The sequence below is a fragment of the Curtobacterium flaccumfaciens genome, from assembly GCF_004361695.1.
Classification (GTDB): Bacteria; Actinomycetota; Actinomycetes; order Actinomycetales; family Microbacteriaceae; genus Curtobacterium; species Curtobacterium flaccumfaciens_B.
Map to the genome: position 1 here is coordinate 1 of NZ_SNVW01000008.1, position 57,671 is coordinate 57,671.

General features: G+C 69.2%; 50 protein-coding genes (1 of these 50 running past the window's edge). 21 read left to right on the top strand and 29 right to left on the bottom strand.

Translation table 11 applies throughout. The annotated features are described in order from the left end of the window. Positions 1-189: 189 nt before the first annotated feature. The 3 genes from EDF64_RS11845 to EDF64_RS11855 all read left to right on the top strand — a co-directional run bounded on the left by EDF64_RS11845 (position 190) and on the right by EDF64_RS11855 (position 5,628). Complete coding sequence (locus EDF64_RS11845; RefSeq protein ID WP_166645708.1) at positions 190-1,320, top strand: ROK family transcriptional regulator; 1,131 nt, start codon at positions 190-192, stop codon at positions 1,318-1,320. Positions 1,321-1,450: 130 nt separating this feature from the next. Next, complete coding sequence (locus tag EDF64_RS11850; RefSeq protein ID WP_133520200.1) at positions 1,451-3,466, top strand: beta-galactosidase; 2,016 nt, start codon at positions 1,451-1,453, stop codon at positions 3,464-3,466. Next, complete coding sequence (locus EDF64_RS11855) at positions 3,463-5,628, top strand: alpha-galactosidase (protein ID WP_243736370.1); 2,166 nt, start codon at positions 3,463-3,465, stop codon at positions 5,626-5,628. Before EDF64_RS11850 ends, EDF64_RS11855 begins: the two co-directional genes overlap by 4 nt. A 206-nt stretch (positions 5,629-5,834) precedes the next feature. Here the strand turns inward: EDF64_RS11855 and EDF64_RS11860 are convergent, their stop codons facing one another. Then, the gene (locus EDF64_RS11860; protein ID WP_133520201.1) at positions 5,835-8,477 is read right to left on the bottom strand and encodes a glycoside hydrolase family 2 protein; all 2,643 of its coding nucleotides are present in this window, start codon (positions 8,475-8,477) and stop codon (positions 5,835-5,837) included. Between the two features lie 116 nt (positions 8,478-8,593). On the opposite strand from EDF64_RS11860, the gene EDF64_RS11865 reads away from it, so the two are divergent. From EDF64_RS11865 to EDF64_RS11900, 8 genes are all read left to right on the top strand, one after another. Beyond that, positions 8,594-10,279: an ABC transporter substrate-binding protein gene (locus EDF64_RS11865; RefSeq protein ID WP_133520202.1), complete on the top strand. Its 1,686-nt coding sequence runs from the start codon at positions 8,594-8,596 to the stop codon at positions 10,277-10,279. Between the two features lie 34 nt (positions 10,280-10,313). Continuing rightward, positions 10,314-11,303, top strand: a complete 990-nt coding sequence (locus EDF64_RS11870; RefSeq protein ID WP_133520203.1) for an ABC transporter permease — start codon at positions 10,314-10,316, stop codon at positions 11,301-11,303. 13 nt (positions 11,304-11,316) lie between these two features. Continuing rightward, positions 11,317-12,396, top strand: coding sequence for an ABC transporter permease (locus tag EDF64_RS11875; protein ID WP_133520204.1), 1,080 nt, complete (start codon positions 11,317-11,319; stop codon positions 12,394-12,396). Further along, positions 12,393-13,316 carry an ABC transporter ATP-binding protein gene (locus tag EDF64_RS11880; RefSeq protein WP_133520205.1) on the top strand — a complete coding sequence of 308 codons (924 nt, stop codon included), beginning with the start codon at positions 12,393-12,395 and terminating at the stop codon, positions 13,314-13,316. Before EDF64_RS11875 ends, EDF64_RS11880 begins: the two co-directional genes overlap by 4 nt. Next, a complete protein-coding gene (locus tag EDF64_RS11885; protein WP_133520206.1) occupies positions 13,313-14,206 on the top strand; it encodes an ABC transporter ATP-binding protein in 894 nt (297 codons plus the stop codon). Before EDF64_RS11880 ends, EDF64_RS11885 begins: the two co-directional genes overlap by 4 nt. Further along, the gene (locus tag EDF64_RS11890) at positions 14,203-16,317 is read left to right on the top strand and encodes a glycoside hydrolase family 36 protein (protein ID WP_133520207.1); all 2,115 of its coding nucleotides are present in this window, start codon (positions 14,203-14,205) and stop codon (positions 16,315-16,317) included. The genes EDF64_RS11885 and EDF64_RS11890 overlap by 4 nt, the downstream gene beginning before the upstream one ends. 516 nt (positions 16,318-16,833) lie before the next feature. Beyond that, positions 16,834-17,178: a hypothetical protein gene (locus EDF64_RS11895; RefSeq protein ID WP_166645709.1), complete on the top strand. Its 345-nt coding sequence runs from the start codon at positions 16,834-16,836 to the stop codon at positions 17,176-17,178. Then, positions 17,136-18,335, top strand: a complete 1,200-nt coding sequence (locus tag EDF64_RS11900; RefSeq protein ID WP_166645710.1) for a hypothetical protein — start codon at positions 17,136-17,138, stop codon at positions 18,333-18,335. Before EDF64_RS11895 ends, EDF64_RS11900 begins: the two co-directional genes overlap by 43 nt. On the opposite strand, the gene EDF64_RS11905 is transcribed toward EDF64_RS11900, so the two are convergent. Genes EDF64_RS11905 through EDF64_RS18635 form a run of 4 tightly spaced genes read right to left on the bottom strand, consistent with a single transcriptional unit; the run spans position 18,336 to position 22,574 of the window. Next, complete coding sequence (locus EDF64_RS11905) at positions 18,336-18,962, bottom strand: response regulator transcription factor (protein ID WP_133520210.1); 627 nt, start codon at positions 18,960-18,962, stop codon at positions 18,336-18,338. Further along, a complete protein-coding gene (locus EDF64_RS11910; protein WP_166645711.1) occupies positions 18,959-20,149 on the bottom strand; it encodes a sensor histidine kinase in 1,191 nt (396 codons plus the stop codon). The genes EDF64_RS11905 and EDF64_RS11910 overlap by 4 nt, the downstream gene beginning before the upstream one ends. Positions 20,150-20,202: 53 nt before the next feature. Beyond that, entirely contained in the window at positions 20,203-21,042 is an 840-nt protein-coding gene (locus tag EDF64_RS11915) for an ABC transporter permease (protein ID WP_133520212.1), read from the bottom strand. Further along, a complete protein-coding gene (locus EDF64_RS18635) occupies positions 21,039-22,574 on the bottom strand; it encodes an ABC transporter ATP-binding protein (RefSeq protein WP_347813188.1) in 1,536 nt (511 codons plus the stop codon). Before EDF64_RS18635 ends, EDF64_RS11915 begins: the two co-directional genes overlap by 4 nt. 232 nt (positions 22,575-22,806) lie before the next feature. Between EDF64_RS18635 and EDF64_RS11925 the strand changes: the two genes are divergently transcribed. After that, positions 22,807-23,739 (top strand): NADP-dependent oxidoreductase, encoded by a 933-nt coding sequence (locus EDF64_RS11925; protein WP_133520213.1) that lies wholly within the window; start codon positions 22,807-22,809, stop codon positions 23,737-23,739. Positions 23,740-24,278: 539 nt separating this feature from the next. After that, entirely contained in the window at positions 24,279-24,833 is a 555-nt protein-coding gene (locus tag EDF64_RS11930) for a hypothetical protein (RefSeq protein WP_133520214.1), read from the top strand. An 86-nt stretch (positions 24,834-24,919) separates the two neighbouring features. On the opposite strand, the gene EDF64_RS11935 is transcribed toward EDF64_RS11930, so the two are convergent. The 6 genes from EDF64_RS11935 to EDF64_RS11960 all read right to left on the bottom strand — a co-directional run bounded on the left by EDF64_RS11935 (position 24,920) and on the right by EDF64_RS11960 (position 33,472). Further along, positions 24,920-25,714 carry a hypothetical protein gene (locus tag EDF64_RS11935; RefSeq protein WP_133520215.1) on the bottom strand — a complete coding sequence of 265 codons (795 nt, stop codon included), beginning with the start codon at positions 25,712-25,714 and terminating at the stop codon, positions 24,920-24,922. A 776-nt stretch (positions 25,715-26,490) separates the two neighbouring features. Continuing rightward, positions 26,491-27,180 carry a DUF6339 family protein gene (locus EDF64_RS11940; protein WP_133520216.1) on the bottom strand — a complete coding sequence of 230 codons (690 nt, stop codon included), beginning with the start codon at positions 27,178-27,180 and terminating at the stop codon, positions 26,491-26,493. 29 nt (positions 27,181-27,209) lie between these two features. Next, a complete protein-coding gene (locus tag EDF64_RS11945) occupies positions 27,210-28,103 on the bottom strand; it encodes a hypothetical protein (protein ID WP_133520217.1) in 894 nt (297 codons plus the stop codon). Further along, complete coding sequence (locus EDF64_RS11950) at positions 28,093-29,808, bottom strand: hypothetical protein (RefSeq protein WP_133520218.1); 1,716 nt, start codon at positions 29,806-29,808, stop codon at positions 28,093-28,095. The genes EDF64_RS11945 and EDF64_RS11950 overlap by 11 nt, the downstream gene beginning before the upstream one ends. Positions 29,809-29,906: 98 nt before the next feature. Beyond that, positions 29,907-30,890, bottom strand: a complete 984-nt coding sequence (locus tag EDF64_RS11955) for a PD-(D/E)XK motif protein (RefSeq protein ID WP_133520219.1) — start codon at positions 30,888-30,890, stop codon at positions 29,907-29,909. Continuing rightward, a complete protein-coding gene (locus EDF64_RS11960) occupies positions 30,887-33,472 on the bottom strand; it encodes a Z1 domain-containing protein (RefSeq protein ID WP_166645712.1) in 2,586 nt (861 codons plus the stop codon). Before EDF64_RS11960 ends, EDF64_RS11955 begins: the two co-directional genes overlap by 4 nt. Positions 33,473-33,815: 343 nt before the next feature. On the opposite strand from EDF64_RS11960, the gene EDF64_RS11965 reads away from it, so the two are divergent. Both EDF64_RS11965 and EDF64_RS11970 read left to right on the top strand, forming a co-directional pair. After that, positions 33,816-34,016 (top strand): hypothetical protein, encoded by a 201-nt coding sequence (locus EDF64_RS11965; protein ID WP_133520221.1) that lies wholly within the window; start codon positions 33,816-33,818, stop codon positions 34,014-34,016. Between the two features lie 9 nt (positions 34,017-34,025). After that, positions 34,026-35,114 carry a DNA cytosine methyltransferase gene (locus EDF64_RS11970; protein WP_133520222.1) on the top strand — a complete coding sequence of 363 codons (1,089 nt, stop codon included), beginning with the start codon at positions 34,026-34,028 and terminating at the stop codon, positions 35,112-35,114. Between the two features lie 153 nt (positions 35,115-35,267). Here EDF64_RS11970 and EDF64_RS11975 read toward each other — a convergent pair whose 3' ends face one another. The 6 genes from EDF64_RS11975 to EDF64_RS12000 form a co-directional block, all read right to left on the bottom strand. Beyond that, the gene (locus tag EDF64_RS11975; RefSeq protein WP_133520223.1) at positions 35,268-35,777 is read right to left on the bottom strand and encodes a very short patch repair endonuclease; all 510 of its coding nucleotides are present in this window, start codon (positions 35,775-35,777) and stop codon (positions 35,268-35,270) included. A gap of 63 nt (positions 35,778-35,840) precedes the next feature. After that, positions 35,841-36,866 (bottom strand): MupG family TIM beta-alpha barrel fold protein, encoded by a 1,026-nt coding sequence (locus tag EDF64_RS11980; RefSeq protein WP_133520224.1) that lies wholly within the window; start codon positions 36,864-36,866, stop codon positions 35,841-35,843. Beyond that, positions 36,866-38,458: a PTS transporter subunit EIIC gene (locus EDF64_RS11985; protein ID WP_133520225.1), complete on the bottom strand. Its 1,593-nt coding sequence runs from the start codon at positions 38,456-38,458 to the stop codon at positions 36,866-36,868. The genes EDF64_RS11980 and EDF64_RS11985 overlap by 1 nt, the downstream gene beginning before the upstream one ends. A 43-nt stretch (positions 38,459-38,501) precedes the next feature. Then, positions 38,502-39,437, bottom strand: a complete 936-nt coding sequence (murQ, locus tag EDF64_RS11990) for an N-acetylmuramic acid 6-phosphate etherase (RefSeq protein ID WP_133520226.1) — start codon at positions 39,435-39,437, stop codon at positions 38,502-38,504. A 10-nt stretch (positions 39,438-39,447) separates the two neighbouring features. Next, entirely contained in the window at positions 39,448-40,335 is an 888-nt protein-coding gene (locus EDF64_RS11995; RefSeq protein WP_166645713.1) for a MurR/RpiR family transcriptional regulator, read from the bottom strand. Between the two features lie 151 nt (positions 40,336-40,486). Further along, positions 40,487-41,152 carry an NUDIX hydrolase gene (locus EDF64_RS12000; protein ID WP_133520228.1) on the bottom strand — a complete coding sequence of 222 codons (666 nt, stop codon included), beginning with the start codon at positions 41,150-41,152 and terminating at the stop codon, positions 40,487-40,489. A 91-nt stretch (positions 41,153-41,243) separates the two neighbouring features. Between EDF64_RS12000 and EDF64_RS12005 the strand changes: the two genes are divergently transcribed. Beyond that, positions 41,244-42,191 (top strand): ADP-ribosylglycohydrolase family protein, encoded by a 948-nt coding sequence (locus EDF64_RS12005; RefSeq protein WP_133520229.1) that lies wholly within the window; start codon positions 41,244-41,246, stop codon positions 42,189-42,191. Positions 42,192-42,280: 89 nt separating this feature from the next. Here EDF64_RS12005 and EDF64_RS18520 read toward each other — a convergent pair whose 3' ends face one another. From EDF64_RS18520 to EDF64_RS12025, 4 genes are all read right to left on the bottom strand, one after another. Beyond that, the gene (locus tag EDF64_RS18520; protein ID WP_243736371.1) at positions 42,281-42,925 is read right to left on the bottom strand and encodes an SHOCT domain-containing protein; all 645 of its coding nucleotides are present in this window, start codon (positions 42,923-42,925) and stop codon (positions 42,281-42,283) included. Between the two features lie 138 nt (positions 42,926-43,063). Next, complete coding sequence (locus tag EDF64_RS12015) at positions 43,064-43,540, bottom strand: DUF4395 domain-containing protein (protein WP_133520230.1); 477 nt, start codon at positions 43,538-43,540, stop codon at positions 43,064-43,066. After that, entirely contained in the window at positions 43,537-43,980 is a 444-nt protein-coding gene (locus EDF64_RS12020; RefSeq protein WP_133520231.1) for a thioredoxin family protein, read from the bottom strand. The genes EDF64_RS12015 and EDF64_RS12020 overlap by 4 nt, the downstream gene beginning before the upstream one ends. A 57-nt stretch (positions 43,981-44,037) precedes the next feature. Further along, on the bottom strand, positions 44,038-44,649 hold the full coding sequence (locus EDF64_RS12025) for a TMEM175 family protein (protein ID WP_133520232.1): 612 nt from the start codon (positions 44,647-44,649) through the stop codon (positions 44,038-44,040). A gap of 47 nt (positions 44,650-44,696) precedes the next feature. Between EDF64_RS12025 and EDF64_RS12030 the strand changes: the two genes are divergently transcribed. Next, positions 44,697-44,909 carry a DUF1653 domain-containing protein gene (locus EDF64_RS12030; protein WP_133520233.1) on the top strand — a complete coding sequence of 71 codons (213 nt, stop codon included), beginning with the start codon at positions 44,697-44,699 and terminating at the stop codon, positions 44,907-44,909. A 756-nt stretch (positions 44,910-45,665) separates the two neighbouring features. On the opposite strand, the gene EDF64_RS12035 is transcribed toward EDF64_RS12030, so the two are convergent. The 4 genes from EDF64_RS12035 to EDF64_RS12050 form a co-directional block, all read right to left on the bottom strand. Next, positions 45,666-47,042 carry a hypothetical protein gene (locus tag EDF64_RS12035; RefSeq protein ID WP_133520234.1) on the bottom strand — a complete coding sequence of 459 codons (1,377 nt, stop codon included), beginning with the start codon at positions 47,040-47,042 and terminating at the stop codon, positions 45,666-45,668. A gap of 83 nt (positions 47,043-47,125) precedes the next feature. Further along, on the bottom strand, positions 47,126-47,386 hold the full coding sequence (locus EDF64_RS12040) for a hypothetical protein (protein ID WP_133520235.1): 261 nt from the start codon (positions 47,384-47,386) through the stop codon (positions 47,126-47,128). A 13-nt stretch (positions 47,387-47,399) separates the two neighbouring features. Next, positions 47,400-48,179, bottom strand: coding sequence for an ABC transporter ATP-binding protein (locus tag EDF64_RS12045; protein ID WP_133520236.1), 780 nt, complete (start codon positions 48,177-48,179; stop codon positions 47,400-47,402). Beyond that, positions 48,176-48,430 carry a hypothetical protein gene (locus EDF64_RS12050; protein WP_133520237.1) on the bottom strand — a complete coding sequence of 85 codons (255 nt, stop codon included), beginning with the start codon at positions 48,428-48,430 and terminating at the stop codon, positions 48,176-48,178. Before EDF64_RS12050 ends, EDF64_RS12045 begins: the two co-directional genes overlap by 4 nt. Positions 48,431-48,530: 100 nt before the next feature. On the opposite strand from EDF64_RS12050, the gene EDF64_RS12055 reads away from it, so the two are divergent. Beyond that, entirely contained in the window at positions 48,531-51,995 is a 3,465-nt protein-coding gene (locus EDF64_RS12055; protein ID WP_133520238.1) for a TM0106 family RecB-like putative nuclease, read from the top strand. Between the two features lie 186 nt (positions 51,996-52,181). Beyond that, positions 52,182-53,009, top strand: a complete 828-nt coding sequence (locus EDF64_RS12060; protein WP_133520239.1) for a nuclease-related domain-containing protein — start codon at positions 52,182-52,184, stop codon at positions 53,007-53,009. A gap of 3 nt (positions 53,010-53,012) precedes the next feature. Here EDF64_RS12060 and EDF64_RS12065 read toward each other — a convergent pair whose 3' ends face one another. Further along, positions 53,013-53,681: a GOLPH3/VPS74 family protein gene (locus EDF64_RS12065; RefSeq protein WP_133520240.1), complete on the bottom strand. Its 669-nt coding sequence runs from the start codon at positions 53,679-53,681 to the stop codon at positions 53,013-53,015. Between the two features lie 92 nt (positions 53,682-53,773). Next, positions 53,774-54,577 carry an SDR family oxidoreductase gene (locus tag EDF64_RS12070; RefSeq protein WP_133520241.1) on the bottom strand — a complete coding sequence of 268 codons (804 nt, stop codon included), beginning with the start codon at positions 54,575-54,577 and terminating at the stop codon, positions 53,774-53,776. Between the two features lie 161 nt (positions 54,578-54,738). On the opposite strand from EDF64_RS12070, the gene EDF64_RS12075 reads away from it, so the two are divergent. Beyond that, complete coding sequence (locus EDF64_RS12075) at positions 54,739-55,578, top strand: hypothetical protein (RefSeq protein WP_133520242.1); 840 nt, start codon at positions 54,739-54,741, stop codon at positions 55,576-55,578. A 21-nt stretch (positions 55,579-55,599) separates the two neighbouring features. Here EDF64_RS12075 and EDF64_RS12080 read toward each other — a convergent pair whose 3' ends face one another. Then, entirely contained in the window at positions 55,600-56,430 is an 831-nt protein-coding gene (locus tag EDF64_RS12080; protein ID WP_133520243.1) for an HNH endonuclease family protein, read from the bottom strand. A gap of 138 nt (positions 56,431-56,568) precedes the next feature. Between EDF64_RS12080 and EDF64_RS12085 the strand changes: the two genes are divergently transcribed. Continuing rightward, complete coding sequence (locus EDF64_RS12085) at positions 56,569-57,348, top strand: aldo/keto reductase (protein WP_133520244.1); 780 nt, start codon at positions 56,569-56,571, stop codon at positions 57,346-57,348. A 163-nt stretch (positions 57,349-57,511) separates the two neighbouring features. Here the strand turns inward: EDF64_RS12085 and EDF64_RS12090 are convergent, their stop codons facing one another. Then, positions 57,512-57,671, bottom strand: the 3' portion of a protein-coding gene (locus EDF64_RS12090) for a DEAD/DEAH box helicase (RefSeq protein WP_166645714.1). Its footprint extends 3,263 nt past the window's final position; only the last 160 of its 3,423 coding nucleotides appear in the window; its start codon lies off the right edge, out of view; its stop codon occupies positions 57,512-57,514.

Here is a 57,671-nt window from a genome sequence, read left to right on the forward strand (position 1 = left end):
GCAAGGGGGACCTTGTGGGAGAGTAGGACGCCGCCGGACTCAACGTGCAACACCAGGGAACCCCTGACCATCCGTGGTCAGGGGTTTTCTGCGTTCCCGGGCCGTTGCAAAGCCGCGGCAGCGCCGAACGGGCGGCGGCAAAGCTGGGGGAGTGGCGACGAGGCCATAGGATCAGCCGACGGAGGAATGATGACCGAGGCCTGGCCGGCGATGCCCGAGGGCTCCCGATTGGCTTTGCGGGAGATCCTCATCCACGGCGTGCTCTCCCGCGCCGAGATCGCGCGGTCGCTCGGGTTGTCCCGTGCGAGCCTCACGCGGGCGATGCGCACCCTCGTGGCACACCGGATGGTGGTCGAGGTCGGCACCGATGTCCGTGGGGCCACCGGTCGCCCCTCGGAGCTACTACAGACGAGCACGGGCGAGTGGGAGTTCCTGGGCGTCAAGCTCACGAAGGACCGGCTCTACGCCGCGGTGACGGACCTCGGCGGACGCGTGCTCGCGCTGCACGAGGAGTCGATCGTGTCGCCGTCGCCCGAGGACCTCGCAGACCAGGTTGCGGCGGTGTCCGAGCGCCTCCGAGCGGTGCACCCGGCGATCTGCGCCATCGGGGTCTCGCTGCCGGGTGACGTCGTGCTCCGGGACGGTCAGTCCATCGTGGTGGCGTCGCAGTTCCTCGGCTGGCGGGACGTCCCGTTCGTCGCGATGCTCGAGGAGCGCTCGGGGCTGACGGCGTTCACCGCGAACGACGTCCACGCCCTGACCGCGAAGGAGCACTGGCTCGGCGCCGGCGCCGGCCGACGGTCGATGGTGCTCGTCACGGTCGGTGAGGGCATCGGGCTCGGACTGATCGCGAACGGGCAGGTGTCGACGGGTGAGCACGGGCGTCTGGGGCGGATCGGGCACCTCGCGGTCCTCGGCGGGGGTCCGGACTGCGGCCTCGGGCACCACGGCTGCACCTCGAGCTTCCTGCCGAGTCCCGTCATCGTGCAGAACGCCGGGTACGACGGGAAGACGTACGACGAGGTCGTCGAGCTCGCCCGGTCCGGTGACGCCGGGGCGGTGGCGGCGTTCGAGGATGCCGGGCGTGCGCTCGGTGTCGTCCTGGCGAGTGCGGTCCTCATCGCGGACCCCTCGGCGATCGTGCTGACCGGGGACGGCTTGCCCGTGTACGACCTCGCGCGGCCGGCCGTGGACGAGGCGCTCCGTGCTGCCCTCGCGCCGTACACGGAGCCGGTGACGATCGAGGTGCAACCGTTCGAGTTCTCCGAGTGGGCACGAGCGGGAGCGCTCCTGGCGATCCGCCGACTGCTCGGCGAGTGAACGCGGCGCACACCAGGTGAGGTCACGAACGAGCCGAAGCGCGAACCAGCCGGACGGGCTTAGTTACACACGTTGACAAACCCGGGGAGACCCGGGAGGCTGGTGCGGTCCACCCATCGAAGGAGATGTCGTGCCCGCTGCCCCCACCGTTCCCTGGCCCACCGACGGCTTGTCGTTCGGCGGTGACTACAGCCCCGAGCAGTGGCCGCGCGAGGTCTGGCACGAGGACGTCCGCCTGATGCGCGAGGCTGGGGTCAACCTCGTCACGGTCGGGGTCTTCTCGTGGGCGCTGCTCGAGCGGTCGCCGGGGGAGTTCACCTTCGACTGGCTGGACGAGGTGCTCGACCTGCTGCACGAGAACGGCATCGCGGTGGACCTGGCGACGCCGACCGCGGCACCGCCGAACTGGCTGCTCACCGCCCACCCCGAGATCCTGCCGGTGGACGCCACCGAACGCCGCGAGCGGCCCGGCGGACGGCTCGGGTGGTGCGCGGCGTCGGCGACGTTCCGGGAGCACGCCCTCCGCATCGTCGGGGCCCTCGCCGAGCGCTACGGCCACCACCCCGCCGTCCGGCTCTGGCACGTCAGCAACGAGCTCGGCGGCGGCAACGCCCGCTGCTACTGCGAGGAGTCGGCTGCCGACTTCCGCGACTGGCTCGCCGACCGGTACGGGGACGTCGACGCTGCGAACGCCGCGTGGGGCACGGCCTTCTGGGGGCACACCTACACGTCGTTCGACGAGGTCTCGCCGCCGCGCGGGGTCGGCGGCGCTCCGAACCCCGGGCTGGCGCTGGACTTCGAGCGGTACTCGTCCGACGCGCTGCTCCGGCACTTCGACGCCGAGAAGGCCGTGATCGAGCGGCACTCGGACGCGCCGGTGACGACGAACTTCATGGTCGGTGCGGGTTCGCAGGTCGTCGACTACGCCGAGTGGGCTCGCCACGTCGCGATCCCGGCGAACGACCACTACACGCTCGTGGACGACCCGCGTCGCGAGCAGGACCTCGCCCTCGCAGGTGACCGGATGCGCGCCATGACGCGTGACCGTGGCCCGTGGCTGCTCATGGAGCACTCGACGGGCGGGCCGAGCTGGCAGCAGCGGAACCGCGCGAAGGACCCGAGTGAGCTCGTCCGGAACGCGCTCGCCCACGTCGCCCACGGCTCCGACGGGGCCCTCTTCTTCCAGTGGCGCGCGTCGACGGCGGGCGCGGAGCAGTTCCACTCCGCGATGCTCCCGCACGCCGGCACCGCGACGCGGGTGTGGCGGGAGGTCCTCGCGCTCGGCCGGGCCCTGCGTGCGCTCGAGCCCGTGCAGGGCAGTCGGGTCGAGCCGGCCCGGATGGCGATCGTCGTCGACGAGGCCTCGGGCTGGGCGCTGCAGTCCGGCCTCAAGCCGCATCGGGGGCTGCGCTACGCCACCGAGATCCGCGCCTGGCACCGGGCCTTCCACGACCGCCAGGTGCTGACCGACGTGGTCCCGCTCGACGCCGACCTGGACGGCTACGACGTCGTCGTCCTGCCCACCCTGCTCATCGTCGACGACGCCTCCGCCGCGCGGCTCGCCGCCGTGGTCGAGCGCGGTGCCACCCTGGTCGTCACCTACCTGTCCGGGGTCGCCGACGAGACCGCCCGGATCCGCACCGGCGGCTACCCGGGCGCCTTCCGCCAGGTCCTCGGCGCATGGAGCGAGGAGTTCACGCCCCTGCAGGTCGACGAGACGCGGACGCTCGACGACGGCGGCGAGGTCACCGACTGGGCCGAAGCCGTGGTCGTCGAGGACGCCGAGGTCGTCCTGTCCTACACGGACGGTCCGCTCGCCGGGCGGGCGGCGGTGACCCGCCGCGCCGTCGGCGGCGGCGCCTGGTACGTGTCGGCGAGGCTGCCGGACCAGAGCACCCAGCGGGTGGTGGACCGGATCATCGCGGAGCGGGCGGTCCCGCGGACGGTCACCGCGCCTCCAGGCCTGGAGGCAGTGCGTCGCGTCCGTGACGACGGCTCGGCCTTCCTGTTCCTCCTGAACCACACCGACGGTGACGTCGTCCTGTCGGCCGCCGGGACCGACGTGCTCGACGGGTCCGTGCACGGACCCGAGACCGTCGTGCCCGCCGGTCGCGTCCGCGTGCTCCGCGAGGAGCGTGCGTCGTGACCGTCCTCGACCGCGAGCCGGCGTCAGCCGAGTCCGTGCGATCCGTGCGGCACCTCCACGTCCTGCGGGGCGGTGGGGTGTCCCTCGTGCTCGCGACCGCCGTCGACGGACTGCCCGAGGTGCTGCACTGGGGGCGGGACGTCGGGCCGCTGGCGGACAGCGACGCCGAGGACCTGCTCCTCGCGCTCGGCCGGCCGGTCACCCCGAGCGGGTTCGACGTGCCGTGGCCGCTCACCGTCCTGCCGACCGAACGCGACGGCTGGGAGGGGCGTCCCGCGATCGCCGGGCACGTCGACGGGGAACCGCTCGTGCCCCGGTGGCGCGACGTCGAGGTGGTGTCGGAGTCCGGCTCCGCGCTCGTCACCGCGACCTCGAACAGCCTGACCCTCGCGAGCGCGTTCACCCTCGACGAGGCCGGCGTGCTCCGCGTCCGGCACGCCGTCACGAACGCCGGCCACCGGCCCGTGCACCTGCAGGCGCTCGACGCCACGCTGCCGGTCGGGGAACGGGCGGCCGAGGTGTTCGACCTCGCCGGTCGATGGACCCGCGAACGCACCCCGCAGCGCCGCGCCCTGACGCACGGCGCCCACGCGCGGGAGACCCGACGCGGCCGCACCGGGCACGACGCCCCGACGCTGCTCGTGCTCGGGACCGCCGGGTTCTCCGACGACACCGGGGAGCTCTGGGCCGTGCACCTGGCGTGGAGCGCGGACTCGGTGTACCGCCACGACGTCCTCGCCGAGGCGCGACCGGTGCTCGGCGCCGGCGAACTCCTGCGCTCGGGCGAGGTCGCGCTCGCCGAGGGGGAGTCCTTCACCAGCCCGGACGTCGTGTTCGTCTGGAGCGACGCCGGACTCGACGGACTGTCCGACCGGCTGCACGACTCCCTGCGCACCCGACCCGGGCACCCGCGGCGACCACGCCCGGTGGTGCTCAACACGTGGGAGGCCGTCTACTACCGCCAGGAACTCGGACCGCTCGTCGCCCTGGCCGAGACCGCGGCCGACGTCGGCGTGGAGCGATTCGTCCTCGACGACGGGTGGTTCCTCGGCCGGCGCTCGGACGGTTCGGCGCTCGGCGACTGGAGCGTCGACCCGACGATCTGGCCCGACGGCCTCGCGCCGCTCGTCGACCACGTGCGTGGCCTCGGCATGGAGTTCGGGCTCTGGTTCGAACCCGAGATGGTCAGCCCGGTGTCGGAGCTGGCGGCGGCGCACCCCGAGTGGATGCTCCAGCGGCCCGACGACGACGTCCGCACCTGGCGGAACCAGTACGTCCTCGACATGGCGAACCCGCTCGCTCGCGCACACGTGCTCGAGGCGATGTCGGCGGTCATCGGGGAGCACCACGTCGACTTCGTGAAGTGGGACCAGAACCGAGACATCGTGCACGCCGTGCACGCCGGCCGGGCCGGGATCGACGCGCACACCCGCGGGGTCTACGCCCTGATGGACGAGTTGCGGCTCCGGCACCCGTGGCTCGAGATCGAGGCCTGTGCGAGCGGGGGAGCGCGGACCGACCTCGGCGTGCTCGAGCGGACCGATCGGGTGTGGGCCTCGGACTCGAACGACGCCATGGAACGCCTGCCGATCCAGCGCTGGACCGAGCTGCTCCTGCCCCTCGAACTCATCGGGTCGCACGTCGGACCCGAGGTCTCGCACACGACCCGACGGCACCTCGACCTGGACTTCCGGATGGCGGTGTCGCTGTTCGGCTCGGCCGGCATCGAGACGGACATCACGCGGCTGTCCCCGGAGGAGCTTGACCAGATCCGGGCGTGGACGGCGCTGTACCGGCGGGAGCGCGGGCTGCTGCACTCCGGGCGGGTCCGGCACCTCGACCTGGGCGACCCCGGGCTGGACGCCACGGCGGTCGTCGCCCGGGACGGCTCGCGGGCGCTCGTCCGGGTCGCACGGACCGTGACCGGGCCGCGGTCCCTCGCGGTGCCGCTGCGGATCCGGGGGCTCGATCGCAGCCGGCGCTACCGGCTGGCGCCGGTGGACGGTCTGGCGGTGCCGCGCGGCCTGGATCCGGTGCCGCCGCCGTGGCTCGGGCAGGGGCACCTCGAGCTGAGCGGGGCGGTGTTCGCGGACGTCGGGGCCCGGCTGCCGATGCTCGCGCCGGGGACCGCGATCGTGTTCGGGCTCGACGCCGTCGACTGATCCGGGCCCGACCGCCGCGGCCGGGAGCTGCGAACGGTCGACGGACGGCCCGGGTCGTCCGACGGCGCGGGACCGTGAACGACGAGCGGGCGGAACGTCGGGGTGCGCCGAGGTGGCACCCGGACGTTCCGCCCGCTCGCTGCTAGCGCAAGCGCAAGCGCCAGCGCCGACGCCGGCGGAGCGACCCGCTGACGCCGACGTCGGCGTCAGCGGAGCGAGCCCGCGTGCCGCAGCACGAACGGGGACGTCAGCGCCTCGGCCTCGATGCCGGGAGCGCCCGTCACGGTGAACGTCACCGACTCGCCCGCGAGCAGGGACACGAGGCCGTCGTCCACCCGCGCCGCCCGGTCGACCCGGTCCGGGAAGAGCGAGACGTCCCGGGCGTACGAGCGCGCCGTCACCGTGACGCGTGCGCCGTCCGGGGTGGCCTCGACGGACGCCGAGAGCGGGTCGGTGTCGAACACCTGGTCGACGACCTCGGCCAGGTCGTGCACCGTGCGGGTCCCCGCCCCCGTGACGACGAGCACCTCGGACCCGGCGTCCCCGGGGACCGCCAGGGACTCCGGCAGTGTCACCCGGTCGGCGTCGGCGGGGTCGGCGGCGAGCGGGAACGACGCCGACTCGAGCACGGTGCCGTCGAACGCCACGCGGGACACCGTGACCTCGTCGGCGACCGGCGAGCCGGACGCGTTGACGAGCACGACCTCCAGGGAACCCTCGGGCGAGCCCGGCTGCACCGTCAGCAGCACCGGCTGGTACGCCTGCCGCACCGCGTACCAGACCGGCTTCCGGATGCCGGCGTGGTCGACGAGCGCCCACGACACCACGGGCCAGTCGTCGTTGAGCTGCCAGACGACCATCCCGGTGTTGTCGGGCGTACGGGACCGGAACCACTCCATGCCGAACCGGATCGCGTGCGCCTGGTTGAGCTGCGCGGCGAAGTGCCAGTCCTCGATGGGCCAGTCGGAGATGGTCGCCGCCGACGCCAGGTGCCCGACCATGCCGTCGGCGAGCTTCCGGTTGCCCTCGTGTGCCTTCTGGTGCACGAGCATCTCGTGGCCGTCCGGGTCGAGCGGCTCGTCGTGCACGACGTCGGTGAGGGTCGACCACGCGGGCGGCCCCTGGAACCCGAACTCGGCGACGAAGCGGGGCTTCCAGTCGCGGTAGGCGGTGTAGTCGAGCTGGTTCCAGACGTCCCAGATGTGCACGCTGCCGTTGCGCTCGTCGTTCGGCGTCAGGTACTCGTCGAACGAGAACGGGCTGCCCGGGGTGTACGGCCGGGTCGGGTCGAGCTCGGCGACGACGGCGGGGAGCAGCGAGCGGTAGTACCCGTTGCCCCAGGTCCGGCCGACGAGCGAGGGCCGCCAGCCCCACTCCGCGTACGCGACGAGGTTCTCGTTGTTGCCGTTCCACACCACGAGCGAGGGGTGCGGGCTGAGGCGGGTGACGGCCTCGCGGACCTCGGGCTCGACCTCGTCGGCGAGCCAGGGCTCCTCCGCGTAGGCGGCGCAGGCGAACAGGAAGTCCTGCCAGACGAGCACACCGAGTTCGTCGCACCGGTCGTACAGGTCCTCGGACTCGTAGATCCCGCCGCCCCAGATCCGGAGCAGGTTCACGTTCGCCTCGACCGCGTCCTGGATCCGGTCGGCGTAGCGGGCGGGGGTCATCTCGGTGAGGAACGCGTGGTCCGGAATCCAGTTCGCGCCCCGGACGATGACCGGTCGGTCGTTCACGCGGAGCAGGAAGGGCGCGCCGCCGGCGTCGGCGGCGGTGTCGAGCGTGACGGTCCGGAACCCGACGCGGCCCGTCCAGACGGCGTCGCCGACCGCGACGCGGACGTCGTAGAGCGGCTGGTCGCCCTCGCCGCGCGGCCACCAGACCGCGACGTCGGGCACCTCGAGCCGCACGACGGCGGAGCCGGCCGCGCGGTCCGGGCCGGTCACGACGGGGCGCGCGCCGACGACCCGGCCGGCGGTGTCCGCGTCGTCGGCGGGGCGGACGACCGAGTCGGCTGCTGCCGCGGTGTCGGCGGGGCGGACGGGAGGCACGGTGTCGGAACCGGGGTGCGCTGCGGACGCGTGGTGCGGGGCCAGGGTGATCCGGGCCTCCAGTCCGGCACCCGCGTCACCACCTGCGGACGCGACGGGCGCGCTGCCGATGGCCTGCGAGAACGCGCCGGAGGAGCCCGCGAACTCGACGTCCACGTGGGCGGTCAGGACGCCGGTGGTGCCGTCGACGTCGACGAGCGGGCGGACCGCGGCGATGCGGACGCCGCTCCACGACTCGATGCCGATCGACTTCCAGATGCCGCTGGTCGCGACGTCGATGCCCCAGTCCCAGCCGAAGTTCGACGCGTTCTTCCGGAGCGCGTTGTACGGGTGGTGGTTGACGTGCGGGAGCTCCCCGCCGTGCTGCTCGGACAGGCGGACGGCCGCCGGGACGGGGGCGTCGAAGGTGACGACGACCTCGTTCGTGCCGGGGCGGAGCAGGTGCCCGACCGGGAACCGGTACGACCGGTGCTGGTTGCGGGTGATACCGACGACGATGCCGTTCACCTCGACGGTCGCGAGGGTGTCGAGGCCCTCGGCGACGAGGTCGTGGCGCTGGGCGTCGGGTGCGTTCTCCGGCCACTCGAACGTGCGTCGGTACCGCCAGACGGTGTCGCCTATCCACTGCGTCGCGGCCTCCTGGTCGCCGTCGAACGGGTCGGCGATCCGGCCCGCCCGCAGCAGGTCGGTGTGCACACAGCCGGGCACCACCGCCTCGACCGGGGAGCGGAACGCTGCCGACTCCGCGGGCCCGCTCACCGCCTCGACCGTCCACGTGCCGTCCAGTGTCGTCCGCTCCATCGCGTCTCCCATGTTCGTCGGCCGCTTCGTCGCAGCCTCTTGACCGACTTAGTTTAAGCGTGTAACAATCGCGCTCACAACGTGGACCTGCGATGACGCAGACCGGAAGGACAACGATGTTCAAGACAACCCGTTCACGGCTCGCCATCGGCGGCGCCGTGCTCCTCGCTGCCGGCCTCGCGCTGAGCGGCTGCAGCTCCAGCGGCTCCGCCACCTCCGGCGACGCCGACTCGACCCTGGTCGCCTACACCGGCCAGTCCGGCGACTACCAGATCAACTACAACCCGTGGTCGCCGTCGAACATCGGCGGCGTCGGCACGATCTACGAGTCGCTCTTCTTCATCACCAACGTCAACACGAACGACCCGAAGCCGCTCCTCGGCAAGTCGTCCGAGTGGAACAGCGACGGCACGCAGCTCACGATCACCCTGCGGGACGGCGTGCAGTGGAGCGACGGCAAGCCCTTCACCTCGAAGGACGTCGTCTTCACGCTCGACATGCTCAAGAAGCAGAAGGCGCTCAACTCGATCGGCTACGACGGCACCGCGAAGGCCGAGGGCGACGACAAGGTCATCGTGACGTTCGCCGAGCCGTCGTTCGTGCTCGGCCCGAACCTGCTCGGCAAGACCTGGATCGTGCCCGAGCACCTGTGGAAGGACATCGACCCCACCACCGACGTCGTGCGGAAGCCCGTCGGCACCGGTCCGTACACGCTCGGCACCTTCAAGGCGCAGGCCTTCACGCTCGAGGCCAACAAGAAGTACTGGGGCGGCGCCCCCGCGGTGAAGACCATCCGCTACCTGTCGCTCTCCGGCAACACCGCCGGCGCCGACGCGCTCTCGCAGGGCTCCATCGACTGGCAGACCGGCCCGGTGCCGAACATGGACGACATCCCCGGCAAGTACCCGGGCTACGACGGCATCACCGTCGGCCAGAACCAGATGGCGCTCCTCACCTGCTCGTCCGAGGCGATGGGCTGCACGGGCCCGCAGACCGACCCGGCCGTCCGGCACGCGATCGCCGACGCGATCAACCGCAAGCAGCTCAACTCGCTCGCGTTCATGAACACGGCCAGCGACATCTCGCCGACCTTCGCGCTCACCACGACGCAGAAGGACATGATCTCGAAGGACATCGAGCCGGCCGTGATGCCGAACAGCGCCGACACCAAGGCGGCCGCCTCGACGCTCGAGGGCGCCGGCTACGCCAAGGGTGCCGACGGCATCTACGCCAAGGACGGCAAGAAGCTGTCCCTGACGGTCGAGGTCGTCACCGGCTGGACCGACTACATCACCGCGATCGACACCATGACGCAGCAGCTCAAGGCCGCGGGCATCGAACTCAAGGCGCAGCAGTCGTCGTGGAACGAGTGGACCGACAAGAAGACGAAGGGCAACTTCCAGCTCGCCATCGACTCGCTCGGCCAGGGCCCGACCGCGAACCCGTACTACCTCTACAACAACTACTTCTCGACGGCGAACACCGCGAAGGTCGGCGAAGCGGCCCCGATGAACATCGCCCGCTACAGCAACGCCGACGTGGACAGCGCCCTGACGAAGCTCGCGGCGACGAACCCCGACGACACGGCCGCCACGCAGCCGCTGCTCGACACCATCCAGCAGCACGTCGTCGAGGACATGCCCTACATCCCCGTGATGACCGGCGGCACGACGAGCGAGTTCCACGCCGCGAAGTTCACCGGCTGGCCCACCGAGAAGAACCTCTACGCCTTCCCGGCGGTCTGGGCGAGCCCGGACAACGCCGAGATCTTCAAGGCGCTCAAGCCGGCGAAGAAGGGCTGACCCCGATGGGATCGCGACCGAGGAGCACTCGACGATGACCTACTTCCTGCGCAAGATCGGCTTCTACGTCGTCGCACTGTGGGCGGCACTGACGCTGAACTTCATCATCCCCAGGCTCCTGCCCGGGAACCCGGTGGACATCCTGCTCGCCAAGCTCCAGCAGCGCGGCGGACAGGTGACCCCGGCGACCCGGCAGGCGTACGAGCTGCTCCTCGGTGGCGATTCCTCGCAACCGCTCATCGTCCAGTACGGCCAGTACCTCGGCAACGTGTTCCGCGGTGACCTCGGTGTGTCCGTCAGCTACTTCCCGGCGCCCGTGACCGAGGTCATCGCGAGCTCGCTGCCGTGGACCATCGCCCTCGTCGGGATCGCCACGATCCTGGCCGCGATCATCGGCGTGGGGCTCGGGGCGTTCGTCGGGTGGAAGCCGGGGACCTGGCTCGACTCGTTCGTCCCCGCCACCACGCTGCTCGCCGCCGTGCCGTACTTCTGGCTGGCGCTCATCCTGGTGTACTTCTTCGCCACCGGCCTCCACCTGTTCCCGTCGCAGGGCGGCTACGACGTCGTGCTCACCCCGGGCTTCAACTGGGAGTTCATCGGTTCGGCGATCCAGTACGGGATCCTGCCGGCGGCGACGATCGTGCTCGCCTCGCTCGGCGGCTGGCTGCTCGGCATGCGCAACATGATGGTGTCGACGCTGTCCGAGGACTACATCACCACCGCCCAGGCGAAGGGCCTGCCGAACGGCAAGATCCTGCGCAACTACGCGGCCCGGAACGCGGTGCTGCCGTCCGTCGCCGGCTTCGCGATCTCCCTCGGGTTCATCGTGTCCGGGTCCGTCGTCACCGAGCAGGTGTTCTCGTACCCGGGCATCGGGTCGAAGTTGCTGTCCGCGGTGACCAACAACGACTACGCGCTCATGCAGGGGATCTTCCTGTTCATCACCCTGGCGGTCCTCGGCGCGAACCTCGTCGTCGACCTGCTGTACGGGATCATCGACCCGCGGACGCGGGCCCGGAGCTAGGGGAGGAGACGACATGACCAACATCCAGCAGGACACCGAACCCACCATCGGCGCGCTCGCCGAGGAGGCCGACTCCACCACGTCGATCGCCACCCGGCGGTCCGGCAAGGGCGGCGTGCGCCGCTTCCTGCCGACCCTCACCCCGTGGCTCGTCACGGGCATCGTCCTCGTCGCCGGCGTCACGCTGTTCGGGGTGATCGGGCCGCTGCTCGTCGGCGACCCGAACACCATCCGCGACTCCGGCCTGCAGGGACCGAGCGAGGCGAACCTGCTCGGCACGACGCAGACCGGGCAGGACGTCCTCGCCCAGCTCGCCTACGCCACCCGCGGCAGCCTGCAGATCGGCCTGATCGTCGGCGTCCTCGCCACGGTGCTGTCCGCGTTCTTCGGCATCCTCGGCGCGTACCTCGGCGGCATCATGGACGAGGCGTTCTCGCTCTTCTCGAACGTCTTCCTCGTGATCCCCGGACTGCCGCTCGTGATCGTCATCTCCGGCCTGGTGCCGCGTGAGGCGCGCGGGCTCTGGACCATCGCCATCGTCCTCGCGATCACGTCGTGGGCCGGCTCCGCGCGGGTGCTCCGTGCGCAGACGATGTCGATCCGCAACCGCGACTACGTCTCCGCCGCGCGGGTCGCGGGCGAGCGGCCCTGGCGGGTGATCGCGGTCGAGATCCTGCCGAACCTGCTGCCCGTCCTGGCGTCGCAGTTCGTGTTCGCGGTCATCGCGGCGATCCTCGGGGAAGCCGGACTGTCGTTCCTCGGGCTCGGGGCCTCGAACTCGTCGACACTCGGCACGATGCTCTTCTACGCCCAGAACGGCTTCGCGCTCGCGAACGGTGCGTGGTGGTGGTTCGTGCCGCCGGGGCTGCTCATCGCCCTGCTCGGCATGGGCCTGTCGCTCGTGAACTTCTCGATCGACGAGGTCATCAACCCGCGCCTCGCGAACGTGCGTGCGCAGCGCCGCCGCGAACGTCGCCTCCGTCGCGCCACACGTTCCACCCGGACTGGAGGCACGGCTCGCGTCGCCACCGCCGGTCACGACAGTGCGCATCACGACAGTGCGCACCACGACACGAAGGGGGCCGGCCGATGACCGCCACCGAGACCACGACCGCGGGACCGGTCGCCGCCACCGCCGGGGGCCGCCGCGACGCCGTGCTCACCATCGAGCACCTCGACGTCGTCTACGAGACCGAGCACCCGGTGCACGCCGTGAAGGACGTCTCGCTGACGCTCGCGCCCGGCGAGATCCTCGGGCTCGCGGGGGAGTCCGGCTGCGGCAAGACGACCCTCGCCTACGCCATCACCCGGCTGCACAAGCCGCCGGCGAAGGTCACGTCCGGCAGCATCACGTTCCACGACCGCGACGGCAGCGACGTCGACCTGCTCGGGCTCGGGGACGAGCAACTGCGGGCCGTTCGCTGGTCGAAGCTGTCGATGGTGTTCCAGGGGGCGATGAACGCGCTCAACCCGGTCACCACGATCCGGGCGCAGCTCGACGACGCGCTCAAGGAGCACCGCCGCGGCCTGTCCCGCAAGGAACGCCGGGCCATCGCCGAGGACGCGCTGAGCCGCGTCGGCGTGGACCCGTCCCGCATCACGGCGTACCCGCACGAGCTCTCCGGCGGCATGCGGCAGCGCGTCATGATCGCGATGGCGATGCTGCTCGAGCCGCAGATCATGATCATGGACGAACCGACCACGGCACTCGACGTCGTGGTGCAGCGGGAGATCCTCCGTGAGATCGTGCGGCTGCGCGACGAGCTCGGCTTCGCCGTCGTGTTCATCACGCACGACCTGCCGCTGCTGCTCGAGATCAGTGACCGGATCGCGATCATGCTGCGCGGCGAGGTCGTCGAGTTCGACCGGGCGTCGGTGATCCAGCACGAACCCAAGCACCCGTACACGAAGCGGCTGCTGCAGTCGTTCCCGAGCCTGTCGGGGGAGCGCGGGGCGTTCATCCGGAGCGGCGTGGACTCGGGCATCGCCACCGACCAGGAGGTCGCGTCATGACCAGCGTCACCGTCAGCCACCTCGGCAAGGACTTCCACACCCGCAAGGGCCTGCGACGCCAGACCCTGCGCGCCGTCGACGACGTGTCGTTCGAGCTGCAGCCCGGCCGCACCGTCGCCCTGGTCGGCGAGTCCGGCTCCGGCAAGTCCACCATCGCCCGGATGCTCGCCAAGCTCGAGAGCACCACGCGCGGCTCGATCGACGTCCGGCTCGACGACGGCACCCCGGTGCTCGGCAGCATGTACCGCCGGCACGTGCAGATGGTGTTCCAGGACCCGTTCGCGTCACTCAACCCGTTCCACTCGATCGAGCACCACATCGCCCGACCGCTGCAGCTGCACCACCGCACGCACGGAGCCGACGAGACCGCGGAACGCGTCCGGGAGCTCCTCGGCCGCGTCAACCTCGACGAGGACTTCGCGACCCGTCGGCCGCACGAGCTCTCCGGCGGCCAGCGGCAGCGCGTCGCCATCGCCCGCGCGCTCGCACCGGGCGCGCAGGTGCTCGTCGCCGACGAACCGGTCTCGATGCTCGACGTGTCGATCCGGCTGAGCGTGCTCAACCTGATGGGACGCCTGCAGCGCGAGGACCGGCTCGCCGTCCTGTACATCACGCACGACCTGGCGACCGCGCGGCACTTCTCGGACGAGATCCTGGTGCTCTACCGCGGCCGGGTCGTCGAGCGCGGCCCCTCGGACGCCGTCATCCTCGACCCGCACCACGACTACACCCGGCTCCTCGCCGAGGCGGCACCGGACCCGGAGCGCGGGGAACGGCGGGTGACGGCGGGGCCGGCGCTCGACCGCTCCACGATCGACAACACCACCTGCTACGACCACACGGTCGGCGAGTGGGTGTCGAGCGAGCCCGCTCCGGTCGGGGCGCGATGAGTCCGTCCCCGGGGTCCGTCGACTGGGTCACGGACGGGTTCGCCGCCCGCTTCCGGATCGACCCCGACCAGCCCGTCGCCCTGGTGTCGTTCGTGGCCGCCGACGGGGTGCTCGCCGACGGCACGCTCTCCGATGGGCCCGACGACCCGCAGCCGCTCGTCGAGCTGACGACCGTCGGGCACGGTCGGTTCCCCGGCGGATTCCGGCACGTGGACTCCACGATCGGGGCGCGACTGCGCCCGGTGTCGCACCAGGCGTCCGAGGACGTGACCGATCCGTGGTTCCGGGTCGTGCAGGCGGACGCGGCCACGGGCCTCCAGGTGGAGTCGGTCTTCCGGGCGCGAGCCGGCGTCGCGGCGTTCCGGACGTGGACCGAGGTGCGGGCCGAGCGGGGCGAGCACGTCGTGGACTTCGTGTCCTCGTTCGCGACCGGGGCGTTCCTGACGGACTCGGGTGCCGGTGTCGACGACCTCGTGCTGACGCACGCGGACAACGACTGGGCGGCGGAGAGCCGCTGGCGGACCGATCCGCTCCGCGACATCGGGCTCGCGCGCATCGACCGCGAGGCCCAGCACCACGCGCCGCGCAGCCGGGCCGTCGTGCAGAACCGGGGGTCGTGGTCGACGGGTGAGGCGCTGCCGATCGGGGTGCTGTCCGCTGCCGGGTACGCGCTCGTGTGGCAGGTCGAGCACAACGGTCCGTGGTTGTACGAGCTGGGGGAGACCCGGCGGCACGCGTACGTGCTGTGCAGCGGGCCGACCGACCAGGAGCACCAGTGGACGGCGGTCGTCCGGCCCGGGCAGCCGTTCGTCTCGGTGCCGGTGTCGGTCGGGATCGCCTCGTCGGTGGGTGGGGCGTTCGCGGTGCTGACCGCGCAGCGACGGGCGTTCCGGCACCTCCGCGACGCCGATCGCGCACTGCCGCTCGTGTTCAACGACTACATGAACACGCTCATGGGCGACCCGACCACCGAGAAGCTCCTGCCGCTGATCGACGCGGCCGCCGAAGCCGGGGCCGACCTGTTCTGCATCGACGCCGGCTGGTACGCCGAGGGGCACTGGTGGGACACCGTCGGCGCGTGGGAAGAGGCTGCGTCGCGGTTCCCGACCGGGCTCGGGTCCGTGATCGACCACATCCGCTCGCGGGGCATGCAGGCGGGGCTCTGGCTCGAGCCCGAGGTGATCGGGATCCACTCACCGCTGGCGTCGTCGTTACCGGCGTCTGCCTTCGTGCACCACCACGGCGTCCGCGTCGCCGAGCACGGGCGGCACCTGCTCGACCTGCGCTCGCCGGAGGCCCGGGCACACCTCGACTCCGTCGTCGACCGGCTGGTCGGGACGCTCGGGGTGACGTTCTTCAAGATGGACTACAACACGATGACGGGGCCGTGGTCCGGGTCGATCGAGCACGCGCGGGCGCTGCTCGACTGGCTCGACGCCGTGCAGGCGCGGCACCCGGAGCTGCTCATCGAGAACTGCGCCTCGGGGGCGATGCGGGCCGACTTCGCGATGCTGTCCCGGTTGCACATGCAGTCGACGTCGGACCAGCAGGACCCGGTGCTGTCCGCCTCGATCGCCGCCGCAGCGCCCGCCGCGATGCTGCCGGAGCAGGCAGGGAACTGGGCGTACCCGGCGCCGTCGATGTCATCGGACCTGTTCGAGCTCTCGCTCGTGAACGGGGTGCTCGGGCGGATGTACCTGTCGGGGTACCTCAACGAGATGTCCGCTGCGCAGCGGTCGGTGGTGGCCTCGGCGATCGCCGCGCATCGTCAGGTGCTCGAGATCGTCGACTCGTCGGTGCCGGTGTGGCCGCTCGGGCTGCCGGCGTGGGAGGACAGGTGGCTGTCGCTCGGGCTGCGCGCTGCGTCGGGAGATCTGTACCTGTCGGTGTGGGCGTTGCCGGGGGCGTCGTCGGCGGTGTCGCTGCCGCTGGGGTCGTTGGGTCGGACCGGTGCGGACGTCACCGTTGAGGCGCTGTTCCCGACGGCACTCGGGCCGTGGTCGGTTTCCTGGGACGGAGCCTCGGGGGAGCTGCACATCGACCACGGTGGGGCGACGCCCACCGCGCGGGTGTTCCGCGTCCGGTCGCAGGAGGCGGACGCGGGGCGGTAGAGGGACGCGGGCCGGATGGCAGCCGGTGTGCGTCCTGGTCTGGAGGCGCGGTGCGAGTGGGGGCCGCGCCTCCAGGCCATGGGATGAGGGAAGTCCGAGGGGCGCCGGCTGCGCGAGTCCGGTGATCAGTGGTCCGGGACGGACGGACGATGCCGTTCTCGTCGCTGTCGGATCTGGACCGCGATCCCCGGGTTTCACGGTCCGGATCGGACACGGCCGAAATCGGGTGCCAGTCGGCAGCGGCCTTCGGCCGACGTGCGCTGGGATGCGCTGGTCATCGTCGGTGGTCTCGTGTTCGAGGCGCCGGAGGGGAACGTCGACGTGGATCGACGTGGTCGATGTCGTACGACAACGACGGTGTCGTTCCGTGCGCGTGCAACGGTTGCGGGCGCGGGGGTGCGACAACGCTGATGTCGTGCGACACCGACCTTGTCGTTGCTTGCGCGCGCAACGGCCTGCCGGCACGAGCGGTGCCCGTTCTGCGGCGGATCGTCGGCGTCCGTCCGGTTCAATACGATGAACGTTGAACGGATGCGGAGCAAGGGGGAGTCGACCGTGGGTGCACCGATCTGGCTGATCGTGATCGGTGGGGTGCTGGTCGCCCTCGGCAGCCTGGCGTACGCCGGACTCTGGCGGTCGTGGATGCGACGCAGCACGCCGGCGATGCCCTTCGGCATGTTCTGGCTCGGGCTGGCGCTCGTCTGCGAGGGCGTTGCGGCGTTCTGCTTCAACGGGCCAGTGGTGCTCGCCCTCGTCCTGATGGTGGCCTTCGTGCTGTGCGGCGTGCTCGGGATGTGGTTGCTGTTCGGTGGGGCGCGGTGGGCGACACCGCGGTGGTCACGACGGGCAGCCCGCCGATGACCCGGCACGTGCCCTTGGACCCGTGGCCCGACGTGCGCTGGGATGCACTGGCCATCGCCGGCGATCTCGTGCTCGAAGTGCCCGAGTGCTGGACCGTCAGCGAGGCCGAAGCAGGCATCCGCCTCGATCGCGCCGACCGTGCGGTCTCCATCGACCTGCGATTGATGTCCGGCGATCCGACGGCCGAGGTCGCTCGACGACTCGGGGACCGCCCGGACGCGCTCCTGCTCGAAGCCGCGGACGACCGGGTCCTCGTCGCCGTGCCCGAACCGGACGACGTCGTCATCCACGACCTCCGGATCCTGCGGGATCTGCGGGTCCGGGTCGCCGCAGAGTGTTCGGCTCGTGACTGGCCGGCGGCCGCAGCGGTCATCGACGGGATGCTCGACTCACGGTGGCGCCGGTCCCTCGACGAGCCGACGGCCGGGAACCGCGCGCTCGCCGCAGTCGCCGGCCCGGGCCCGGCCCTGCCGTGGCGGACCCCGGACGGGGTGCTCGACCAGCTCGTCCGCTTCCGTGACCGCGGGATGGTGCCGGGAGCGGCGCGACGCTCGGACGCCGGGGTCGCCGCGCGCGAGCTCGGGTTCGTCGGGCGGTTCGGCGGCCTCACCGACAAGGGTGACGAACTCGTCGGCCCGGTGGTCGACCACGATGCTCTGCTCGTCGTCGAGTCGAGCGATCCCGCGAGCGACACCCCGCCACGGCAGTGGGCGTGCTGGATGCAGGGCCAGAAGTGCGTCGTGCGCGCCGGCCACGAGGACGGCGCGGAGGCGCTCGGCATCGTCCGTCCGGGGGCACTCGTGGCACACCTGCTCCGGTGGCTCGACCTCGACCCCGTCGACTCGGTGGGCGCCGGCGAGCCGGTGACGATCACGACCGCCCAGTACGAGGACCGCTCCGGTGCCTGCCCGAGCGACATCGAGTGGTTCCGGCGGGCCTGGGCCGCGCCGCGCTGGCGGGTGGTCAACGGCTGGAGTCACGAGGCGGGGAAGGGCGTGCACGGGATGATCGTGCCGGGCGTCGGTTCGGTGACGTGGGAACGCGGTGAGGACACGATCACGCTGCGCCCCGAGCGCACCGCGGTGGTCGTCCGGAGTGCTGTCGAGGGCGTCAACGCGTTCACGGCACTGACCAGCGGCACCCGACTGCCGCGCTGATCAGCGGAGCAGACCGAGCTCCATCGCCCGGGTCACCGCACGGGTCCGGTCGTTCACGCCGAGCTTCTCGAACACGTGCCCGAGGTGCGTCTTCACCGTCGTCTCGCTGAGGAAGAGGGTGCGGCCGATCGCCGGGTTCGAGTTGCCCTGCGCGACGAGCTGCAGGACCTCGAGCTCGCGCGGCGACAGGGCCGGTCCGGCGACGGGCTTGCCGGTGGTCCGGCGGACGAGCGCCGCAGCCGCCGAGGGAGCGAGCGCCGTCTCGCCCCGGGCCGTGGCACGCAGCCCCGCGAGGATCTCCGACTCGGGCGCCGCCTTGAGCAGGTAGCCGGCAGCGCCGGCCTCGATCGCGGCGAGGATCTGGTCGTCGGACTCGTACGTGGTCAGGATGAGGACGCGGATCGACGGCTCACGGGCGAGGATCCGCGCGGTCGCGGCGTCGCCGTTCATGCCCGGCATCCGCAGGTCCATCAGGACGACGTCCGGCCGCTCGGCGAGGGTGACCGCCACGGCTGCCTCGCCGTCGCTCGCCTGCCCGACGACCTCGACGTCGTCGGCGTCCTGCAGCAGCGCGACGATCCCGGCGCGGACGATCGGGTGGTCGTCCGCCACGACGACGCGGATCACCGGCTCACCTCCGGCACGGGGACTGTGACGGCCGGGAGGCGCGGCTCGGCCCCGGTGGGCAACGACACCTCGACGACGGTGCCGCGTCCGGCATCGCTCGTGATCGTGCAGGACCCGCCCGCGAGTGCGAGTCGCTCGCGGAGTCCGCGCAGCCCGTGCCCCACGGTCGGGACGGACGGGTCGAACCCGACCCCGTCGTCTTCGATGCGGAGGCCGGCCCGCTCGGCCGCCACGTGCAGTGCGACGTGCACCGAGTCGGCCCGGGCGTGCGCGCGGACGTTCGCCAGCGCCTCTTGTCCAGCGCGCAACAAGACGACCTGGGCGTCGCGATCCAGCGCGCAGTCCGGGGCGTCGACGGTGACGGTGACACCGGTCTCGCGCGTGAAGCGTTCGCCGAGGCGGTGGAGTGCGGCACCGAGGCCGTCGCCCGCGACCCCGGCAGCGCCGGCCGCGACCAGGGTGCGGGACTCTTCGAGGGCGGCGCGCGCCGACTCTTCGAGGACGGTGAGCCGTTCGTCGAGGCGGTCGACCCGGTCGGCGGCGAGGTCGCCACGAGCCCGTTCGGTGAGCATGACGATCCCCGCGAGGTTCTGCGCGACGGTGTCGTGGAGTTCGCGGGCCAGGCGTTCCCGTTCGCTCGTCACGCCCGCGCGGCGGTGGGCTTCGGCGAGGGAGTCCTGTGTGGCACGGAGTTCCTCGAGCAGGCGGCGGCGCTCGTCCGACAGGGTGGCGATCCGGGTGATCCAGAGGCCGAGCGCGCAGGCACCGGCGATGCTGACGCCCTCGATGAGGACCGTGCTGACGAGCGCACTCGGGCCGCTCGCGATCTGCAGACCCACGCCGGCGGCGATCCCGATCGCGAAGGAGACCACGACCGCCGTCCGTGTGCGCTCGAGTTGGCACCACGCCACCGGGAAGAGGATGCACTGGACGAGTGCGGCGCTCGGCACGACGGCGGGCAGCACCAGCGCGGCCAGGACCAGCAGGGGGACGAAGCCGGCAGCCGCGCGCGGGACGTCGTAGCCGCGCCACCCGTACGCGCCGTACGCGACGGGGAGCACCCCGAGCATCACGAAGGCGGGCCACCGGGTCGACCACCCGAGCACGACGATCACCGCGACGAGCGCGACCGTGAGGCCGAACGCGGCGTGCAGGCCCCAGTTGCGCTGGGCGGTGATGCGGTCCATGTCGACAGCATCCCACCCCGGACGCGGCGCTCCGGAGTTGTCCACAGGCCGGATCACGCGTCCTTGCGATTCCACCGGAACGTCAGCAGGCAGGCCACCGCGCCCACGACCAGCCATGCTGCCAGGACGAAGATGCCGAGACCGAGGTGCCACGCGCCTCCAGGCTCGGCGGACGCGAACGCGTCGGGCAGGAAGACCGACCGCATGCCCGACGCCATCCAGCGGAGGGGGAAGACGGACGCGACGTTCTGCAGCCAGTCGGGCAGCTGCGTGAAGGGGAGGTAGACACCGGAGATGAACTGCAGGACCAGCACGATCGGGACGATCGTGGCGGTGGCGCGACGACCCTCGCGGGGGAGTGCGGAGATGGCGATGCCGAGGACGCAGCTCGTGGCGACGCCGAGGAACATGACGCCGGCGAAGCGTGCCCACGCGCCGCCGTCGGTCGGCAGGTCGACGCCGAAGACCAGGCTCGCGATGGCCAGCAGCAGGGCGGTCTGCACGATCGTCGTGACGAGGACCATGCCGATCTTGCCGATGAAGTAACTCAGGACCGGCAGCGGAGTGCCGCCGAGCCGCTTCAGCGTGCCGTCGCTGCGCTCGCCGGCGATGTCGACGCCGAGGGACTGCGTGCCGGAGAGCAGGATGCCCGTCGCGACCAGACCGGGCAGGTAGTAGGTGGCGTAGTCGACGCTGACGTTCGGGCCCGCCTGGATGTCGGGCGCGCTGCTGAACGCGACCGAGAAGAGCGCCAGCATGACGATCGGGAAGAGGAAGGTGAAGAAGACTGCGTCGGGCGCGCGGAAGTACGAGCGGAGTTCGTAGCCGATGCGGTGCGCGCCGATGGTCGCTGCGTTCACGGTGCCGGTGGTGTTCGCGGTTGTGGTGCTCATCGTTGGCCGACCATTCCGAGGTAGACGTCCTCGAGGGACGGGCGGATGACTTCGAGGTCGTGCATGGCGTCCGGGTTGCTCCGGATCAGTGCCGTGGGTTCGTTCGTGCGCCGTTCCTGCCGTCCGCCGGCGTCGTCGCGCCAGGTGACCCGGGGCGTGCGGGCCTCGGCGCCGCCGATCTCGTCGATCGGCGCGATGTCGAGCAGCCTGCCGTCGGCGATCACCGCTGCCCGGTCGGCGAGGTGTGCGGCCTCGTCGAGGTAGTGCGTCGTGAGCAGGATCGTGGTGCCCTCGCGCTTCACCTCGTCGATGAGGTCCCAGAAACGGCGACGGGCCTCGGGGTCGAAGCCGGTCGTCGGTTCGTCGAGGAACAGGACCTCCGGGCGGCCGATGATCCCGAGGGCGACGTCGACGCGTCGGCGCTGCCCACCGCTCAGGCGTGCGATCCGGGTGTTGCGCTGCGCCTCGAGCCCCGTCGCGGTGAGGAGCTCCTCGACGCTGCGGTGCCGCGGGTACAGCGTCGTGAAGTGCCGGAGCTGCTCGGCGACCGTGACGTTCGGGGACTCCGCGCTGGTCTGCAGCACGATGCCGATGCGGGCGTTGTGACTGCGGCTCGTGCGGGCCGGGTCGTGGCCGAGGACCGTCACGTCGCCGCCGGTGCGGGTGCGGTAGCCCTCGAGGATCTCGACCGTGGTGGTCTTGCCGGCGCCGTTCGGCCCGAGCAGGGCGAAGGTCTCGCCGCGGTGGATGTCGAAGCTCACGTCGTCGACGGCGACCTTGCCGGTGGCGTACTGCTTCGCGAGGCGGCGGACCTCGATGGCGGGGGTGTCGGGCATGCCACCAGCCTGCTCGGTCTCGGGGGCGGGTGGATCGGCGGGGTCGGTGGGGTCGCATCCTCCGATCGGAGGATGGCGATCGCGCACCGACGCGACCGTTCCGGACCGGGACGGGCCGATCGGTCGTGAGTAGACGGGGCGGATCCACTCCGTCAGCGGCTCGAAGAGCACGGGCGGCAGGACCTCGCCCGGGTCGGCCGTTCGCACGCTGGTGACGATGGTGGCCTCGCCGTACTCCAGCGAGCGGCGAGCGACGCCGTCCCGCTCGTCGACCACCAGGGTCGTCCGCGTCGCCGGGTCCTCGCGGTGCTCGAAGGTCACCAGGATCGAGTGCTGCCCGATGTGCTGGACCAGCACCGGGTGGAAGCTCTCCGGCCCACGACCCCAGCGGAGCATCAGCTCCGGCACGGCCATCCGCACCACGCCTCCGGCGACGGTGCTGTGCTCGAACGTGTCCTCGACGGGGCCGTCCAGAGTGGTTGAGACCCCGTCGCGGTACGAGATCGTCGGTTGGTCCGAACGGTCGAGCGTCCACCGCTGCTGGTGCTCGTCCAGGTCGAGCCGGAACTGCCAGTACTCGCGGGGTGAGGCCTGGTGGACGCCCTCGATGACGTGCCGTCCGGGCCTCCGCAGGGCGGCGAGCTCCTCGGCGACCGCGGGACCGTCGGGGCGGGTGAGGACCTCGTCGAAGCGCATGGGTCCATCCTGCCGTCCTGCCCTGGGGAGCCGGAGATGCGGTGCACGCCGGCGGCGGACGCCGTCGCGGCACGGGCGCGACTCGCGTTGGCAACGGCGGCGGAGCCGTGGAGACGGGGACGAGCGGACTGGAGGCGCGGGGCGGGCTGGTGGCGCGCCTCCAGGCCGTCAGTGGGTGCGTCTGCAACCGCATCGGAGGTTGCATGGAGCAACCGGCGGGTAGACGGGAGGCATGCAGGTCGTCGGAGTCGAGCAGTTCGGAGGGCCCGAGGCCCTCGCCGTCCACGAGGTCCCGGAGCCGCACGCCGGTTCGGGGTCGGTCCGCATCCGGGTGCACGCGTTCGCGGTGAACCCGACCGACACCGGGGTGCGCGCCGGGCAGCGTGACTCGTCGCAGGCGTCACCGCCGTACGTGCCCGGGATGGACGCCGCCGGGGTCATCGACGAGGTCGGGCCCGACGTGTCCGGGTGGTCGGTCGGCGATGAGGTGATGGCCATCGCGCTGCCGCTCAGCACGCACGGTGGGGCGTACGTGCAGGAGCTCGTCGCGCCGGTCGGGTCGTTCACTCGGGTGCCGCGCGGGACGTCGCTTGAAGCTGCTTCGACGGTGCCGATGAACGGGCTGACCGCGCTGCAGATCCTGTCTCGGGCGGCGCTGGCTCCGGGGCAGACGCTCGCCGTGACCGGGGCTGCGGGGTTGCTCGGGAACTACCTCGTGCAGCTCGCTCGTGCGGCGGGCGTGACCGTGATCGCCGATGCTGCTCCTGCCGACGAAGCGCTCGTGCGGTCGCTCGGGCCGGACCACATCGTGCCGCGAGGGGCGGGGTTCGCGGACGCCGTCCGTGCGATCGTGCCCGGCGGGGTCGATGCGCTCGCCGATGCCTCCGTGCAGCAGGCCGAGGTCGTCGATGCCGTGCAGGACGGGGGAGCGTTCTTCAGCGTGCGGGGGTGGGAGGGCAACGGGGCTCGGGGGATCCGGTTCGACAAGATCATGGTGTTCGAGGAGTACCGGTCGTTCGACAAGCTCGAGCAGTTGCGGCATGCGGTGGAGGGCGGGACGGTGACGCCGAGGGTGGCGGAGGTGTTGCCGGCGGCGCGGGCTGCGGAGGCGCATGAGCGGCTCGAGGCGGGTGGGACGCGGGGGCGGTTCGTGTTGACCTGGTGACAGCGGGTCGCGATCGCGAGATTTTGACGCACTGGAGGCGCAGGGGCGCCGCGCCTCCAGCCCGTCGATGCGAAGCGACCCACGCAGGCTCGCGGCCCCTGGGCGAGGGACCGCCCGCCCCGCTGCAGCAACGCGAGTCAAGCACTCAACCGAGTCGAGGCTCTATCGAATGCACACGATTCGATGAACGGCGGATGGACTGTTAGTCCGGGCTCGCCTTTCCGCGCAGCACATCCTCGAAGCGGACGCCACCAACCTCGTCGTGTATCGAGACAGGTGAGAGTGGGCTGCTCCCGCAGCCGCGACGGCGTCCTCCATTGCGCCTAGAACGCGCGCTTCACCGGGGTGCGCCTCCGCCGTCACGGACCCGGCCCGCGCCAGCCGGTCAGAACGATCGCTTGGCGAGGTGGTCGGGAGCTTCGGGTATGGGCTCAGTTTCGCCAGTTGCGAGCACGAGCCATCGGCGTGATCGAGCCCATTCTCTCGGAGGATGTGGCGTCCGCCGCCGTTTCAATTGCATCTGCGGGCATAATCGGCACGTGCCGTATCCGATGTGGAGCTACTTCCCCCGCAACGCCCGACCTGAGCCGTGGGCGGTGGAGCTGACCGAAGCTGTGGCGTGCCAACGTTCGGTTCTCGATACGACCGAGATGTCCACCGATGGCGTTGCAAAGCTCACCAGCGACGCAGTTCTCGAAGTGCTCCGGCCATCGATGGAAGAGCTGGGGTTCAAGGTCGAGGCTGGCAAGTCGCTCGATCAGCGGATCGAGCGCCCAGTCCTCTTCGGAGACAACGGGCGCCCGGAGGTCAAGTACGAGATTGACGCGTTCCACGACGAACTTGGTATAGCGGTCGAAGTTGAGGCTGGCAGAGGGGCGATGAGCAATGCCGCGTATCGAGACATCATTCGCACTTCGCTGCTCCTTGATGCTGAGTATTTCGTGCTCATGATTCCCATTGAGTACCGCTACAAGTCGAATGGACGGGTCTCGATGACTGAAGCCTTCGCCAAGACTCGAGACCAGTTGTCCGCCATCTACGCATCTCGGCGCTTGCAGCTGCCGTTCGCCGCCATACTTCTGATTGGTTACTGAAGCGCTCGGCGGGCACCGACGGCTTATCGGGTTGGCTGATCATTCCTTATCCGCCTGGTTCTACCTCACCTGCGCCTCTGTTTCGTTCAGCCGTTTGATTGTCGTCTGTGAAGCTCTCGATGCGCTGCAAAATAGCGGTGCGACGCCGATCGTTCTTCCCATCGCCACACCTTCTTCCCACTCAAGTGCTCTCTCCAGTACGCGGTCGCCGTCGCATCGGTCATCGCAGCGGATCGAAGAATCGAGCCCGTGGTCCCGACGCAGATCAGGCCGCGCTCAAACAGCTCGTCGCATCCGAAGCGGCACGCGGCCATCGCGATTGCGGGAAGGTCGGTCTTCTCTTCGAAGGAACATGATGAACGCTTCTTGATGTGCGCCGCGACGAGGAACATCGAATCCATCTCTCGCGAGCAAAGGTCGCAGCGCCCGCGGGCGGCCGGGAGGACTAAGTCTCGAAGGTAGGCCTGCTCCAGGCGCCGTCGAGTCGTCGCCTCGGCGTCGACCGCGTCAAATTTCCTGACGATGTCGTCGAAGTCGATGGACGTACGGGGTTGAATAAGGGCTCGCTGGTCAACATCGAGCAGATCCGCGACCCGTTCGCCTATCGGCGATGGGTAGACATTGAACTCCCGGGTCCCGAGGGGCCGCTCGGCCCGGGCAGCGGAAGTTAATTCGCCATACGAGATTCGAATGGGTGCCGGGCGGGTGAAGCTGAACATGAGTTCCCACGGCAGGAACCGGTCGCCGCTCTGTTTCCTCGCCCAAAGGGCATCCGCTAGCGGGGCGCTCGACCATTTGTGCGTGACCGTCGCTGCCAGGAAAGCGTGATTCCGCGCCAAAAACAACACGAGGTCACCCGGAGCCATGCGGTCCCACTTCATCCGCATTTGGCCTCGGGCGCCGACTGTCGTTCCCCACATCGGCACGCTGCCCGAAGGATGCTCCCGTTCTAGTACGGACTGGTCCTGTTCCGAAAGGTGGTCAGCCCAGACACTGCGATGAACCGGTGTGAAAACTGTCCTCCGCAAGTTCTCCCGTGCATCGTCGCCTGCGGGTTGCAGGACGAGGTGCCTTGGGGCGGTTGGAGGTTCGTCGAGGAGGTCCGTGGCCATGCATACAGAATGTCCTGAACATGTTGCATTCTTGCCGAGGCTCACCGGCAAGGGTGTTTGCGCATCGAAGCTCAGCGCGATTCAGGTCGACTGGAAGCGTTCAGATCGTCGGAGTCGGAGAGTTAGGTGGGGCCGAGGTCGCCGCTCACGAGATGCCGAAGCCGCAAGCTGGGTCGGGCTCGGTGTGCCACCGGGGGGAGGGGTTCGCCGTGAACCTACCCACACGGGAGTGGGTGCTGAACAGCAGGATTCGTCGCAGGCACCCTCGCCGTACACGCCGGGAACGGATGCGGCCAGGGTCGTCGGCGAGGTCTGGCCCGACGTGTACGGGTGGAAGGTCGGCAGAAGTCGTCGCCATGGCGTTGCCGCCGAGCTCTGACTGGCTGCTGCCGGCGGCCTGGGCAGCGAGCGCCGAAGCTCGCGGGACGCGGGACGCGGGATCGATCGTCTGACCGGTAGGCACTCAGTCGTCGGACATCTCGGCGGCTCCGCGGATCCGTGGATTGGTCCGAACGTTTGACGCGGTTTCGCGATGGGGCGAAAGACTAAGACTGCCGGATTCTCCGGATCGACTCCTCGACGAACCCGGACATCACCGAGTCCAGCACGCTCGACTCGAGCGAGTACATGTCCGCCCATGCCAGGCGACGGCGGACTCGCGCGGTCACGTCACGAATGATGTCCCGTCGCCCTTCGCCGCTGGCCGTCCGAGAAACGACCGCGCGCGCGATGGCCCGTGCCAGACGCGGATTCCCACCAATCCGTCGGCGCTCGAAGAGTTGATTAAGGTCGCTCTCAGTGAGCTCGGAGAGAAGCGCGAAATCGCCTTCGAACACAGTTGCCTGCCACCACAGTCGAGACCAGGTGTGCCGACTCGGATCCGATGCAACCCATCGCTCGGGGTTCTCCGTCCCGAACCGCCATGAGGTGACGTCGGGCAGAGCGACGAGAGCGAGGAAGGACCACACGTCTCGAGCGGAGGCCTCCGACCAGCTGAGATCCATTTTCTCTCGGATGAGGGGGGCGGCCGCGCGGTCGAAGGCGATCCGCGCGGACGCCTCGCTGGGATCCGGGAAGCCGAATCGTTCGGCGAGCTGCCGGATGCCGGAGGCCAGGATCGCAACCTCGTTCGATGTCGCGCGCCGTCCGCCGACGGGGGCAAATATCTGAGCGGGGTGGCTGTCCGCAGGCGAGAGAGCACCCCGGCGCGCCTCGACGTGCATGGCGGTGGCCACCGAAGCCGTCAACCGTGGCCACAACACACTCACGTAAAGCTCCTGCCGTATCCAAGAGAGCGGACCACGCCGCTGAGGCGGCTCCTGAAATCGGACGCCGCCTCGGGACCCGAGCCAGGAAGCGATAGCCCTCGGCGTTCGACGTCGTCAAGCATCGAAACGAGCACCGCTCCCACGGTTCCCGCGTCCCAGCCGCCATCGTCGCGAAGCTCGTCACGAACTGCGAGGGCCGCTTCAGCAAGAATCCCGGCTACGCCCTCTTCCAGGGCGAATACCAGCTGCCGATCCGATGCATCGGCGGACGGCCGGGTGATTGCTCGAACAAGCTCCTCGTCACGCTCGTTGATAAGCAACTGGAAAACGCCAAGGAATGGTGCTTCGAGATCGCTCGAGACTTCGAGGACCCAGCTCGAATCGACGTCGAACGGCGTCGCCGCGAAATCGATCACCGCGACCGGAAACATCGCGCCGTCGCCCTGAAGTGCAACCGTGGCGGTCGAATCGAGCAACACCGATCCGGGCTCCTTCGGCGATGCCACGGCTCCGGCGCTCCCCGACTCTGCAAGAGCGAGGGATGTGGTGATCGTGAGGACGCCTCCGATGCGCCCCGCTGGCAGCGTCGCCTCGATCGTGACGATGCGATCGGTCACGGGCACACGATCGATGAGATCAGTCATCTGACTGCTCGAGCTGGACCAGGACGCGGTCACCACGAGCGCGGCTCCTAGTTGAAGAGCCGACTGTCCAACGATGACTTCTCGATCAACGTCGATCAACTGACGTATCTGGAGATCGGTGTCTGCGTCCCAGTCCTCAAGCACATCGGGCAAAGCCTGCCAGATGCCGTCCCTGAGCAGCTGCCACTCCCCAACGCGCCAACTCTCCGACGAAGGCACCCGGAACGGCTTGACCTCATTCGGCATCGTTTGACCTCCTGACAGTCACACGCACGACGGCGTCCTCCACGTAAGTCGCATACACCCACCACTCGGAGTCCGCCCCAGGTCCGATCATGATCGCGTTGCCCGCGACCGGCGATCCGCCGGTGACGGGCCGCCACTCGAGGACGGTCGGCGTTTGCGCGCCAGCGAATGCTGCCGACTCTCGACCACCACCATCGAGAACGACCGACGTTTCGGCAAGCCACACACTTTCCGAGGTGCCACCCGGGATCAAGATCCGTGTGACGACGAATGGATGGTCACCGAACACGTAAAGGGCGGGCCCTTCGAGGATTCGTGCGGTCCTCGACTTTGCGCCCTCGCGTCGCCTGCCCCGCCCGCCGACGGGGTGACTGAGGGTCCGGGTCGCTCCGCCAGCGGAGATGCCCGGGGCCAGTCGAGCGAGTCGCGCCGCGACCACCCCGAGTCCCGCTGCACCTCGCCCCTGCGCCCTGGCAGCAACACCGAACTTCTCCTCGAGTGCGCGCTTGATGAAGTGGCGTGCGTTTTGCACGACGCCTCGACTAGTTCCGCGGAGTCCAGCCTCGACCCAATCGTCGTGGGTCGGAGGTTCCGCTGCGGCGAAGTGCTCGTCGGACTCGACCGTGGACCGGAACACTCCACCGTATGAGAAGAAGGGATCCGGATGCTCGGGCCCCGGAAAATAGTCAACCACGAGCTCCGCCAGACGCATGCGCGCGACGTGATGGGGAGCTCCGACGAAGGGCCGTGCACGGTCGACGACGGGTGACGAATGTGCCTCGGCTGCACCGATTTCGGTTGCGAACCTTCCTACGTCGCGTGGTGCGGACTTCCTCGTATGAGGGGTACCACCGTCCGTCCGGACGATCTGGAGCGACTCCGCGAACGGTCGAAGATGGGGCACGCCGAAAGGATCCGGCACCTCGATCGGTCGGCCGTTCACTTTGACTGAGAATCGCATAGGCGCCTTCTCCGCGTCGGATCGAACAATCTTTGGCCAGAGATTCCAGAGGATAGACGAAGCGAGGAATTCCCCCGCCGCAGTCAAGGAGTCGATTTCGGAGTCCGGGGAATCGAGCTGCGCACCTACGATAACGATGTCGGTCCCGGTGCGCCCGTCGGCAAACCCGGGCAAGCCGAGCTCACTGGCGAGCGATGCGGCGTCCTCGCCGAGGAGGGGGTCGGGGATGCCGTCGCGGACGTTCCCCCACCAGTGCCTACCTGTGAAGCGCCGCTCGTCGTCGTTGTAGAAGCTCGCGCCGAGGGCAGCTCCCATGAGTCGACGTTCCGATTCGGTTCCGTCCGCTACGTAGCTGTCTACGAGGATCGTCGAGGCGCCGCTGAGTCTGTAGAAGATGCCCTTGCCGAATCCGTACGTACCGCCACCGAATTCATTGTCGCGCGCCTCGCCGACGTTCCGCAAGAATTGGACGAAATCACTCCTTGTCCCGTCGGGCGCCTTTGATCCCGCCCGCACAGGTCCGCCCAGGCCGCGAGTGTTTCGGTCCGACACCGTCACGATCACGGACTCAGGCTTCAAGTAATCCGGCAGTTGAGCGACGGCGCCTCCGTCGGGGGCAGGCGTCAGCCGACGCGCCCATGCGGACGCAAGTTCACCAAGGCGCGCGACCTCGACGGTAAAGTCCACCGTGTCTGAGCCGGCGCGCGCATCCCAGCTGTTCTGCGCTGCTTCCCGAACGAGCACGGTCAATTCGTTAAGCGCTGGTCGCCCGAGCTGGTTGATGATGCCTTCCGCTGTAGCAGATCCCTCTTCGGCGAACGGCTGCGACCACCACCGAGCGCTCACGCGATTGCGCCCTTGATCTCATCCAGATGTGCGGGTCGCATGAGCCCGATGACAACGGCGCGATCGAGACGGTAAGAAAGACGCGAAAGGCCGTCCGGGACACCGGCGACGAGGTCATCGGAAATGATCCGAGGGAAGCCCGTGGTCACCGGAACCATGTAAACCTGTCCTAGCGAGAAGCGAGTCTCGTCGTCATCGGAGCTGTACCCGAGCTTGTTGACCTTGGCTCGGAGAGCGCTCGGCGTCACGACGGCCGATTCGGCTTCGGCGAGAACATCGGCCAGTCGCTCGCCGCCAACGTCCTCGCGGACTTCCATGACGACGAGGTGCAGGGGCTTCCCATCCAGTGCGTCCAATTGTTCGACTCCATGGATCACGATGTGATCCGCGTCCACTCCGACTCCCTTGACCTCGATCGACGCGGAGTCGAACTCGAAGTCGTGTGGCTTGGCCTCCGGACCCGTCCAGCTGTCGGCGTCTGCTAGGCCCACCGAAGCGAGTGCTCGCAGGACGTTTAGCTCTGCGAACAGCCCGATCCGCTGCTCTGGGCTCAAAGCGCGCGATCGCACGGTCCGAAGGAGTCGTCGCCAACGACCGATGACCTGTGCGCTACGCGCTGCGGCGTGCGACGCGCCGTCTTCCTCGAACGCTTCGAGGATGTCAGCACAGACCTGATCGAATTCTCGACGGAGGGAAGCGTCATGACATGCCACGTCTACGTAGTCGAGAGCACTGGAGCCGAACGCCAGCGTTCGCGAGCTCATGGCCAGTGCCGAATTCTCCTCGACGACGAGGACTGAAGCGTCGTCCGTGTGCGGGACGAGGAGATGCTGGCGCCCCTCGCGATCCACCGCGGCGCGTGGCCCGGATTCCCCCGCGCGCGGGTCAAGCAGGAAGGATGACAGTTCGGCGGTGCGCGGCGGTACTAGGACGGCCCAGGCGCGCGCCAACGTAGAGACAAAGCGCGATTCGGTCGTCATGACTCGTCGCCTTCCTCCGAATAGAGCGCTTCCTGCAGGTCTTCTCGCTGTTCCTCGTCCTCGTCCCAAGCGCTCCCGGAAGCCCCGGCGAGGTCAACTGCCATGTGGGTCACCTCGACCGTTGTCCCACCTCCGACGCTACCGGGGAACACGATTCCGTATCCGATCACTGGCGCGACCGCGTCCATCGGGACACGGGCGACGCCCCCGCGCGCGGGCGCTACGGGCTCGCTGTGCGCGTCGATGGGATAGAGCACGAGAAGGCCGCGCGAGCGGTACTCCGTGTCGCGCTCGCGCTGTTGCACTAGTTCATGCTCTGGCCTTGCGGCGTCGTAGCTCTCCCAAGTCGGTAGGTCGAGCACGCGGTCGCGCTTACTCATGAGGGTCTTGATGTCTGCAATGGAGTCAACGCCTGTGTCGAGTCGCGATCGGATTACAGATCCGAAAGGCCGGCCTCCGAGCGCGACCTTTGCTCCGGAGCTCTGGACAACCGCTACGGTCCACTTCTCGAGCGCCGGATGCTCACCGTTTCGCTGGCCGTCGATGTACCGAATGAGCTGCCGCGGCATCATGTCTGCCGAATCCTCGTGCACGTTGTAACGGCGAAGGAAGGCCACGATGAGGTGGGCGGGTACGTCGCGGAAGAGCGCCGCCAAACCGCGCTGCTCAGGCTCGCGACCGCCGGAGGACAGGTCCTGAATGAGATCGGAGGCAGCGGCGAGGTTGTTCTCGAGCCAGGTGCCATCCTCACGGAGGAAGTACCTGGTCTGGAGCCGTCGTCCGGCGTATGACACCTCTGCTGGGGCTGCAGCGCCCATCTTCGCCGTGATCGCCAGGGACGGGTGCGTCTTGATCCTGACTGCAACGTCCGTCGGCCGAAGGTTTTGGCGCTGGTATTGGTCGATGTCGTCCCGCATCTCGCGTTCTACGGTAGCCAGATGCCGGAACGCTCGTTCGAGCGCGTGAGTCATCCAGATTCGAGGGAGGTCCTCGTATCCGGGCCGGAATCCGAACCACCGTGCCATCTGCAGCAGTGTGTCGTACGCCGATGCCGTACGGACGAAAAAGCTGACGACGAGACCTTCGAGCGTCAGCCCACGCGAGAGGGTGTTGCCGCCTACCGCGATGGCGACCACAGGCCCGGACGAGTAGTCCAACCGATCTGTACTCCGATAGTTGTCGAGGACGACTCGTTGCGAATCGAGCACGTCGCCGAGTTCGCGGAGCACGGATTCGAACGAGTTTTGTTGCCGTCCGTGCCAGTTCATCGAGTCCACTCGCGCGGTCTCCCTCTCCCAGAGGGTTCGGAGCTCGCCAATGAAAATCTCGTCCCCGGCGCGGATCGCAGTCAAGGCTCGAGATCGCAATTCTTCGAGCGGGTCCCGAAACGATTCCTGCACGTCGATCTTCACGGAGGTATGAATGAGCATGGTGCTGTGCGAGCGATCGCCACGCGCGCGGCGCGCTGCGGTCGCGAGCCAGAACCAGCGGACGGCGTCGACCAAGTCCGGCGTCATGGTCGGCACGAATCCCGTTGGGGTCGCCTTTCCCGCGGGCCGCAGCAACTGGACGTCGTCCTCGGGGACGATCCGCACCATGTCGTACCCGTCGGGAGCCGGACCCTGGTTCTCTCCCTCGACGACATCGGCACCGAAGATCATCTCGGTCCCAAAATATCCCTCCGGCCGAGGCAGGTTGAGGATAAAGTCTTTTGGATAGAGGTCCGCGGATGCGGGGTCTATAAACACATTGGCGAACGGCGTGGCCGTATAGCCGATGTAGGTATTTCTCGGGAAGAGAGCGAGCAGCTCGCGGATCAAGGGATTGATTCGCCCCGTGGCGACGGACGCCTGGTCGGCCTCGTCGTCGATGATAAGAACTCGAAGATTTTCGAGAGCCCCGCGCGCTCCATCAGTGCTCAACCAATTGATCAGTCGCTCGAGCACGGTCGCGTTCTTCTTCACCACCGCAAGTACTACTTTTTCCGTTGACTTGAGAAGGCTAACCGCATCAGAGGCCTGTGGGCCGAAATCGCGGTCCTCGTCGGTAAGCGTGATCCAGTGTTCGTTGTTCAGGCCCTTGAGTTGACTATTCAACCGTGCTTGCGTTTGCTTTCGCAGTCCGTTGTGGATGCCGGAAAGAACAATGATGAACTTGTACTGCTCATCGGCGAGTTTCGCGATCACCGAGGTGAAGTTCGTGGTCTTGCCGCTTTGAACATATCCCACGACCAGACCCTTGGCCTGGTAACGCTGCCGATCCGGTCGCGGAGTGTGAGCGACGACTTTGTTCGCTGCCCTCTCGAGGTCGTTGAGGCGTTCGGATCCCCAATTCTGGTCATCCCGGAAGTGCGCCCGGAGTGGCGGCCAGAACATCGACCCATCGGACGAGCCCGAGTACCAGGATTCGCTGCCCGCTGCGACGATTGCTGGACCGCCCAGTTGTACTGTCTCTAGGTCGGCCTCGAACTGCTCCTTGTAGGTTGCCGCCAGCTCAGGCCCGCCGATCGCCGAGAACTTCACGACGGCAGCGTCCAGCCCGAACTGCTTTGCCCAGGTTCCGAACAGTGGGTACAGGTCCACGATGACTCCTCTGTCGTGATGTCGACACTCATTCATAACATGAGGACGTGTCGCAGCCGGGCGTTAGTCGTGCCTGGGCCCGAAGTGGGGGTCAAGCCTGAGCTAGGCGGTCCGTCATGCGTCCGGTGCCGCGCGATGAGACGGCTGGCCTTCGTCTTGCTCCATAATGTCGTTGCGACACGAAGGCTGAGGTCGGGCCTTGATGGTGACTGCGCGCTCACCGTTATCGCCTGACGCTGGTAGGTCCCGGTACCGCGCCAGCTGCGTACCATGACGTCGCCTTCAGCCGAGGCAGCGTCGGTGCATTCCGCCTGCGCGCCCGTCCAGTGCAACGAGGGCCGCCGTGAACGAATCGCGACTGGTGGAGCGCGGGCGCGCTGCGAACGCGCCGCGCGATCTGAACGTTCGCCTCGCGCTCGAGGGAGCAGGGCGAGCGTGGACCGGGGCCGTGGGCGAACGAGGATCCCGAATCTGCGACCGTCAGGTCGAGGCGCTGGTGCTGGTACGGCGCGCCGGCGACAGCACCGTCGTCCGCTCGATCTAGTATCAGCGCATGTCAACTTTCGAACTCGTGGACCTCTTCGCGGGATGTGGGGGTATGACGCAAGGGTTCGTGGAGGCGGGCCGCTACTCGCCGATCGCGGGCGTCGAGATCGACCGGATGGCAGCGAAGACCTACGCCGCGAACTTCGGCGACCACGTGTTCAGTGGCGACATCCGTGACTGGCTCCAAGGCGAGCTCCCTGCCTCGGCGGACGTCGTCATCGGTGGACCGCCATGCCAGGGTTTCTCGGCCCTCGGGAAGCAAAACCCGCTCGACCCGAGAAATGTACTCTGGCGCGAATACGTGCATGCTCTCGAACGTCTGCAGCCGACGGCGTTCATCATTGAAAACGTACCTCAGTTCTTCCGCTCTCCGCAGTTCGAGGATCTGAGGCACGAGGTGCGACCGGGCGGCGGTCTTTCAAACTACGAGATCGAGCCATTTGTTCTCAACTCTGCCGAATACGGCGTCCCGCAGACTCGCCGACGAGTCTTCGTAATCGGTCGCAAGAGCGGCCTTCCTCCGCTCGGACCGCCGCCCACGACGACCCGTCGGACCACCGTCGAGGACGCGTTCAGGGGGTTGGCGCGGAAGGTCGTCGACACGGAACTCCCTCCGGACAGAGCGACGAGACGAGGCCCGTACCGAACGACCGAGCTGCACCTGACGCGCAATCCTACCGAGACGTCGCTTCGCCGTTACCGGGCCATTCCACCCGGCGGGAATAGGAAGGATCTGCCGGACGACCTGTCGACCCCAGGCTGGCGTAAGCATACGACTGGTTCAGGTGATGTGATGGGTCGTCTCTGGTTCGACCGGCCGTCAGTGACGATTCGGACCGAATTCTTCAAGCCTGAGAAGGGTCGATACCTTCATCCGACAGAAGATCGACCGATTACCCATCTTGAGGCTGCGCGGATACAAGGCTTCCCCGACGATTTTCGCTGGTACGGAAGCAAGACGGAGATAGCGAAGCAGATCGGAAACGCGGTGCCGGTTGCCCTCGCCCGATCAATCGCGACCCACATCCTGCCCTGGCTGGAATCATCGGTCGCCACGCCGGAGACCAAGCTCGATCTCACGCAGTTCGCCAGCTGACGGCGTCAGGTCGGCCCGACCTGGCGAACGAACCTCGCCGGTGATGACAACCGGCTGCCGCGATCGGCGTCTTCTCCTGCCTGGTGCGTCCGAAGGGCGATCGCGGAGGAGCTCCGCATTGAGCTCGTCGTCGACGCGATGGATACGTGATGTTCATCCTTTGGCACAGTCGTCGCTCGTATCAATGGACCGGCGACGACCTCCCCCACGATGGCATCGTTGGGGAGGAAGTGCTGTGGCACGAACGATCGCGGCCCAACGGTCGAGCTCTTTCTCGACCGCGTTCGCAGCGACCGCCGGGTCGTCGTGCTCCCAGTAGCGGAGTACGCGCCAGCCCTCGCCGACGAGGACGGCTTGATTCTGCGCATCTCGCTGGCGGTTGGCGAGCAGCTTGCGCCGCCAGAGCTCCGCGTTCGCCTTCGGGAGGTGGGTGTGCTCCTCGCAGTAATGCCAGAAACAGCCGTCGATGAAGACAGCGACCCGGGAGCGTGGGAACACCAGATCCGGACGCACTCGGCACTGTCGACTGACTCGCCGGTCGATGAAGAAGCGTCGTCCCCGGCTGTGGAGCTCGCGTCGGACGGCGAGCTCGGGTGCAGTGTCCCGGCGGCCGAACCGCGCCATGTGTCGTCGGCGCGCGTCGTCCGCTTCCCAGTGCTCCATCTCGAGGATCGTCGTCGAGTGGTCTCGACTCCGCACGGTCGGACGGCGCTCGGTGGACGAATGTCAGCGGAGCACGGTTGTGAGGGAGCGAGCAGCCATCGGGGGAACGGCACCGGCAAGCGTCCCGAGGACGGTGACGCGGTCGTCCGCAGGCAAGTCCTGCAGCGTGATCGCCACCTCCCCGCAGTACCTCCCCGCCGACGCCAACTGCACGGTGACCGAGCCCGCGGGCCTCGGTTGCCCACCGACCTCGGGCAGGGGCAGCCCGGCGAACCGCTCCCGCGAGTGCTCGAGCCGGATCATCGCCTCGGCAGCATCGGGGCGGTTCCGGTCGGGGACCGCCAGCGCCTCGATGACCGCCGGGTGTACGCCCGGGGCGGCGGCGCCTTCGAGGACGACGAGGTCCTCGCGGACGAACGACCCCAGCCGCGACCACGAGTGATCCGTGAGCGCCGGGTCTCCGACGTACACGTCGTCCACGCCGGCGTCGACGAGCGACAGCGCCTGGAACAACGGCGGCATGTTCCGGTGCTCCTCGACGGTCGGCAGCCCCTCGCCGAGCGGCCCTCGGCGGACCGAGTCGCCCGCGATGAACGCACCCACGCGCCAGCCGAACTGCCGGGCGACTGACACCGACGCCGCGACCGAGGACAACCCCAGCCCGGTCCACTCCCGCGGGTAGAAGTTGTGGATGAGTTCGACGTCCAGGGCAGCGAACGGCGCGAGGTCAGCAGCACGGAGCGTGCTCGCGTTCAGCGCGATCGGCAGGACGGCTGCGATCGAGAGGATCTCGGCGACCGAGAACCCGAAGTCGATCCGCACCCGCGCCACTCCGATCGACCGCAGGAACTCCCACGGCGAATCCCCGAGCAACCGAGCGCTGTTGGGAGAGACGTCGGCCACGACCGACAGCCCAGCGGACGCAGCAGCCGAGACGATCGCGGTCGCCGCGGCACGAGCACCGGCGGGGGAGTCCTCCGGAATGTGCAACGAGGTGAACGCGAGCGTCGCACCCGCCTCCGCTGCGGCCGCGAAGGTCGGGCCGGCCGACGGAGCATGCGCCAGGTACGCGCTCGCGCCCAACCGCATCAGCGCGAAGCCCCCGCACGAGCAGAACCGGCAGTGGCGCCAGCACCGGCTGCAGGAGTCCCCGCGGCACCGGCAGCAGGAGGCGCATCGGTCGCGTCCGCCGGCACGGCCGACGACACCAGGTCGAGCGGCGCCCCGGGCGCGGACTGCTCCTCGAGGTCGGCCTTCACCGACGCGGACACCCCGAACAGCAGCGTCGCCACGAACCCGACGACGTACGCCACGATCAGGCCCGACCCGTAGCCGAGCAGCGCCCAGCCGTACCCTGACGAACCGTTGAGCAGCGGGATGAGCGACAGGTCCGAGGCGCCGATGGCGATCGCCCCGACGGAGTGCCCGAGCTGGTCGAACAGCCCGACGACTCCGCCGCCGAACGCGCCACCGATGCACGCGGTGATGAACGGCCGACCGAGGGGGAGCGTCACGCCGTAGATGAGGGGCTCGCCGACACCGAGGAGGCCGGCGGGCAGTGCGCCACGGATCGTCCGCGAGAGCGCCTCGTTGCGACGGAAGCGCATCCAGAGCGCGATCGCGGCACCGATCTGCCCAGCACCGCCCATCGCGAGGACGGGCAGCAGCACGGTCCACCCGGTCTGGTCGATCAGCGTGGTGTGGATCGGGGTGAGCGCCTGGTGCATGCCGGTCATGACGAGCGGCAGGAAGAGCCCACCGAGGATGAACCCGGCGAAGGCGCCGCCGTTGGCGAGGAGCCAGGTGGCGGCGGTGCCGATCGCGACGGAGACGACGCCCGCGACGGACATCAGGATGCCGAGGGTGATCGACCCGGCGACGAGCACGGTGACGGTCGGCACGACGATGAGCGCGATGACGTCCGGCGTGTGCCGGCGCATGAAGCGCTCGACCAGGGCGGCGAGGATGCCGCCGGCCATCGCCCCGAGCACACCACCCTGCCCGGGAGCGAGAGTCTGCCCGAACACGGTCACGTTGGCGACCCCGGCGGCGACGACGATCGCGCCGACGGCACCACCGAGGATCGGCGTGCCGCCGAACTCCTTCGCGGCGTTCATCCCGACGAAGACGGCGAGCAGGGACAGGAACCCGGACGACAGGACGCCGAGGAACGGCGTCACGCCGGGCAGCCACCCGAGGTTCGTCAGGATCCCGTTGATCCCGGCGATGAGACCGCAGGCGATCAGCGCGGGGATGAGCGGGATGAAGATCGCGGAGATGCGGCGGATGGCGCGCATGGTGCGGCCGTCCGAGCGGGCCCGCGCCGACGCCTTGATCTCGGCGCCGCGAGCCGCCAGCTCGTCAGGTGAAGCACCGGATGCACCGGATGCACCGGACGCACCGGAGCCACCAGCCGCAGCCGGCGGGGCGGAGGTGCGCAGTGCCTCCAGGTCGACGGCCACGCGGTCGACGAGACCCGGGCCGAGCACGATCTGCAGGTTCGAGCCGGCCGCGATCGCGGCCATGACGCCGTCGGTCGCCTTGAGCTCGTCGAGCGAGACGGACGACTCAGAGACCACCTCGACCCGCAGTCGGGTCATGCAGTTCTCGACGTCGGCGATGTTCGAGGACCCACCGACGGTGTCGAGGATCCGCTGTGCGAGTTGCTGTGCATCGGTCATTGATGGTGCTCCTCGGGGGAAGGATTCGGGTTGCGGGGAAGGGTCAGAGAACGGCTCGGAGGGAGCCGGATGCATCGGCGAGACGCTCGCGGACGTCCGACGCGGACGCCCCGGTGAGGATCACCGCGATGGCGGTCTTCACCTCGCCGTCGCTCTCGGACAGGGCAGCGGAGACCTCGGCGTCGGGGGCGCCGGTGACGTCCTGCACGAGCGTGAACGCCCGCGCGACGAGCTTCGCGTTCGTGGCACGCACGTCGACCATGCGGTTGCCGTAGGTCTTGTTGCTGCGCACCATCGCGAGCGTGGTGAGCATGTTGAGGACGAGCTTCTGCGCGGTCCCCGCCTTCAGGCGGGTGGACCCGGCGATGAACTCGGGACCGACGACGACGTCGATGGCGATGTCGGCGTGCCGCCCCGCGGCCGAACCCGCGTTGCACGCGACCGAGACGCTGCACGCGGAGCGGCGGCGGGCCTCCCGGATGGCGGCGATCACGTAGGGCGTCCTGCCGGACGCGCTGATCCCGACGACCACGTCGTCGGCCGACAGGCCGAGTGCGTCGAGGTCGCGGACCGCCGCTTCCTCGTCGTCCTCCGCGCCCTCGACGGCGGTCGTCAACGCGACCTCGCCCCCGGCGATCAGGCCGACCACCTGCGACGGGTCGGTGCCGAAGGTGGGCGGGCACTCGCTGGCGTCGAGGACGCCGAGCCGGCCCGGCGTGCCCGCGCCGACGTAGACGAGTCTGCCGCGACGCGCGAACGCTGCGGCGATCCGGTCTGCCGCTTCTGCGATGGCCGGGAGGCACGGCTCGACTGCCGCAGGCACGCTGCGGTCGCCGGCGTTCATGCGCTGGGCAGCCTCGAGGGTGGAGACCAGGTCGATGTCGTCGAGGCTCGCGTCGGTCGCCTCGGTGGTGAGGTCCTTGAGTTCGTCGCGCAGGTGGTCATGGTGCACGTCGTGGTGCAGCTGGTCGTGGGGCATGGTGCTCGATTCAGGAACGGTGGTGCGTGCGGACCGCGTGGCGGCTGCGGGCCAGGAGGGGACGGGAGCGCTCGTCGGTGCGCTGGGCGACGACGATGAACAGGGCGTCGACGATGGCGAGCTGGCTCATCCGGCTGCCCATCGCGGCGGGGCGCAGGTCGCTCTCGGCGCCGGCGACACCGAGCAGCACGAGGTCGGCGTGGTGGGTGAGGAGCGAGTTCGCGTGGCCGGTGATCGCGACGACGGTGGCCTCGTGCATCTTCGCCTCGGTCGCGACCTCGAGCGCCTCGGTCGTCGTGCCGGAGTGGCTCGTGATGACCAGGACGTCGTCGGGGCCGAGCACGCTCGCCAGGGTCAGGGCGTTGTGCGGGTCGTCGGCGATCGAGCTCGCGATGCCGATGCGCTCGAGCTTGAGGTGCAGGTCACGCGCCACGATGCCGCTCGCGCCGACGCCGTAGAGGACCACGCGGCGGGCCTCGCTGATCCTGCCCGCCGCGGACTCCAGGGCGTGCGGGTCGAGGGTCGCACGGGTGTCGCTCATCACGGCGCGGACGTCCTCGGTGACCTTCGCGATGACGGTGAGCACGTCGTCGTCGACGCTGACGCCGGCGTGGATCTCGGTCTCGTGCCGCTCGTGGATGCCGCGTTCGACGGCGCGGGTCATGCTGCGCTGCAGCTCGGCGAAGTTCGCGTAGCCGAGGTGCTGGGCGAAGCGCGAGACGGTGGCGGGGGAGACGCCGGCGACGCCCGCGAGGTCCGTGGCGCTCGTGGTGGCCGCGGCGGAGGGGTCGTCGAGGACGGCGTCGGCGATGGCGCGCATGCTCGTCGGCATCGTGCGGGACTGCGTGCGGACGAGGGCGAACGCGTCGGCGCGGTCGGTGCGATCGGTGATCGTCATGCGCTCCATGAAAGCGCATTGCAAGGGTGGGCGCCAGGCGTGAAAGTAAATTGCGTGTTACGGCGGTGGCGCTTGGCGCGGGCGCGCGTGCGTTCGTTCGTTCAGTGAGCAGAAAACGTCGGGTCGCCGCAGTGGACTCGACGTCTTCTACTCACTCGATGCGTCCCGCAAGTCGCCGGTACCGCGTCGCCGGCTTGCCCGGCCCCTCGGCCCGCTTCGCCGAAGTCGCCGTCAGCATCGGCAGCATCGCCCGCCGGAACGAGTCCGGCAGCAGCGCCTCGCCACGGACGGCCTCGTGCACCCGCCGAAGCTCCGTCATCGTGAACGGCTCGGCCAGCAGTCGGTGCGGATCCGGCGCACCCGCGTACGCGGCACGGAGCCGATCAACCGCGAACGCGACGATGTCGTCGTGCCCGTGCACCATGCCCGTGGCGGCCTCGACCGGCACGATCCGAGCACGCGACGCGTCCAGGGTCGCAGACAGCGACGAAGCAGGCACCACGTCGACGTGCGCTACCGACAGCACCCACCCCCGGTCGTCCCGCGAGGGGTCGTCGAACACGTGCAACTGCTCCGGCGCGAGCCCCGTCACGCCGGCCTTCGTGGAGAGCGACCGCAGGACGGCCGAAGCCAGCCGCTCGCTCTCGTGGACGAACGTCCCCGGCAGTCGCCAGTCCCCGACGACCGCGTCGAGCACCTGCAGCACCGAGAGTGGTCCGCCCGCGGGGACCGTGAGCACCGCGGTGTCTACGGCCACCGACGGGCGCGGGTAGTCCGTCAGGCGCTTGCCGTCGGCGTCGCGGTACTCGTTCGTCATGGACACGAGTTTACGCACACTTGCGCAAACCGGCAGGAGCGTGCAGACTCTGTTTTACGCAATTTCGCGCAAACCTGCATCGGAGGCTCACATGACCACGCAGACCACCGTCCAGGTCGACCGGGCCGTCGGTGCCGTCCTCGGCTCCGCCGCCGGCGACGCCCTCGGCGCCGGATACGAGTTCCGCCCCGCCGTCCCCGCACCCACCCCGATCCGGATGGCCGGCGGCGGCTCGTTCGGCTGGGCGCCGGGGGAGTGGACGGACGACACGAGCATGGCCGTCCCGATCCTCCGCACGGTCGCGCGTGGCGGCGACCCCGCTTCCGAGGAAGCGCTCGACGGCCTCGTGGCCGCCTGGGCAGCGTGGTCGGTCAACGCGCCCGACGTCGGCATCCAGACACGCAACGTCCTCACCGGCCTGGAGGCACGGACCGCCTCCCGCGCGCGCGCTGCGGCCCGGCAGGAACACGAGTTCAAGGGCCGCTCCGCCGGCAACGGGTCGTTGATGCGGACCGCGCCGCTGGTCCTCGCGTACGTGCGGGGGAACCTCGGAGAAGAGGAGCGGCTCGCCTCGGCTGCGCGGGCGATCAGCGACCTGACGCACTTCGAGGCAGACGCCGGGGACGCGTGCGTCCTCTGGTGCGTGGCGATCCGGCACGCGGTGATGACTGGGGAACTCGACGTGTTCCGCGGCCTCGACCTGCTCGACCTCGACCGCCGCAGGCTGTGGGTGGACCGGCTCGTCACGGCGGAGCACTCCGAGCCGGTGGACTTCACGGGCTCGGACGGGTGGGTCGTCTCCGCGATGCAGGCCGCCTACGCGGCGGTCAAGCACAGCACCTCGCTCGAGGACGCCCTCGTCCGTGCCGTCCGCACGGGCAACGACACCGACACGGTCGCGGCGATCGCCGGAGGTCTGGCCGGGGCGCTCTACGGGGCATCGGCGCTGCCTGCGGAGTGGCGCGAGCTGCTGCACGGCTGGCCGAACCTGCGCGCGGACGACCTGGTCACGCTGAGCGAGCAGGCGCTGACCGCGTGACCCGACGCGGGCGTCGGAGGCTGCCATGGGGGGAGCCTCCGCCGTCGGTGACGTGAGTGGCGGGGCGGAGGCGAGCCGCGCCTCCCGGCTCACATCCGCGCGAGCAACTCGGCCTTCTTCGTCGTGAACTCCGCCTCGGTGAGCACTCCGGCGTCACGGAGTGATGCGAGCTGCACGAGCTGCTCAGCAACGTCGGGCGCGACGTCGCTGGGCCGTGTGCGTTCCTTGATCAGACCGGACACCATGGAGAAGGCCTGCTCTGTCAGCGTCTGCGGGGCGTCGGGTGTGACCGGCGCCGTCGTCACGACTGCGACCGCTGCTTGACCCGTCACCAGATCGGCAGGAGGCTCCTCGCGGAGGGCACCGAGGACGAGTTCGAAGTGGGCGAAGAGGTCGTCGGGGAGCTTGAGGAGCGACGGCGGCTTGTCGTCGGACCACTCGATGCGGACGCCGTGCGGGACCCGCGTCGACGAGTCGATCGAAGCGCCGATCGCGGCCGACGCGCCCCGGCTGAGGAATCGGGGCAGGACGGCCTCTGCGACGGCCTGCCCCACCGCGCTCGCGGTCTTCGCGGTGCGTGACTCGAGCGGGACTTCGTGCCACCGCGCAACTGTCTCGGTGTTCACCTTGCGCCCCCGGAAGCCACTCTGGATCACGATCCCGCTCCCGAACGCGGCGACGCTGACCATCGAGTCCACGTACGCGCCGCCGATGACCTTGCCGTTCGATGCCATGACATGAAACTAGCGGTTCGCTCAGCTTCGTCAATCCTCGCTGCACCCCGCGGCACGAAACGGTGCGGAGTTCCGCAAACGGGTTCTGCCGATGACGCGAGCGGCGGGGCGGAGGCGAGCCGCGCCTCCAGACCGGGATCAGGCCGTGGTCCGCTGCCGGAAGACGCCCGCCCGAACCAGCCACACGTAGAGCAGGCAGCCGATGCAGACGTCGAAGACGGCGTTGAGGAACGCGGCGAACAGCGCGATCGCGGCGCCGACGGGCGCGGCGTACGGGACGCCGACCAGAGCGAAGACGAGCGCCAGCGCCGTGATGACCAGGCCGACCTGCTGGGCGAAGGTCGGGGGTTCTGGGGCCTCGAGTTCGGCGGGCGGGGCGAGCCGTGGGCGGACGAACCGGCGGAAGAGCGCGCCGTAGGGGTGGCGACGGATGCCGGCGATGCCGCCGATGGCGAAGAGGACCACGATCACGGCGAGCAGGACGATGCCGGCCGCCCACGTCGCGGGGATCAGGGTGATGACGATCGTCGCGGCGAGCAGGACGGTCGTGATGGCCGCGCCGAAGCGTGGGGAACGCGGATCGATGCCGTTGGCGGGGGTTGTGGGCGTGGTCATCGGGACTCCTCTGTTCCTGGGGTCAGGACGGTGTCGAGGGCTGCGGAGAGTTCGGCGGGACGGGGTGGCCCTCCGAAGCGGGTGCGGACGGCGCGGTCACCGTCGAGGAGCAGGACCGTGGGGGTCTGCATGACGTCGAAGCGTCGGGCGAGCTCGGGGCGCTCGGCGAGGTCGATCTCGATGCGCGTGACACCGGGGGTGGTGTCGGCGACGGCGTCGAGCTGACGACGGGTGGCCGGGCAGCGAGCGCACGTCGGCGTGGAGAACTGCACGAGGGTGGCGGCGGTGCCGAAGGCGTCGGCAGGACCGAGGTCCGCGGTGGGGAGCGTGTCCGTGCGGCCGCTTCGTGCGCGTCCGGTCCGCGCGCGCAGCACCACGCCGAGGACCGTGGCGAGTGCGAGGACTCCCACGAGGACGGCGACGGCCGCGATGACGGTCATGCCGTGACGGTACGTCGTTCGGGCGTCCGGGTCACCGAGATGACCGACTGTGACAGGTCAGCGGCGGCGACGGACGATCGCAGCGATCGGGGTCTGCAGCAGCAGGAGCAGCACCCAGTACAGGCCGACCGACGGGAAGATCATCGCGAGCACGAGGGCCAGGGCGAGCAGGCCGGCGGCGGTCGGGCCCTTCCAGGTGTCCCCGAGCGGGGAGGACAGCAGCTCCGGAGAGCGTCGGAGTTCCCACTCGATGACGGTGAGCGTCAGGCTCGTGACGACCATGCTGCCGAGGTACAGCCCGTGCGACACCCGGTCGTCGCTCTCGCCGGTGTTGAGCAGGTTGGCGGCGAACGGCAGGAACACGATGCTGAGCAGCCAGAGGAAGTTCAGGCGCACGATCCGCAGGTTGTAGGAGCGCACGTGCTCGAACACCTGGTGGTGCAGCGTCCAGAAGCGGGAGATTACCCAGAACGTGATGCCGAACTCCAGGACAGCAGGCCATCTCTCGCTGAGCAGGTCGCCCGCGCTCTCCCCGTGCGTGAGCTCACCGGCGATGCCGACCAGCGGGAGGATGAGGATCGTGATCGCGATCGCCACGGTCGCGTCGGAGAAGTTCACGAGGCGGTCGAGGCCACGTTCGGTCCGTGCCTGCTCGGTCTGCTCGCTCATGGTGCCGAGCGTACCGAGCGCCTGAGGAGCGGCCCTAGCATCGGGGCATGAGCGACGACGTGACGCCCGGCCGGTACCGCCACTTCAAGGGGAACGACTACGAGGTGCTCCTCGTCGCCCGGGACGTCGAGACCGAGGAGCCGGTCGTCGTGTACCAGGCGCTGTACGGCGAACGCGGGCACTGGGTCCGAACGCTCGCCGACTTCACGGCGCACGTCTCCCGCGACGGTTACGACGGGCCGCGCTTCAGGTTGATCTAGAAACATTTACCGATGCGCTTCGGCGTCCCCGCCGATCGGATCATTGCGGTGGGGAAACCCTCTGCCGCTCGCCCGAATCGCGACGGACGCCGGATGCGCTCCAGCGGCCGAGCGCGGTTCGAAGATTGGCCCCATCTCCAACCGGTGCCACCAGCGCTGCCACATGTCCCGCCCCCACGCACGCGATCGCGATCGCAGCAAAGACGTGAGGCATCAGAAACGCAATGAGCCCGCATACCGTCGCGGCTACGAGAGGTCCGCTCAGAACCACGCAGATCTCGCGTCCAGCACTCAATTCAGGACGGACAATGTGTGCCAGCCCGAGTCGTGCCACGGCGTGTGCATGGGGACGACGGGACGGAGAAGCGACCAATGCGAAGGCGAGGAGATGGCCCGCTTCGTGGCACGCGTTCGTGCAAAGGAGAGTCAGGACACCTATCAGAGGTGCCACCGCGATCGCACCGACGGCTGGTCGCGCTGATGCGAGCAAGAGCGCCAGCAGAATCGGGCCTGCTGCCGACGCAAACACGATCCCTTGCAAGTTGAACAGTAGGGCCAGACTGCGCGCGCTCCCACTGCAGTTCAGGCTTCGGCCGGTGAATGCTCGCACCCACGCGGGCCGGTCTTCGCTGATGAATCCGTTCTCGAGCGCGAGCATCCGGTCGCGTCTCGAGCTGATGGGTAGTACCACGTCGAATTCAAAGCAACGGACACTGCCGCGGGCGCTGCCGCAGCACGCTGCATCGCGGTGGTTCCTCACCGTGTTCTCGTCAGCCGGTGTGCGGTCAGCACAGCAAATCCTGTCAGAACCCCGGCAAATAAGAGGGTGAGCGTCATTCCGACGGCCTCTGTCGAGATCAGTGCGATTTGAGCAGATAGTGAGCTTGTTGCGAGGTAAAGACCCATTGCGAGAACGAGTCCGACGCTGCCGGAGAGCTGCTGTGTTTCGCTCCACGGCACGAGCATTCCGGCGAGGGCGGCAGCACCGAGGAGAAGAAGGCTGCGTGCGAGCATAGATGGGGTATCTCCCGCCTCCAGTACGCCCAGCGCAAGCTCGATGGAGGTCAAAGCGACCCACACGAGCACGGCAAGGCTGACGTGCGCCATCCCGAGGGGAACGACCCACCATGATCGCTCGCTCTTGGTGGCTGCCCCGACCCAGGTCCAAGGCAGAATCCGACCTGGCCCAAAGAGCACGAGCGCGCATCCGGCCGATGGTAGGGAGGCGGCAAGACCGATCCGCAGCTCTGCAGGGAGGTTCCCCGCCGGGACCGAGGCGACGGCGGCGAGGAGGGCGAGTCCTCCCATCAGCGCCAAAGCCGTCTGAGGGGCGCGAATGATGATCAGCACTTGAGTGACAAGGACACCCTTCGAGCCACGTACCAGTGCGTCACAAGGAAACGCAACCTTGCCCGGTGCTGAGCGCTTGTGGTTTCGAACGCGACCAGCCAGCAAGGTGATGAGGAACGCTCCACCGACCCAGGCGATGAACATGATCGAATTCATGAGAGGAACCCGACCAACTGCGAGGTCACTGATGATCCCGGGAAGTTCGACAGACGGGTTGCCCGAATTCGCAAGCCTCGGCAGGGATAAGAGTTGACGTCCGAATGCCGCAAGGGACAATGCTAGCGTTATTGTCCCGCTGAAGGTCATTGCAATGGGTGACGGCAATCGGAAAATCGAGGTGAGAACCGATTGGAGGACGTGCAGTATTGCCTGCAGCAGTATTTGGACGAGTATAACGCCCAGGAGGAGAATTCCGATGAGAACGGTGGCGGCGGCCATAGAGGTTAATACTCGGACTGCCACCAGTATGGCGGGCATGCTCATAGCAATGCCTGCTGTGAATGCGACCAGCGTCGTGGGAATCGCGGGACCGATGAGGCGCGCGCTGTTCGTGACCGGCAACATGCAGATCAAGTTGTCCAGAGACGAGCGGGCGGGCGCGATAAGAGTGACGATCAAGCTGATGAGAGTTGCGCTGAGTAGCGCGCCGGAAGCAGCAGTTTGAACCATCATCCTGGAGACGTCGACCGGCATGGTCGAATCGAGGGAGGTTACTGTGGCGACACCAAGCCCCGCGCCGAGTCCAAGGATAGCGATAGCTGCGACCGTGGTGCCTACGGTCACTCGCCGTCTTGATATGCCCAGTGTGTCCGCGAGCTCACTGTGCCAGACCGAAGCCGCAATGGAAGCGACTCTGCCGATCTGATTCATCGGTGTCGTTGCGCGCGGATCCGCACCCACGTGTACAGAAGGGCGACGACCGCTATCACTGCGAGAAGACCAAGTCCGTTGGGCAGAAACTCGACTGACGGAAGACCATTCTCTTCGCCGACGGATGCCGAAAAGACGAGCGGTATGCTTGCGGGGCTTTCGCTGAGGGCGGCAACGAGAACCGTTGCGAGCATTGCGAGGAACGCCGTTGTGATGCCAAGGATGATCCCGATTGCGGCTGTACTGGCTGCTTTCATTTGGACGTCTCCTTCATGATGCGGTGAATAAGGCGCTGAGTCGACTATCGCGAGCGCGCAAGGTGGATGCTGTCGCAGTCTTCATCGAGAAGCACTGCTGGAGTGTGCCGTATTCGGCCACGATCTGCGCCGTCGTCCCGCTCTTGACGGTGTCTCCGTCATGGAGCATCGTGATGTGCTCGCAGCGTGCTTCGGCGCGAAGTAGGTCGTGTGTCGCGATCAGGACCGAGCCTCCACTCGCGGCATGTAGCTCGAGGCACTTCTGCAGCGTGCCCGCAGTGTCAGGATCAAGTCCGCGGAAGGGTTCGTCGAGTATAAGGAGCGATGGTCTGTGCATTAGTGCGCATATCAGTTGGACCTTACGTTTCATCCCGTGCGAATACGACGACATTGGTTTTCCGAGGGCGTGCCTGATCCGCAGAACTCGCGCGAAATCCGCGGCCCACTCTGTGTCATCGCGTCCGCGCAACGAGTCGTGGAGCCTCAAGTATTCTCGGCCGGTGACTGATTGAGGCAACGGGAGATCGTCGGGGGCGAGTCCGAATCGGCTCCGAGCGTCTGGATGCTCCACAGATATCCCGTTGTGATGGACCGTGCCGGCATCTGCCTCGGTGATTCCGGTGATGATGTGAAGCGCTGTGCTCTTACCTGAACCGTTGGAGCCGAGGAGCCCGTGGACCGATCCGGGATGCATGGTGATAGAGAAGTCATTGAGTGCTGCTCGTCCGTTGAACGATTTGCGGACTCCGCTTACATGCAGGACAGGTTCCACGGGCACCTCGACGTTGTTCACTTCTTGCAGTACAGCTTCCAGGTGCCGCCGGCGCTGAACGACGGCATATCCATCGCGGGATACATGCCCTTGTTCTGGCAGGCGATCCACCACGCCGTGACGAGCCCGAGAGCAATCACGATTGCGACTGCCACCAGGATCAACACCACGACTCGATCTTGCTTGAGCGTTACCCGCCGCCGCATCGCGTCAATGCCATCGGCAACGGACGTCTGGGTGCGTAGAGCCCCATTGAGTACAAGGTTCACCATGAACCATCCCTTTTCATACGTACGGCAACGTATCACGTTTGGAGTTCAGGAGTGCAAGCGTTTCAGTGATGTTGTCGGACCTCGCTGTTAGCGTCTCCTCATGCAGATCGGCACCTGCGGGCACGTCCTGCTCAGCCCGAGCGACCTGTCCACGTGGGCCTCGTGCGAGTGGGCGTTCCTGCGGCGGATGGACGCCAAGCTCGGCCGCGGCGAAGCCCTGCCCGAGACGCACGACGACATGCTCGAGCGCACCGCCCGGCTGGGGGACCAGCACGAGCTCGACTACCTCGCCATCCTCAAGGAGACGCGGGACGTCGTGGAGTTCGAGCGCCCGGCCCCGCCCGAGTACCCCGCGGCGGCAGCGGCGGCCCTAGCAGCCATGCGCAACGGCGCCGACGTCCTGTACCAGCCGACCTTCCACGCACCTCCGACCGCGGACGACGCGGGCTTCATCGGCTTCGCGGACTTCATCATCCGCAACGGCCGCGGCGAGTACGAGGTCTACGACACCAAGCTCGCCCGGCACGCCAAGATCAGCGCCCTCCTGCAGCTCGCCGCCTACGCCGAGCAGATGCAGGCGCACGGCATCCCCACCGGCGAGCAGGTCCACCTCGTGCTCGGCGACCGGACCACCACCACGCACGACCTGGCCGACATCGCCCCGGTGTACCGGACGCAGCGGGCAGAGCTCAAGCGTGTGATCGCCGAGCGGCTGGCGGCGGACGAACCACTGCAGTGGGGCGACCCGCGGTACTCGTCGTGCGGCCGGTGCGACGTGTGCAGCACGCAGGTCGAGCAGCACCGCGATCTGGTCCTTGTCGCGGGCATGCGCCTCGACCAGCGGACGAAGCTGATCCGGCGGGGAGTGCGGACGATCGACGACCTGGCGGACCGGACCACGGCCGTGCCAGGCATGTCGAACTCGACGCGAGAGCGGCTGGTCCGTCAGGCGCGCCTTCAGGTCGACGGCCAGCACGGTGGCGGACGCAAGCCGCTGTTCGAGGTCTTGGACCCGCGTGCCCTCGACGCGATCCCCGCGCCGGACCCGGGGGACGTGTTCTTCGACTTCGAGGGCGACCCGCTGTACACCGAGGACGGCGTGCACTGGGGCATCGACTACCTGTTCGGGCTGGTGGACGACCAGGCCGAGTTCACGGCGTTCTGGGCACACACGTTGCGCGACGAACGGCAGGCGCTGATCGACTTCCTCGCCTGGGTGCAGCGGCGGCGCGAGCAGTACCCGGGCATGCACATCTACCACTACGCGGCGTACGAGCGGACGCATCTGCTGTCCCTCGCGGCCCGGCACGGCGTCGGCGAAGAGGCCGTCGACGACCTCCTGCGCGCGGGCGTCCTCGTCGACCTGTACCCGGTGGTGCGGAAAGCGCTCGTGGTCGGCAGCCGCAGCTACTCGATCAAGAAGCTCGAGCCGCTGTACATGGGCGAGGACCTGCGGCTCAGCGACGTCACGAACGCCGCCGACAGCATCACCGCCTACGTCGACGCGATCACCGAGATCCGCACGGGTGACGCGATCCGCGGGCAGCACATGCTCGACGAGGTCGCCGACTACAACGCCTACGACTGCCGCTCGACGCTTCGGCTCCGCGACTGGCTCCTGTCCCTGCGCGCGGATTCGCCGGCGGACCCACGGGACGAGGACGAGCTCCTCCCGTCGATCCCCGTCGACCGTGAGCCGAACCCGGTGTACCTCGCGCTCGCCGCCGAACTCGAGGACGTCGACGCCCTCGACCGCACCCCCGACCAGACCGCCCTGGCGCTCGCCGCGGCCGCGATCGACTACCACCGGCGCGAGGCGAAGACGTTCTGGCAGGACCACTTCGACCGTCTCCGGAACCCCGTGGACGAGTGGGCGGACACCCGCGACGTCCTTGTCGTCGAGCGCGCGTCCGTCGAGCGCGACTGGGACACGCTGCCGCGTGCCCGGTCGCAGTCGCGTGAGATCCGGTTGTCGGGGACGCTCGCGCCCGGTTCGCGGCTCCGGCCTGGAGGCACGCCCCACCTCCTCTACGACGACCCGCTCCCGCCATCGGTCGTCTCTCCGGGCCCCGGTTCGAAGGGCGCGTCGTCCCGCGCGGTCATCGTGGACGTCAGCGACGACGGCGATGCCGTCGAGGTCCGGGTGAAGGAGGGTCTGCCCGTCGGAGGGTCGCCGCACGGAGACCTCCCGGTCGCCCTCGCGCCGGCAGCGCCGCCCCGAGCGAAGCCCCAGCCCGAGGCGATCGCCGAGTGGGGGCAGACGGTGCTCGACGCGCTGCCGTCGATGCTGCCCGACCCGGCGTTCGACCTGCTCCGCCGCGTTCCGCCGCGCGGGCCGATCGTTCCCGTGCAGGGCGACGACACCGTGTCCGCCGTGGTCGCGACGCTGCTCGGGCTCGACCGGTCGTACCTGGCGATCCAGGGCCCTCCCGGCACCGGCAAGACCTACGTGGGGTCGAACGTCGTCGCGCGGCTGGTCCGCGAGTACGGCTGGCGCGTCGGTGTCGTCGGGCAGTCGCACGCGACCTCGGAGAACTTCCTCGATTCGGTGGTCCGCGCAGGCGTCCCCGCCGATCGTGTTGTGAAAGTCCCGAAGAAGGACGCGACCGAGGATGACCTCGAGGCGGCCGACTGGACACCCGTGAAGAACGGCGCCGCGATCGCCGCGTTCCTGTCGTCGTGCGAGGCCTCGGGCGCCGGCGGCGTCGTGGGCGGCACCGCGTGGACCTTCGCGAACGAGGCCACGATCGCCCGCGGTTCCCTCGACCTGCTCGTCGTCGACGAGGCCGGACAGTTCTCGCTCGCGCCGACGATCGCCTCCTCGGTCGCCGCGACCCGCCTGCTCCTGCTCGGCGATCCGCAGCAGCTGCCCCAGGTGTCGCAGGGATCCCACCCCGAACCCGTCGACCAGTCAGCGCTCGGATGGCTCACCGACGGGGCGCACGTGTTGCCGTCCGAGTTCGGCTACTTCCTCGCCCGCACCCGGCGCATGGAACCGGCACTGACAGCTTCGGTCTCGGCGCTGTCCTACGACGGGCAGCTCGCCTCGATGGTCTCCGGCCGGCACCTCGACAACGTCGACGCGGGTGTGCACCCGGTGCCGGTCGTGCACGCGGGCAACACGACGTCCTCGGTGGAGGAAGCCGCTCGCGTCGTGGCACTCGCACAGGACGTGGTCGGACGGCGATGGGTGGACGGCGACGACATCCGGACCCTGACCGACGAGGACGTCATCGTCGTCGCGCCGTACAACGCCCAAGGTGCCGTGATCCGCGACGCACTGGACCGCGCCGGACTCCGGGGGACCCAGGTCGGCACCGTCGACATGTTCCAGGGGCGCGAAGCCGTCGTGTCGATCGTGTCGCTGGCGGCGTCGAGCGCTGCCGACATCCCGCGCGGGCTCGACTTCCTGCTCATGCCGAACCGCCTGAACGTGGCGCTGTCCCGGGCGAAGTGGGCGGCGTACCTCGTGTACTCGCCTGCGCTCACCACGGGGCTGCCGCCGTCGATCTCCGGGCTGTCCCTGCTCTCCCGCTTCATCGAGCTCGTCGAGCCGCGCACCTGAGCCGGTCGTCGCCGGGGCGGGCCCGTTCTCGTTCCGGCGATTGATCGTCCTGGTTCACGAACCCCGTCGATCGCGAACCGGAACGGTCAAACGCGAAACGGAACTGTCCCGTCCCCCGAGCGGTGCCGAACCGTGACGCCTGAACGAGGGCTCGTCCGACACCTGTCGCCGTGGGACGGTGGACGTATGGGGGAAGCACGAGGGACCGCTCCGCTCACGCTGCGCGCTCGGAAGCCCGGCTACGCGGTCATGCAGGAGTGTCTGTCGATCCAGTCCGGCACTCCGGCACGAACCAAGTGGCAACGGTTCTGGGGTCACGACCCGCTCCACCCGGATGCACGGTCGTGGTTCAAGGGCGCGATCGGCGAGCGGGAGGTGGCGACCGCCCTCGAGTCGCTCGGTCCGGACTTCACCGTGCTCCATGCCGTTCCTGTCGGAAAGAACGAGACCGACATCGACCACGTGGTCATCGGGCCCACCGGGGTGTTCTCGATCAACACGAAGAACCACTCGGGGCACGACGTCTGGGCCGGCGGGCGCACGCTCATGGTGAACGGGCAGCGGACCCGGCACATGCACAGCGCTCTCGCAGAGGGTGAGCGAGCAACCCGTCTGCTCTCGGCGGCGGCCGGCGGCCCGATCCTGGTGCAGCCGATACTCGTGGTGGCCGCGGCGAAGCTCCGGTTCGGTGACAAGGTACCGGCGGTCGTGGCGCTGCAGCCTCGGGAGATCGGGCAGTGGGTCACCGGGCTGCCGCGCGCGCACTCCGATGAAGCAGTGCGTTTCCTCTCGATGCTCGCCGAGGAACGCGGCACCTGGCACGTCGACGCTGTCGTCATCAACGACACGCTCCGGCACGTCCAGCGGTTCGAGCGTCTCGAGCGGGACCGGCGGGATGCCGCAGCGCGTCGGGCCCTGCTCCGGAAGGCGCGGGTGGTGGCGGTGCTCGCCGTCCCCGCGGGTGCCCTCCTCGGCTACTGGTGGGCGACAGCCATCACAGCGCTCGGCGCCTGAGCCTCAGCTCGAGGCGATCGTCGCCGTCGTCGCCGCGGTCGTCGCTGCGACGCTGGCCATGATCGCGGCCATCTGGATCTCCTCGAGGACGGCCCTCACCGCCGGGGTCGCCCAACTGCCCGAGGTGATCTCCTTGACGAGCGCGCGGTCGACCTTGCCGAACTGCTTGCGGAGGGTGTTCGTGGCATCGAGGAGTCCGATCACCGCTGCGGCGAACGGCGTCGGGGCCGACCGCTGTGCCAGGACGTCGGCGATCGTCGAGCGCAGCAGGGTCTCGGGCCCACCGTCTCGCTCCGGGTACTTCGTCGTGGGGAAGATGCCGAGCGCCTTCCCCTGTTCGAGCGTGATGACGCCCCGCGCGATCAGCCCGGCGAAGACGTCGTCGCGGAGCGGGCGCTTGGCGAGTCGGGTGATCCACCACTTCGCCTTGCGGGGCTTGTCGGTCGCCGCGATGGTGCCGACGACGCCGTCGAGCACCGGGTCGCCGGTCGCGGCACCGTTCACGACGGTGACGAGTCCGTCCTGCAGCGAGACGACGCCGCGGAGGGCGAGGTCGGCGAGGACGGCACCGGCCAGCCCGGCGTCGAGCGTCTGGACGTCCGTGGACTTCCGTCCGTCGGACTCGACCTGGAGCAGCGCGAACGCCTGCGGGACCGTGAGTTGCTCAGCCATGCTCGCAGCCTGCCATGCGTGGCGGGGGTGCGCCGTGCCTCCAGGCCGATGCCCAGCGCACACCGAGGTCGGCGCGCGCCGGGCTGCGTGGCTCAGTACGCGGCGGACTGCCCGCCGTCGATCGGCACCACGGTCGCGTTGACGTACGAGGCGTCGTCGGACAGCAGGAAGGCGACCACCGCGGCGATCTCGGGGGCCTCGCCGTAGCGCTTGGTGGGGTTGACCTGGATGAACTCCTCGGCGGCCTTCCGCGGGTTCTCCGCGTCGAGCTGCTTCATCGAGTTCTCGACCATCGGCGTCCAGATCGCTCCGGGCGCGATGGCGTTGATGCGGATGCCGTACTGGCCGTACTCGACGGCGGAGTTGCGGGTGAGGCCGACGACGCCGTGCTTGGCCGCCGCGTAGCCGGACTGGTTGCCGATGCCGCGGATGCCGCCGACGCTCGCGGTGTTCACGACCATGCCGGAGCCCTGCTCGCGCATGACCTTGAGCACCTTCTCGAGGCCGAGGAACACGCCACGCAGGTTGATGGAGACCACGCGATCGAACTCGGCGGCGGTGAAGGACTCGGTGGGGTTCTGCTTGCCCTCGATGCCGGCATTGTTGAAGAAGCCGTCGATGCGGCCGAAGCGCTCGGTGGTGGCGGCGACGTACGCCTCGACCTGCGCCTCGTCCGAGACGTCGGCGACGGTGGTGAGGACCTGCGCGTCGGGCGCGGCCTCGAGCACGGCGGCCTTCGAGGCCTCGAGTCCGTCGGCGGAGACGTCGACGAGGGAGAGCGCGGCGCCCTCGGCTGCCAGGCGGACGGCGGTGGCACGGCCGAGGCCGGAGCCGCCACCGGTGATGAGGACGATGCGGTCGGTGAAGCGGGTGGAGTTCGTGCTGGTTCCGGTCATGGTGGTGACCTCCTGAGGTCTTCGACGGTGAAGGGCTCGGGGTCCGCGCTGCGCTCGTGGTGCGGCGCTGGGCAGCGAGTCCGGCCGATGCGTTTGCATCGATGTACTTAGACTACACCTGTCGTCTTACCTTCGGTGCGATCCCGGTAGAGTCCGGTGCCGTGGGGACGCGGGAGATCGTGTGGGACGGGACGCGACGGCACGCGGTGCTGCTCGTCATCGGCGTGGCGATCACGCTCGGCGCGGTGGGGGAGATCGCGTCGCTGACGCTGGGAGGCGCTCCGGACTGGAACGCCGGCATCACCGGTGTCGTCGCGGCGATGGCTGCGGCCGGCCTCGTCGTCAGTGTCCGCTACAACCCGCTGAACGACATGGTGACGCGCAACCGTCGAGCCGCGGAGGAGCGGACGTCCCGACAGATCCGCCGATCGTTCCTGGACCTCCTCCTGCTCGACCTCGTGCTCGTCGTCCTCGCCTTCCCCTTCGGCGTGGTCGTGGCGGTCCGCGACGACGACCCGAGCGGGTGGTTCCTGTCGCTGCTGTTCGGGTTCCTGTCCGCGATCGCACTCTGCCTCGCGTGGCTGGTGGGCGCGCTCGTGGTGCTGCCGATCGTGGCGCTCGTCGGTGCGCTCATCGGCGCGAAGGGGAGCAGTCGGGTCGCCGCGTCGGGCGGGGCGGTGTTCCTGTCGATCGTGCTGTTCGCCGTCGTGACCGTCCTCGCCGTCCCGAGCGCGGAGCACGGGTACGTGGGTCGGACCGGACGGGTCCTCACTGCGGTGGGCGTGCTGCTCGGGTTGCCGCTGGCCGATGCTCCGAGCCCGGCGTTGCTCTGGGCTGCGCGGCTCGCGCTGCTGGTCCTCGTCGCGTCGATGATCTGGTTCGCGCACGAGGGGCGAGCGGCCCAGCGCCGGTCGACGCCGCGGCGTGCGACCCCGGGGTCGACGCCGCGGCGTGCGACCCCGGGGCCTGCGGCGCGTCGTCGGTCGGGGTCGTCGGAGTAGGACGCCCGCCCGCCTGCCCACTCAGCAGCCGTCGAGGATGCGGGCGATCGCGTCATGCTCCGCCGGGGCGACCCACAGGCGGTACTTCGCCTTCACGGCGACCTGGTGCTCGACGTAGGTGCAGCGGAAGGACTTGTCCGCCGGCAGCCAGGTCGCGGCGTCGCCCGAGCGCTTCTGCGCATTCGAGTGGCCGTCGACCGCGAAGAGGTTCTCGGGGTCGTTCGCCAGGGCCTCACGCTCGGTCTGGGTGAGCTGCTGCGCGCCGGTCCGCCACGCGTTCTCGAGCGCGACGACGTGGTCGATCTGCACGAGGGTCGACGTCCGGTTGCCGCGCACGAAGTCCACCGTGGCGCCGGTGTACGGCGACACCAGGGTCCCCGTCAGCACCGTGCACGGACCCCGGCGGCTGATCGCCGTGAGGTCGCGCGCCAGCACGTCGTTCCGCGTGTCGCAGCCGTTCCGGTCGACGTCGAGCCAGGCGGTGCCGAAGTCGCCCTCGCGGTCGTAGCCGGTCGCGGGCGCCTTGCCCTTGACGGGCAGCGCAGCGAGCTGGGTGCGGGCGATCGCCGCGGCTGCCGCGCTGCTGGTTCCGCTGCTGGTCCTGTCCGTCGCGGTGCCGGTCACGGTCGGACTGGAGGCGCGGCTCGGCTCCGTCGCGCCGGGTTCCGTCGTGATGGTGGGCGCGTCCGACGCTGCGGCGGCGGTCGCCGCGGTCGTGGTCGCCGCGGGAGCGGCTTCGGCGTCGGGAGCGAGCAGCCCGGTGGTGTGGAGTGCGTAGGCGCCGACCGCGAGAGCGAGGACGACGATGACGGACGTGAGGCTGGTGCGGGTGCGGCGTCGGCTGGACGTCATGCGGGGTGGGGCTCCTGGTGGTGCAGTGGTGCAGTGGTGCAGTGGTGCGGCGGTGCCGTCGTGCGGTGGTGCGGGTCCGGTGGGACCGGGATCGATCTTCCCGTGAAGGACCGACATCGCCCGGCGTAGACACGGACCATGACCGATTACGCGAATCCGTCCGTGTCCGTCACCGGTGGGTCGATGCCGCTCCTGGGCTTCGGCACCTGGCAGATCCCCGACGCCGAAGCCCCCGCCGCGGTGGGCTCGGCGTTGGAGGCCGGCTACCGCCACATCGACACCGCCACGGGGTACAGCAACCAGCGCGGGGTGGGGAAGGCGATCGCCTCGTCCGGCCTCGCCCGCGACGACGTCTTCGTGACGACCAAGCTGCCGCCGGACGCTGCCGACCGGGTGCGCGAGACCATCGAGGAGAGCCTCGAGCAGCTCGGGCTCGACCACCTCGACCTCTGGCTCGTGCACTGGCCGCCGAACGGTGAGGCCCGCCCGGACGTCTGGGAGCAGGTCGTCCAGGCGCAGGCCGACGGGCTCACCCGCGCGGTCGGCGTCAGCAACTACTCGCTCGCGCAGATCGACGAGCTCGTCTCCGCGACCGGCGCGACCCCGGCCGTGAACCAGATCAAGTGGAGCCCGGTCGAGTACGACCGTGCGATCGCCGACGGGCTGGCCGAGCGCGGGGTCGTCCTCGAGGGCTACAGCCCCTTCAAGGCGAGCAACCTGCAGGACCCGACGCTCGTGGAGATCGCCGGGGCGCACGACGCCGACGCTGCCCAGGTCATCGTCGCGTGGCACGTGGCGCACGAGTTCGTCGTCATCCCGAAGTCGTCGAACCCGGAGCGCATCGCCTCGAACGCCGCGGGCGCCCGCATCGAGTTGAGCGCCGACGAGGTCGCACGGATCGACGCCCTCGGGCACTGACCCCCCCTTCGCACCGTGCGACGTGCTGACACGGCGCACAACCGAAGTCACGCCGAGCCGTGCATCGCCGCGGTTCGGTGTGACTTTGGTTGTGCGGAGGCACCGCGAACCACGCACCGCGAACCACGCGCCACGAGCGAGCGCGCCGCGCCACGAACCGCGCTCACTCCAGCAGCGAACGGATGTCGTCGGCCGTCAGGTCGTCGGCGAACAGCGCGTCGTCGTCGATCATCGTGGCGAACAGCTCGGCCTTCTTCGCCGCGAGCGCGAGGACCTTCTCCTCGATGGTGTCCTCCGCGATGAACCGCTGCACGTTCACGGAC

Bases quoted from the DNA above. Each gene is read 5' to 3' on its own strand.
- EDF64_RS12030 (WP_133520233.1), top strand. From the start codon at position 44,697: ATGAGCGACGACGTGACGCCCGGCCGGTACCGCCACTTCAAGGGGAAC.
- EDF64_RS12065 (WP_133520240.1), bottom strand. From the start codon at position 53,681: ATGGCTGAGCAACTCACGGTCCCGCAGGCGTTCGCGCTGCTCCAGGTC.
- EDF64_RS11985 (WP_133520225.1), bottom strand. From the start codon at position 38,458: ATGACCGATGCACAGCAACTCGCACAGCGGATCCTCGACACCGTCGGT.
- EDF64_RS12050 (WP_133520237.1), bottom strand. From the start codon at position 48,430: ATGGTGAACCTTGTACTCAATGGGGCTCTACGCACCCAGACGTCCGTT.
- EDF64_RS11955 (WP_133520219.1), bottom strand. From the start codon at position 30,890: ATGACGACCGAATCGCGCTTTGTCTCTACGTTGGCGCGCGCCTGGGCC.
- EDF64_RS12015 (WP_133520230.1), bottom strand. From the start codon at position 43,540: ATGACCACGCCCACAACCCCCGCCAACGGCATCGATCCGCGTTCCCCA.
- EDF64_RS11870 (WP_133520203.1), top strand. From the start codon at position 10,314: ATGACCTACTTCCTGCGCAAGATCGGCTTCTACGTCGTCGCACTGTGG.
- EDF64_RS12005 (WP_133520229.1), top strand. From the start codon at position 41,244: ATGACCACGCAGACCACCGTCCAGGTCGACCGGGCCGTCGGTGCCGTC.
- EDF64_RS11980 (WP_133520224.1), bottom strand. From the start codon at position 36,866: ATGCGGTTGGGCGCGAGCGCGTACCTGGCGCATGCTCCGTCGGCCGGC.
- EDF64_RS11935 (WP_133520215.1), bottom strand. From the start codon at position 25,714: ATGAAGTGGGACCGCATGGCTCCGGGTGACCTCGTGTTGTTTTTGGCG.
- EDF64_RS12080 (WP_133520243.1), bottom strand. From the start codon at position 56,430: ATGACGTCCAGCCGACGCCGCACCCGCACCAGCCTCACGTCCGTCATC.
- EDF64_RS12060 (WP_133520239.1), top strand. From the start codon at position 52,182: ATGGGGGAAGCACGAGGGACCGCTCCGCTCACGCTGCGCGCTCGGAAG.
- murQ (WP_133520226.1), bottom strand. From the start codon at position 39,437: ATGCCCCACGACCAGCTGCACCACGACGTGCACCATGACCACCTGCGC.
- EDF64_RS12055 (WP_133520238.1), top strand. From the start codon at position 48,531: ATGCAGATCGGCACCTGCGGGCACGTCCTGCTCAGCCCGAGCGACCTG.
- EDF64_RS11860 (WP_133520201.1), bottom strand. From the start codon at position 8,477: ATGGAGCGGACGACACTGGACGGCACGTGGACGGTCGAGGCGGTGAGC.
- EDF64_RS18635 (WP_347813188.1), bottom strand. From the start codon at position 22,574: ATGCGCTTCGACGAGGTCCTCACCCGCCCCGACGGTCCCGCGGTCGCC.
- EDF64_RS11885 (WP_133520206.1), top strand. From the start codon at position 13,313: ATGACCAGCGTCACCGTCAGCCACCTCGGCAAGGACTTCCACACCCGC.
- EDF64_RS18520 (WP_243736371.1), bottom strand. From the start codon at position 42,925: ATGGCATCGAACGGCAAGGTCATCGGCGGCGCGTACGTGGACTCGATG.
- EDF64_RS11895 (WP_166645709.1), top strand. From the start codon at position 16,834: ATGAACGTTGAACGGATGCGGAGCAAGGGGGAGTCGACCGTGGGTGCA.
- EDF64_RS12040 (WP_133520235.1), bottom strand. From the start codon at position 47,386: ATGAAAGCAGCCAGTACAGCCGCAATCGGGATCATCCTTGGCATCACA.
- EDF64_RS11875 (WP_133520204.1), top strand. From the start codon at position 11,317: ATGACCAACATCCAGCAGGACACCGAACCCACCATCGGCGCGCTCGCC.
- EDF64_RS12085 (WP_133520244.1), top strand. From the start codon at position 56,569: ATGACCGATTACGCGAATCCGTCCGTGTCCGTCACCGGTGGGTCGATG.
- EDF64_RS11925 (WP_133520213.1), top strand. From the start codon at position 22,807: ATGCAGGTCGTCGGAGTCGAGCAGTTCGGAGGGCCCGAGGCCCTCGCC.
- EDF64_RS11880 (WP_133520205.1), top strand. From the start codon at position 12,393: ATGACCGCCACCGAGACCACGACCGCGGGACCGGTCGCCGCCACCGCC.
- EDF64_RS11865 (WP_133520202.1), top strand. From the start codon at position 8,594: ATGTTCAAGACAACCCGTTCACGGCTCGCCATCGGCGGCGCCGTGCTC.
- EDF64_RS12000 (WP_133520228.1), bottom strand. From the start codon at position 41,152: ATGACGAACGAGTACCGCGACGCCGACGGCAAGCGCCTGACGGACTAC.
- EDF64_RS11915 (WP_133520212.1), bottom strand. From the start codon at position 21,042: ATGAGCACCACAACCGCGAACACCACCGGCACCGTGAACGCAGCGACC.
- EDF64_RS12020 (WP_133520231.1), bottom strand. From the start codon at position 43,980: ATGACCGTCATCGCGGCCGTCGCCGTCCTCGTGGGAGTCCTCGCACTC.
- EDF64_RS12025 (WP_133520232.1), bottom strand. From the start codon at position 44,649: ATGAGCGAGCAGACCGAGCAGGCACGGACCGAACGTGGCCTCGACCGC.
- EDF64_RS11910 (WP_166645711.1), bottom strand. From the start codon at position 20,149: ATGGACCGCATCACCGCCCAGCGCAACTGGGGCCTGCACGCCGCGTTC.
- EDF64_RS11945 (WP_133520217.1), bottom strand. From the start codon at position 28,103: ATGCCGAATGAGGTCAAGCCGTTCCGGGTGCCTTCGTCGGAGAGTTGG.
- EDF64_RS11845 (WP_166645708.1), top strand. From the start codon at position 190: ATGACCGAGGCCTGGCCGGCGATGCCCGAGGGCTCCCGATTGGCTTTG.
- EDF64_RS11995 (WP_166645713.1), bottom strand. From the start codon at position 40,335: ATGACGATCACCGATCGCACCGACCGCGCCGACGCGTTCGCCCTCGTC.
- EDF64_RS11970 (WP_133520222.1), top strand. From the start codon at position 34,026: ATGTCAACTTTCGAACTCGTGGACCTCTTCGCGGGATGTGGGGGTATG.
- EDF64_RS12070 (WP_133520241.1), bottom strand. From the start codon at position 54,577: ATGACCGGAACCAGCACGAACTCCACCCGCTTCACCGACCGCATCGTC.
- EDF64_RS11890 (WP_133520207.1), top strand. From the start codon at position 14,203: ATGAGTCCGTCCCCGGGGTCCGTCGACTGGGTCACGGACGGGTTCGCC.
- EDF64_RS11975 (WP_133520223.1), bottom strand. From the start codon at position 35,777: ATGGAGCACTGGGAAGCGGACGACGCGCGCCGACGACACATGGCGCGG.